This is a genomic window from Roseateles sp. (assembly GCF_039595295.1).
GTDB lineage: Bacteria > Pseudomonadota > Gammaproteobacteria > Burkholderiales > Burkholderiaceae_C > Roseateles.
Genome location: NZ_JBCNLU010000025.1, coordinates 1 through 56,690, shown reverse-complemented (window position 1 = coordinate 56,690; position 56,690 = coordinate 1). Strand labels below are relative to the sequence as shown.

Sequence of the window (56,690 nt, the reverse complement as noted above, 5' to 3'; positions counted from 1 at the left end):
CTCGCGCTGGCTCTCCTCCTGCGCCCGCCGGATCAGCTCCACCGCGCGCGGCAGGTCGAAGGGCTTGGGCAGGTATTCGAAGGCGCCCCCCTGGAAGGCGCTCACCGCGCTGTCCAGGTCCGAGTACGCCGTCATGATGATCACCGGCAGATCCGGCAACTGCTTCTTGACCGTGCTCAGCAGCTCCAGGCCCGTGCCGCCCGGCATGCGGATGTCCGACACCAGCACCTGCGGCGTGTCGTCCTCCAGGGCCGCGAGCACCTCGCGCGTCTGGCTGAAGCTGCGCACCGGCAGCCCTTCGCGCGTCAGCGCCTTCTCCAGAACAAAACGGATCGAATGGTCGTCGTCAACAATCCAGATCGACTTCATCTAAGGCTCCCCTTTTCCCCGTTGTCGACTTGTGGTCGCGGCTCAGGGCAAAGGCAGGGTGATTCGGAAATCGGTCCGACCCGGCTGGCTGTCGCAATCGATCATGCCCTGGTGCTGTTGGGCGATCGTCTGCGCCAGCGTCAGCCCGAGACCAGAGCCCCCATCCGTTCCCGATACCAATGGAAAGAAGATGCGGTCCTTGATCTCCTCGGGCACGCCCGGGCCGTTGTCTTCGATATGCAATTCCAATGCCAAGCGCCAGCGCTGCTTGCCGATCGTCACCTGCCGAGCCACCCGCGTCCTCAGCACGATGAGCCCGTCGCCCTGCGCGATGCGCTCGCGCAGCGCATGTGCCGCGTTCTGAACGATGTTCAGCACCGCCTGGATCAGCTGCTCGCGATCGCCGCGGAAGTCCGGGAGCGAGATGTCGTAATCGCGCTGGATCGTCAGCCCGCGCGGGAACTGCACCAGCACCAGCGAGCGCACCCGCTCGCAGATCTCGTGGATGTTGACGTCGCCCACCACCTGCGCGCGCCGATACGGCGCCAGCAGGCGGTCCACCAGCGACTGCAGCCGGTCGGCCTCGTGGATGATGACCTCGGTGTACTCCTCGAGCTCGGACCACAGCGCCGTGGGCTGCAGCTCCAGCGCCAGCAGCTGCGCCGCGCCGCGGATGCCGCCCAGCGGGTTCTTGATCTCGTGGGCGAGGTTGCGGGTCAGCTCTTTCGTCGCATGAACCTGGTCGAGGTTGCGCTCCTCGCGGTCCTGGCGCGTCTGCTGCGCGTTCTCGATCAGCTCGATGACCAGGCGCTCCGGGTCCTCGGTCTGGCTGACGATGACATGCACCGGCAGCAGATCGTCATGCGTGCGCGGCCCGCGCCGGATCACCGCGTCGAAGCGCGAGCTCGAGAACGCATTGCGGCTCACGCCCTCCAGCGCCTCGATCAGGCGGCCGGTGTCGATGAACCATTCCAGCAGATTGCTGCCCTGCACCGCGCGGCGCGGCAGGTTGAACAGCGTCTCGACGGCGGTGTTGGCGAATTCGCAGATGCCGTCGGGCCGCACCACCGCCACCAGCGTGGCGAGCAGGTCGAAGCAGCCGTAGGGCGTGTCGTTCGGTAGGGACTTCGGATTCATTCGGTGTCGCCTTCGTCGCGAGCGCCGGCAGCGCGCGCCTGACACCGAGGTCCGCCATCGCGGACGTGGGGGTCAGGGCGGCAGCTTGGCGAGCTCGCGCTTGATGGCCTGAACGTCGCTTTCCTGGCGCGCGACACCGGCCTTGAGCTCGGTGACGCGGTCCAGGTACTTCTGGTAGTTGCGCTCGTCGCCGCGGCGCTCGGGCTGGCCGTTGTTGAACTCCTGCTGGAGCTTGGCCAGCCGGGCCTCGGCGTCGCGCAATTCGTTCTCGAGCACGAGGCGGCGATCGCTGTCGCGCGCCCGCTGGTCCTTGGGGTCGATGCGCAGGTCAGCACTGGAAGGTCCCGTGCCGGAGCCCGACACCGCCGGCGGGCGCGGCTTGGTCGGGGCGATCACCGAGATCGGCGTGCCCTCGATGCTGCGGCAGCCCTTGTCGGCGGCCTCTTTCGGAGACAGCGCGTCGGTGTAGAGCACGGGTGGCCCCGGGCAGCGATACACCACGGCCTGCGCCGACGCCGAGCCGGCCACGCACGCGGCCGTCAACGCCAGCAGCCGCCAGGCTTTCGCGCCTCTCGCATCTCCCACCCGTTTCATCCGCAGCGTCATCGGCTATCCCTGTTTCCAACTGACCAGAGTCGGCGCTGATTGTGACGCAAGGCGACCCGGGTGGGACCGCTGCCAGGGACAGGGCTTGTCGCCAGACGTTCCCCCCGTGCGCTACGGGCGCGACGAGCGCTGCGGGCGCTGCGAGCACCCCGAGGTCACGCGATGCCGGACCGCCAACGAAAAGGGACGGCCGAAGCCGTCCCTGCGCGTGCGAGGCGATTCGCGGAGCGGGCCGTGCCGGTGCGGACATGGCGCTCTCCGCGCTCGCGATCACAGCGAGTAGTACATGTCGAATTCGACCGGATGCGTGGCCATGCGGAAGCGGGTCACTTCCTGCATCTTCAGCTCGATGTAGGCGTCGATGTAGCTGTCGGTGAACACGCCGCCCTTGGTCAGGAAGGCACGGTCCTTGTCCAGATACTCCAGCGCCTGATCCAGCGAGTGGCAGACGGTCGGGATCTTCGCGTCTTCTTCCGGCGGCAGGTGGTACAGGTCCTTCGTGGCGGCTTCGCCCGGATGGATCTTGTTCTCGACGCCGTCCAGGCCGGCCATCAGCAGCGCGGCGAAGCACAGGTAGGGGTTGGCGCTGGGGTCCGGGAAACGCGCTTCGACGCGGCGGCCCTTGGGGTTGGCCACGTACGGGATGCGGATCGAGGCCGAGCGGTTCTTGGCCGAGTAGGCCAGCTTCACCGGGGCTTCGAAGCCGGGCACCAGACGCTTGTAGGAGTTGGTGCCGGGGTTGGTGATCGCATTCAGCGCGCGGGCGTGCTTGATGATGCCGCCGATGTAGTACAGCGCGAATTCGCTCAGACCGGCATAGCCGTCGCCGGCGAAGAGGTTCTTGCCGTCCTTCCACACGGACTGGTGCACGTGCATGCCGGAGCCGTTGTCGCCGACCAGCGGCTTGGGCATGAAGGTCGCGGTCTTGCCGTAGGCATGGGCGACGTTCTGGATGATGTACTTCTGCAGCTGCGTCCAGTCGGCGCGCTCGACCAGCGAGCTGAACTTCGTGCCGATTTCCATCTGACCGGCGTTCGCCACTTCGTGGTGATGCACTTCGACCGGGATGCCCATCTGTTCCAGGATCAGGCACATCTCCGAGCGCATGTCCTGGCCGCTGTCGACCGGGGGCACCGGGAAGTAGCCACCCTTGACGGTGGGACGGTAGCCGCTGTTGCCGTGCTCGTATTCCTTGGACGAATTCCAGGCGCCTTCTTCCGATTCGATCTTGAAGAACGAGCCGGACATTTCATTGCCCCAGCGCACGCTGTCAAAGATGAAGAACTCGGGCTCCGGGCCGAAGTAGGCGGTGTCGCCCAGGCCGGAGGCCTTCAGGTAGGCCTCGGCGCGCTTGGCCAGGGAGCGCGGATCGCGCTCGTAGGCCTTGCCGTCGGCCGGATCCACCACGTCGCAGGACAGGATCAGGGTCGGCTCTTCGAAGAAGGGGTCGATGTTGGCCGTGTTCGGGTCCGGCATCAGCAGCATGTCGGAGGCTTCGATGCCCTTCCAGCCGGCGATCGAGGAGCCGTCGAAGGCATGGCCCGACTGGAACTTGTCCTCGTCGAAGGCGGAGACGGGCACGGTCACGTGCTGTTCTTTGCCGCGCGTATCGGTGAAGCGGAAGTCAACGAACTTGACTTCATGCTCCTTCACCAGGTTCATCACGTCGGCGACGGTCTTGGTGGCCATCAATCACTCCTAGGGGGCTGGATGAGAAAGAAAGAGTCGTCGGGCTCAGGCCCAGGCACGCCGTGAATTAGCAGTTTGCATGCCAACAAATGAAAGTGCGGTGAAAGAGCAGGCGCCAGACCGGTGCATCGGGCGCAAGCCCTTGATGCCCAACGCGCCACGCGGGGGCGCTGCTGCCGTCGTGTCCACCTCGAATCGGCCCTGGAAGCGAGCGCCAGACGCCCGCATCCCGAAGCGGTGCATCATCGCACCATTTCGGTGCTGATGTTGGCACCAAATTGGACGACGCCCTCGCGCAGGGTCGTATAGGCCGCGTCCAGCGAGGCCGCCTCGCCCTTGACGCCCAGCTCGATGTGACGACCCCATTGCGGATGGTCGACGCTGGGCAGCGAGAACACCTTGATGCCGGGGAAGTCCTGCTCGATGCGCTCCATCAGCGGGGTGAGCGAGGCCTCCATCGCGCCCTGCACGATCAGCGAGCGCTCGCGCGTGACGACCGCCTGATGCAGATCGGCGTGCAGGTGGTCCAGCGCCCACTCGATCATCGGATGCGCCATCACCGGGAAGCCCGGGACGAAGTGCGCGCGGCCGTCGATGGAGAAGCCGGGGATCTTGTTGTACGGATTGGGAATGATGGCCGCGCCCTGCGGGAACACGCCCATCTCCAGACGCCGCAGCGTGTCGGGATGATCGCGTTCGGGGGTGCTGCCCTGCTCCGCCGCCATCTGCTGCACGCGTTGCCAGATCAGCTCGGCGGCCTCGGGGTGGAGCTCCAACGGCCGGCCCAGCGCGGCGGCCGCGGCCTGGCGGGTGTGATCGTCGGGCGTCGCGCCGATGCCGCCGCAGCTGAAGAACAGATCGCCGCCGGCGAACGCGGCGGCGTACTCGCGGATCAGCTGCTCGCGGTCATCGCCCAGGTACTTGGCCCAGGACAGCGACAGGCCGCGCGCGCCGAGCAACTCGATCACCTTGGCCAGGTGCTTGTCCTGGCGCTTACCGGACAGGATCTCGTCGCCGATGATGAAGAGGCCGATATTCATGCGGGGTGCTCGATCAGACGGAAGGAGGAGGAAGGACGGGCGGCTGCGTCGCGTAGTTGGCGGGCAGCGCGTCCATCACCGGGTCGGGCTCGCTCGCCACGACCGTGTCGGCGCGGCGCATCTCCTGCAGCGCGGCCAGCGCGTAATGCGCGAACCACAGCGAGCTGAAGGCGAAGACCAGCGTGTACAGCCACACCGACACCAGGATCAGCACAGGAGCGAACGCGATCGTCAGCGCGCCCAGCGCCCAGATCGCGGCCGGAGCCGCGCCCAGGTAGCCGGTCGCCAGGCCCAGCAGCATCAGGGGCAGGCGGTGCTCATTGATGAGCCGGCGACGTTCGGGCCCGGAAGCGTGCTCGGCCAGCACGTCGAAGGTGAACACGCGATAGCCGAGCCAGCCCCAGATCAACGGCGGCAGGATCAGCGCCAGCGGCGGGATCAGCCAGAACGGCAGCGACGCGATCAGTGCGACCACCGCGACCAGCGTGTGCCCGAGCGACCAGCTCAGGCTGGCGACGAAGCCGCCGCCGTGCTTGCGCTCGAGCCCGGGAAAGCGCCGCTGCCCCACCAGATCGACCATCGACGGCGTCATCAGCAGCGCCACCAGCAGCAGGCTCAGCACGACCAGCGCGGGTACGGCCATCGCCAGCACGATCATGGGCGCAAGCACGGTGCGGAAAGACGCCGCGCCCAGCGAATCCAGCCACTTGAGCAGGCCGTCGACCAGGCTCCAGGATTCCATGGTCGCGCGCACGCCGGCCACGGCCGCTTCCCAGAAGAAATAGCCCAGGCCGAAAGCCAGCGCCGCCGACACGATCAGCGGCAACAGCGACAGGCCGATCACCCGCGGATGCAGGCAGTAGGCGGCCGCCCGCCAGAACGAGTCGGCGATGCGGCTCATCGGCTTGATCATCAGTCGTTTCCTCCCGCCGGCGCCCGGCCCGTGATATCGATGGACGCGCCACCAGCGGGCGTATCGCCACCGCCGTGCGCGGGCGCGATCTTGTCACGTCCGAACAGCCGTTTCAGCCCCAGCCATTGCTGAGACCAGTAGCCGCTGCCGTAATCACGTCCGCCCTCCTCCGGCAGCTGATCGCGCACGCCGGTGGGATCCCAGCGGTCCTCGAAATTCGAGGTCCGGAAGATGACGTCCCACACCGGGAACAGCACCGCGAAGTTGTGACCGCCCAGCGTGCCGCGGCCGAAGCCCTCATGGCCGATGCCGATCGAGTGGTGCAGGCGATGGAAGCGCGGGCTCACCAGCAGGCGCTCGCCGATCAGGCCGAAACTGACGCGCAGGTTGGCGTGCTGCAGGTTCTCCAGCAACTGCGAGATCGCCGTCAGCGCGACGAACTGCCCCGGTCCGACGCCGATCAACCGCGCCACCAGCACCACCGCGCCGTCGATGAGGATGTCGTCGAGCAAGTGATTGCGGCTGTCGCTCCACATCGTCATCTGGCGCTGGCTGTGATGCAGCGAGTGCAGCGACCACCACCAGTTCCACGAGTGCTGCGCGCGATGCAGCCAGTACTGCAGCAGATCGAAAGCCAGCAGATAGACGATGAAGCTGAGCCAAGCCTGGTCGGTCACCCCGGGCCAGATCGCGTCGAGCTGGAACGTCGGGATGCCCTGCATCCGCATCTCGCTCACCAGACTGTCGGCCAGCGGTTCGAGCGAGAAGAACATCGCCAGCCGGAACAGGCCCAGGCGCTGGATCAGCGTGTAGAGGATGTCGACGCGGATCGCGCGGCGATCGGTCACGGCCTCAGCCGGACGCCAGCGTTGCAGCGCGCCGATCACCGCCAGCATGACGACGATCTGCAGCAGCCCGACCAGCAGCCAGCCGGTCGCGTCGAACGCGTCCTCCAGCAGGTTGCCGTAGCCCAGGTTGAAGACGATCGGCTGGACGACGCTCTCGAAGAGCGCCTGCTGCGCTTGACCGAACAGATCGGTGAACCAGTCCATCACGGCTCCTGTCCTCCTGCCTCAATACTGCTACTGCTTCGACGCCGGCCTCAACGCGGCTTGGGCGCGTCCTTGCCGGCCTTCAGCGCCAGCGCCTCGGCGGGCTTGCGCATCCACGCGGCGTACTCCGGATGATCGCGCAAGGGCGCGAAGCACATGCCCCGCGATTTCAATCCCTGCAGCAGCGGCTCCAGCACCGCCGGCGCCCAGGGATCCTGGCGCGACCAGATGCCCAGATGCGCCATCAGGATGTCGCCCGGCTTGATGCGCCGCAGCGCCTGCTCCAGCAGCGCCTGGTTCGGGAACTTGTCGCTGGGCAGCTCGTCGCCGAGGAAGCCGGACGGGCTCCAGCCGACGTGCTTGAAGCCGCAGGCTTGCGCCGCCGCCAGCAGCGCCGGCGACGTGCGGCCCGCCGGCGCGCGGAAGATCATCGACATCGGCTTGCCGGTCATTTCCAGAAAGCGCTGCGCGGGACGCTTGAGCTCCTCGCAGTACTCGGCGGCGCTCAGCACCACGGTCTGCGGCAGCTGCTCGCCGGCGGCGCGTCGGAAACGGAAGCGGCCATCCGGCAGATCCGCCGACCATGCATCGTGATACCAGGTATGCGAGCCGAAATCATGGCCCTGCTCCGCCAGCGCCTTCCACCACGGGGCCCACTTGTCGTCCAGCGTCTGGCCGCCGTCCAGCGTCGGCTCCTGCGCGAGGAAGAACGTGGCCTTCGCGTCGTAGCGCTTGAGCGTGTCGACGATCAACGGCGCCACGCCCATGTGGCCGGTGTCGAAGCTCAGATAGACCGGCTTGTCGCAGGCGGGCTTGGGCGCCTCGGGCTGAGCGAAACCGGGCAGCGTGACGGCCGGGCCGAGCATCAGCCCGAGCACCAGCGTCAGCCCACGCCGCGGGAGAGACGGGATCTTCACGAGACTGCTTTCAGTTCGGATCGACAGGTCGAATCAGGCGACGCGGACGGACACGCGGCTCACTGGCGCGGCATCTGGTCCAGCGTCCAGACGCCGTGCGGCGACTTGCCGACCTTGACCTGCGTGAGGATCTGCTTGGTCTGCAGGTCCATCACCGTGAGCTTGCGCGCCCAGCGCGAGGTGAACATCAGCGTGCGGCCGTCGGGCAGGATCTCCATGTCGTCCGGTCCGCCGGGCGCCTTCAGCGTGTCCACCACGCTGAAGTCCGCCAGCGAGATCTTGCTGATGGTGTTGGCCGCGCGGTTGCTCACCAGCACATGCTTCTTGTCGCCCAGCGCGCGGAACGAGTGCGCGCCGTCGCCGGTCTCCAGCTTCTTGACCAGTTTGGGTTGCGGGCCGGTGACGTCGTAGACCTCGACGCTGCGCTCACCGGTCAGTGCGACCAGCAGGTGCTTGTCGTCCGGAGTGAGGTACAGATCCGCGGGCAGCTTGCCCACCGGAATCTTCCAGCGCGGCGCCATCGTGTTCAGGTCGATGGCCAGCAGCTCGCTGCTGTCCTGCAGGCTGGCGTAGACGACGCTGCTCTTGCTGTCGATGGACAGATGGCTGGGCGTCTTGGGCGCGGAGAAGCGCTTGAACAGCGCCATCGGCTGCGCCGCGTTCTGCGGCTGCCACTTGTAGATGTCGACGTGATCCAGCCGGTTGCCGGCCAGCACCAGCCACTTCATGTCGGGCGAGAAGCGCAGGTGGTACGGGTCCGGAATGCCGCGCACCGTCCGCTGGACCTCGGCCGTCACCGGGTCCAGGAAAGTCAGCGAATCGCCCAGCGCGTTGGCCACGATCATGGTCTTGCGATCGGGCGTCAGATACAGGTGATGCGGCTCCTTGCCGGTCGGGATGCGCTTGATCTCGCGGAAGTCCTTGGGGCTGATGACGCTGATGTCGGCGTCCAGCGAGTTCAACACGAAGATCGGGCTGGTCGCGCCGTTGCCGGTGTTGGCGGTGGCGAGCGACGGTGTCAGCGACTCGGCAAGGGGAAGCGACAGGGCCAGGGCAGCGGCGATCGGCCGCGCAAGACGGAACAGCATGAAGTCCTCGGGTCCTCGGAGACAGGGGCGCGCGTGAGACGCGGATCGCGCGTCGGGTCGGGCGAGCCTCGCGCAGCCCTGGAGTGTAGGCGGGTTGTCCCTGAGTCCCGGCTGAAACAGCGGCGGGAAGCTCGCCCTGATGCGGGACTGCGTCGCTGCGGGCACAAGTCTTGAGCTTTTCGGAACGGGCCACCCAGACTTGCCGCCAGCGTTGCCGCAAGGACGCGCATCACGAACGCGACGACGCGGGCTCGAGGCCCGCGTCGCACGCTTTTCAGAAGCGCCGGATCACTCGTCGTTGTCGCCGCCGAGGATGCCGCCCAACAGGCCCGCAGCCCCGAAGCCGCCCAGGAGCGAACCCTCTTCGCGCGAGCCGCCGCGCTGCGGCGCCGCCGCGAACACACGCGACGCCAGACGCGAGAACGGCAGGCTCTGCAGCCAGACCTCGCCCGGTCCGGTCATCTTGGCCAGGAACAGACCCTCGCCGCCGAACAGGGCGGTCTTGATCTTGCCCACGTACTGGATCTCAAAACTCACCGATGGGGTGTAGGCCACCACGCAGCCGGTATCCACCAGCAGGGTCTGCCCGGGCTGGAGCGTACGACGAACCACGGTACCCCCCGCATGCACGAAGGCCAGCCCATCACCATCGAGCTTCTGCATGATGAACCCTTCGCCACCGAAGAAGCCGGTCGACAGGCGCTGCTGGAGCGCGATGCCCAGCGACACGCCGCGGGCCGCGCACAGGAACGCATCCTTCTGGCAGATCAAGGTGCCCCCCAGCTTGCCCAGATCCATGGGCAGGATCTTCCCCGGATACGGCGCCGCGAAAGCGACCCGCAATTTCGTATGACTCTGGTTGGTATAGATCGTGGTGAACAGCGATTCCCCGGTCACCAGCCGCTTGCCTGCCCCGAGCAGTTTCCCGAAGAACCCGCCTTGATTGGCGGACCCGTCGCCGAACACCGTGTCCATGCCGATGCCGGCATCCATGAACATCATGCTGCCGGCTTCACCGATCGCAGCTTCGCCGGGGTCGAGTTCGACCTCCACGAACTGCATCTCGGCACCCTTGATTTCAAAGTCGACAACGTCCATGGCCATGGTGATCACCCTCTGTCACATCTCAACGAATGGGGCGCGATATTACCGTTTCGCGCCCTTTCTATACTGCGGTCATGACGCCCATGTCTCCTGACGAAAGCGCAACAACTTTGAAGCCCGGCGACAGCTACGTGCAGTCCTTTGCCCGGGGTCTTTCGGTGATCCGGGCCTTCGGCGCGGACGCCCCCCGGCAGACCTTGACCGAGGTCGCGCGCCGCTGCGGCCTCACCCGCGCCGGCGCCCGGCGCATCCTGCTCACGCTCCAGACGCTGGGCTACGTGCGCGCCGAGGGCCGGCTCTTCGAGCTCACCCCCAAGATCCTGGATCTGGGCTTCGCCTACATCTCCTCGCAACCGCTGTGGCAATTCGCCGAACCGCTGGTACTGCAACTCTCGAACGACCTGAAGGAGTCGAGTTCGATCTCGGTGATGGACGGCGGCGACATCGTCTTCGTCGTGCGGGTCCCCGTGCGCAAGGTGATGAACGCGACGCTGGGCATCGGCAGCCGGCTGCCCGCGTGGAGCACGGCGATGGGGCGCGTGCTGCTCGCGTCGATGCCGGTCGAGGAGCGCGACAAGCTGATCGAGCAGGCCGAGCTGATCCCCTACACCCATCGCACCGTGCGCAGTCGCGACGATCTGCGCGCGCAAGTGGAGCAGGCGCGTCGCCAGCACTGGGCGCTGGTGGACCAGGAACTGGAGGACGGCGTGGTGTCGGTCGCGGCGCCGATCACCGGACGCGATGGGAAGGTGGTCGCGGCGATCAACCTGAGCACGCATGCGAACCGGACCTCGCCGCACCTGCTCGTCGAGCAGGGGCTGCCCAGGCTGCAGGAGACGGCGCAGAGTCTGTCGCGCCTGCTGCAGATCAAGGGGTGAAGATCGAGGGGTGAAGCGCACCCCGGCACGGACAAGGGCTGCCACGGGCAGCCCTTTTCTTTGCGAGCCAGGCGCGACGACGCCCTCACCCCATGTGCAGCCCGCCGTTGCAGCTGAAGTCCGCGCCGGTGGTGAACCCGGAGTCCGGCCCCGCCAGCCAGGCGATCACGGACGCGATCTCACCCGGCTCACCCAGGCGCTTCACCGGGATCTGCGCCACGATCTTCTCGAGCACGTCAGGCCGCACCGCCTTGACCATGTCCGTCCCGATATAGCCCGGGCTCACCGTGTTCACCGTGATGCCCTTGGACGCCAGCTCCTGCGCCAACGCCATCGTGAAGCCGTGCATGCCGGCCTTGGCCGCGGAGTAGTTGGTCTGCCCCGCCTGCCCTTTCTCGCCGTTGACCGACGAGATGTTGATGATCCGGCCCCAGCCCTTGTCGACCATCCCCGGCACGACCTGCTTGGTCACGTTGAACATGCTGTTCAGGTTGGTGTCGATGACGGTGTCCCACTCGTCGCGGGTCATTTTCAGGAACATGCGGTCCTTGGTCACGCCGGCGTTGTTGACCAGGACGTCGATCTTGCCGTGCTCCGCGATCGCCTTGTCGAAGGCGGCGACGGTGGAGTCCCAGTCCGCCACGTTGCCGACCGAGGCATGGAACGAATAGCCCAGAGCGGACTGCTCGGCCAGCCATTTCGCATGGTCGCGGCTGGGGCCGCAACCGGCGATGACCTTGAAGCCTTCCTTGTGGAGGCGCTGGCAGATGGCGGTGCCGATGCCCCCCATGCCGCCGGTGACGTATGCAACTTTCTGACTCATCTTGCTTGCCTCCTGAACGACACCCCGGGCCGCCGCGTCCGCGGGAGGGGTGCCTCATGTAAGAACGGAACCGACGCGTTGGAAATCGATGCGGCGCGAGCCGATCAACGCTCGACGCAGAGCGCCACGCCCATGCCGCCGCCGATGCACAAGCTGGCGATGCCCTTCTTGGCGTCGCGCTTGATCATCTCGTGCAGCAGCGTGACCAGGATACGGGCGCCGGAGGCGCCGATCGGATGGCCCAGCGCGATCGCGCCGCCGTTGACGTTGACCTTGCTCAGGTCCCAGCCCATCTCCTGATGCACCGCGCAGGCCTGCGCGGCGAAGGCCTCGTTGATCTCGAGCAGATCCAGATCCTTGGCGTGCCAGCCGGCGCGCGCCAGCGCCTTCCTGGACGCGGGCACCGGGCCCATGCCCATGGTCTTGGGATCGACGCCGGCGCTCGCGTAGGACGCGATGCGCGCCAGCGGCGTCAAGCCCAGCGCCTTGGCCTTGGCGTCGCTCATCAGCACCAGGCCGGCCGCACCGTCGTTCAGGCCCGAGGCATTGCCCGCGGTCACCGATCCGGCCTTGTCGAAGGCCGGCTTCAGACCCGCCAGCGCCTCGGCCGTGCTCTTGCGATTGATGAACTCGTCCGTGGAGAAGACGATCGGATCACCCTTCTTCTGCGGGAGGGTGACGGGCACGATCTCCGCGGTGAAGCGGCCCGCGTCCTGCGCGGCGGCGGCCTTCTGCTGGCTGGCCAGCGCGAGCTCGTCCTGCTGGGCGCGGCTGACGTGGTACTCCTTGGCCACGTTCTCGGCGGTGATGCCCATGTGGTACTGGTTGTAGACGTCCCACAGGCCGTCCACGATCATCGTGTCCACCAGCTTCCAGTCGCCCATGCGCTGACCGTCGCGCGAGCCCGGGAGCACGTGCGGTGCCAGGCTCATGCTCTCCTGGCCGCCGGCGATGATGATGTCGGAATCGCCGTCGCGGATCGCCTGCGCCGCCAGCATCACGGCCTTCAGGCCGGAGCCGCAGACCTTGTTGATGGTCATCGCCGGCACGGTCACGGGCAGGCCCGCCTTGATGACGGCCTGACGCGCCGGGTTCTGGCCCACGCCCGCGGTCAGCACCTGGCCGAGGATGACCTCGTTGATCTGGTCGCCCTGCAGGCCGCTGCGGCGCAGCAGCTCCTGGATCACGGTGGCGCCGAGCTCGCTCGCGGGCGTCTTGGCCAAGCTGCCGCCGAACTTGCCGATCGGCGTGCGCGCCGCGGCAACGATGACGATGTCCTGAGATGAAGTCATGTCTCGCTCCTGGTTCCGGTTCTGCTGAATACAGCGGGGACGAATGCTTCTGGAATGAAGTCTTCGGGATGGAAGTCGTCGGGGATGAATGCGGAGATCGATTCGCCGGTGCGCCTTGGTTCGCGCTTCAGGCGCGTTGCTTGACGTAGCGCCCCGGCGCCGGCTCGATCGCCTGGTACGTGCGGTTGCCCGGCGTGCGCGGTGCCGCCTTCTGCGGTCCCGCGTGGCCGGCCAACCACTTGTCCCAATCGGTCCACCAGCTGCCGGGGTGCTCGGTCGCCTCGGCCAGCCATTGGCGCTCGTCGGCCGGCAGCGCGCTGCCCTTGCCGATCCAGTGACTGCGCTTCTTCTTCTCGGGCGGATTGATCACGCCGGCGATGTGGCCGGACGCGCCCAGCACGAAGCGCTTCTTGCCCTTGAAGATCTGTGTGCTGCGATAGGCCGCGTCCCAGGGGACGATGTGGTCCTCGCGCGAGCCGTACAGATAGACCGGGGCCTGGATGGCGCCCAGGTCGATCGCCTCGCCGCAGACGGTGAGGCGGCCGGGGATGCGCAGCTCGTTCTGAAGATAGGTGTGGCGCAGATACCAGCAATACATCGGGCCCGGTAGGTTGGTCGCGTCGCCGTTCCAGTACAGCAGGTCGAAGGCGGGCGGCGCCTCGCCCTTCAGATAGTTGCCGACGACGTAGTTCCACACCAGGTCGTTGGGCCGCAGGAAGCTGAAGGTCGTGGCCAGTTCCTGGCCGTGCAGCAGGCCGGGGCCGTTGACGGCCTGCTCGCCCAGCGTCATCTCGCGCATTCGCACCGAGGACTCGTCGACGAAGAGATCCAGCACCCCGTTGTTGCTGAAGTCGATCAGCGTGGTCAGCAGCGTGATGCTCTCGGCGGGCTGCTCGCCGCGCGCGGCCAGCACCGCCAGCGCGGTCGCCAAGATGGTCCCGCCGACGCAGAAGCCGAGCGTGTTGATGGTCTCGGTGCCGGCGATCTCGCGCACGACCTCGATGGCCTTGATCGCGGCGCGGCCGATGTAGTCGTCCCAAGTCCAGTGCACGCATTCGGCGTCAGGATTGCGCCAACTCACCACGAAGGTGCGGTGGCCCTGCGCGACGGCGTGGCGGATCAGCGAGTTCTCCGGCTGCAGATCGAGGATGTAGTACTTGTTGATGCAGGGCGGCACCATCAGCAGCGGCCGCGCATGCACCTTCGCGGTGAGCGGCTTGTACTCGAGCAGCTGGAAGAGCTCGTTCTCGAAGACCACGTGCCCCTCGGTGGTCGCGACGTTGCGACCGACCTCGAAGGCCGACTCGTCGGTCTGCGACACGTGGCCGCGCCGCACGTCCGCCATCAAGAGCTGCACGCCGCGGGCGATGCTCTCGCCCTGCGTGTCCAGCGCCAGACGCTGCGCCTCCGGATTGAGCGCGAGGAAATTGCTGGGGGACGCCGCATCGACGAATTGCTGCACCGCGAAGCGGACCCGCGCGCGGGTCTTGTCGTCGCCCTGCACCTGCTCGGCCATGCGCTGCAGGGTCCGTGCGTTGAGCAGGTAGAGCTGCGCGGTGAAGTGAGACAGGCGGTTCTCGTTCCAGGACGGCGAAGAGAAGCGGCGATCCTTCAGCGGCGCGGCCGGGGCATGCTCGCCCGACTGATCGCCGAGCGCGCCGTTCCACAGCTCGCCGGCCTGACGCAGGTAGTCCGACTGCAGCTGCGTCCAGGCCTCCGGCTGGATCTGCAGCGCCTGCAGTTGCTTGAAGGCATCACCGAATCCTTGCGCGAGGCTGCTGGCCGCTCGCGCCGCCTGTTCGGCGAACTGGTTGTCTACGCTCATGGGTCTCCTCTGACGGATCCGAGCAAGAAGCTTGCCACAGACGATGCGCGGATCGCCGCATCGGCATCGCACATGCTCAGGCGCTTTTGTAGCCCGATCAGCTTACCTCCGCGTGACGATACCGTCGCGGTGTCCCGGCGATTCGTGGGCTCACTCTCTTTTTGACCGGACATGCTGCTCGTCGCGATCGCCTGGATGTATGTGGTGCTGATGATGGCGCTCGCCGAGGCCTTCAGCACGCAGGGCTCGGTGCTGGGCGCGCTGATGACCTTCGTCCTGTACGGCGTGGTGCCGCTGGCCATCGTGATGTACCTGATGGGCACGCCGATGCGTCGCAAGGCGCGACGCCGCGCCGAGGCGCTTGAAGCCGAGACGGCCGCCGAAGCGGCAAGCACTTCGGCGCCGGCTTCCGCGCCGATCTCAGCGCAGCCGGATGACGGCGGCCATGCGGCCGCTGCGCAGTCCGTCGACGCGCTCGTGACGGAACGAAAAGAAGCGTGAGGGCGCGCCGAGCGTGCACCAGCCGCCGCCGCTCACGTCGGCGATCCCCGTGGCCGCGAGCCGCTGCCGCGCCAGGCCGTAGAGATCGGCCCGCCAGCGCGGCTCGCCCTGCTCGTTGGGTTGGAAGCGGAACAGCGGCTGATCGCGATGCAGCGGCTCCGCGCCGAAGGCGGCGAGCACATCCGCGCCGACCTCGAATTGCTCCGGCCCGATGCAGGCGCCCATCCAGGCACGGATGCGGGACGGCGCGCAATCGACGGCCTCGGACATCGCCGCGACGGTGCTTTCAAGCACGCCCCCCGAAAGTCCCCGCCAGCCCGCATGCGCCGCGCCGACCACGCCGGGCCCCGCGAACAGCACCGGCAGGCAGTCCGCCACCATCACGGCGCAGGCCAGCGCCGGATCCGTGCTGATGCTGGCGTCGGCGGGCTCGGGGTCGGCATCGGGATGCGCATGCCCGGGCCGCAGCCGAAGCACCGTCGTCCCGTGCACCTGCTTGAGAAACACCGGCGCGCCGCCGATCGCCGCGGCGACGCGCAGCCGGTTCTCGATCACATGGGCGGGATCGTCGCCAACGGATCGCCCCAGATTCAGACTGGTCAGTCCGGCCCGCTCCGGGAGATCCGCACCGCTGACGCCGCCGGCGCGTGTCGTCATGAAGGCCTCGACGTCCCCCTCACGCCAATCGGGCCGCAGCCAGTCCGGATGCGGCGCGAGCCGCGTCGGCTCACTCGGCATCGGGACAAGCGCTCGCTTGCGTCTTGCTGAAGGCGTCCAGGGTCATGCAGTGCTCGTGGATACGCATGATCGTGGGCACGTGGTCCAGCCGGCAGTTGAAGCGCTGCGCATTGAAGACCTGCGGGACGAGCAGGCAGTCCGCCATGGTCGGCGTGTCGCCGAAGCAGAAACGGCCGGCGCGACCCTCGGCCTGGAGGCGGTGCTCGACCACCGACAGACCGCTCTCGACCCAGTGCTGGTACCAGCGGGTCTTGTCGTCCTCGGACACGCCCAGGTCCTTGACCAGGTAGCGCAGCACGCGCAGGTTGTTGATGGGGTGGATCTCGCAGGCGATGTCCTGGGACAGCGCGCGGATGTAGGCGCGGCACAGCGCGTCGCCGGGCAGCAGGCTGGGCTCGGGATGGAGCTCGTCCAGGTATTCGATGATGGCCATCGACTGCGTGATGATCGCGTCGCCGTCCTTGAGCAGCGGCACCAGACGCGCGGCGGACACCGCGGCGTAGGACTCGTTGAACTGTTCGTTCTTGGCGAGGTGGACCGACTTGTAGTCGTAGTCCAGGCCCTTGATCGCCAGCGCGATGCGCACGCGGTACGAGGCGGACGAGCGGAAGTAGTTGTAGAGCTCCATGGCCGGCGATGATGCCATGCGAGGGCCGCTACACTGCGCCCCATGTTTCAAGCGCGGCGATTCCAGCACTGCCCCACTTGCGGCGGCCCGACCGAGTACCGCGTCCCGGCCGACGACAACCGCGAGCGCGCGACCTGCACGGTCTGCGGCGCCATCCATTACGAGAATCCGCTGAACGTCGTCGGCACGCTGCCGGTGTACGGGGAGCAGGTGCTGCTGTGCAAGCGGGCGATCGAGCCGCGGCTGGGCAAGTGGACCTTGCCGGCGGGCTTCATGGAGCTGGGCGAGACCCTCGCCGAGGGCGCTGCGCGCGAGACGCAAGAGGAAGCCGGCGCCGAGATCGAGCTGCAGAACCTCTACTGCGTCATGAACGTGGTACGCGTGGGCCAGGTCCACCTGTTCTACCGCGCCAAGCTGCTGAGCCCGCATGTCGATCCCGGCCCCGAGACGCTGGAGGCCCGGCTCTTCCACGAGCACGAGATCCCCTGGGACGAGATCGCCTTCCACACGGTCCGCGACACGCTGCTGCGCTTCTTCGAGGACCGCCGCCGGGGCGAGGGATATCCGCTGCATACGGCGGATATCGGCTGAGGGTCAGGCCTCCATTTCCTCCAATGGCGGACGCATCTGCGCGGTATGCCAGAAACCGATGATGCTGACGACCAGCACCTCGACGACGTAGCGCAGCACGTAGCGTTTTTCCCTGCCGATGCCCCACTCCCGCACGCGGGGGCTCACGGGCCTGCCGAACTCCGGATTCCGAGCAATCAGCGACTCGGCATGAGTCACGTCATCAATCAACGGTTCCGCAGCGCGTGCGCTGCGTTCAGCGATGTAGCGGTGTTGATGCTCGAACGGGGCCCAGGCTTCGCGGGTCCAGTCGATCTTCACTCGTCGAGCCCCTGCTGCCGACGGGCCTCCGCCCGCATACGATCAAACGCTTCGTCCACCTCTGAGCGAGGCACGACATCCCCACGCAGCGCGGCCTTCACCGCGTTGTCCTCGTGGCGCTCCATTTCCGCCTCGTGACGAGTCACGTTGGGCTCGTCCGGATCGGTGCGCACGACCCAGCGCTGGACCAAGTGCTCGATCAACTCGTTCACATCCACCTGCAGACGCCGGGCGAGCGCCTCCATGCGCACCTTGATGCGCTCATCGATCTGGACGTGGAGGTCGGTTCGGGCCATGAAGTGATCGGTTTCGAATAGGGCGACCATTTGTGCACCTGCTCATTCTTCGAAAAGAGAAGGTGCGGATTCTGAGAAGCCGGGGTCGCAATGCAAGCGCGACTGTTGCGTGGCGATCGCGTCGCCCGCTCAAACAAGTCATCCCGTCAGGGCTTGATCCCCTGCGCCGACGCCCACGGTCCGGTGATCCCGTCGAGCTCGCAATCCCACAGCGCCTGCGCGTCCAATGCATCGGTCACGCCCTCGGCATAGACCTTCAGCGCAAGACTCCGCAGCATCACCACCAGACTGCGCACGAAAGCTGCGCGGCTCACGTCGGCCGACACGCCCGACACCACCGCGCTGTCCAACTTCACGTAGTCCAGCCCGGCTTGGAAAAGACGATCAATTTGAGCCAGTCCCGCGCCCGCGTGCTCCAGCCCCAGTTGCACGCCCAACGGCCTCAGTTGACGACCCAATTCCTGCAGCGCCTCGAAGTGCTGCGCCGCCGCCGGCTCCGCCAGCTCCAGCCCGATCAGACGGCGCACGGGCGTCGGCGCCGCCTGCACCAGCTCGCGCGCACGAGCGATGAAGCTGCCGTCGTTCAGCGAGGCCGGCGCCACGTTGACGCAGCGCGCGCGCTGATCCTGCTGCGTCGCCTGCAGCGCCAGCGCGATCGCCTGCAAATCGGCCTCGGCGCTCAAACGGTGACGCAGCGCCAGCGGCAACCAGCGCGCCGCCGGCTCGAACTCTCCGACCGGGTTCAGCTTGAGCTGCAGCGGGCATTCCAGATGCAGCACCTGACGATCGCGGCCGATCAGCGGAAACTCCAGCAGCCGGCTGCGTTGTTGCTGAAGCGCATCCGAGATCAAGGCCCGCCAGGCCCGCTCGCCCTGGGCGACTTCCTCGGACGGCGGCGCCTCGCGCAGCTCCAGCACCACGCCCTCGCCCTGCTCCGCTTTCGCGAGCGCCGCATCGGCCGCGGCGAACCAAGCGCTCATCGGCTGGTCGCGCATCAGCTCGACGGCGCCCATCGCGACGCCCACGCCCGGGCCCAGGTTCTGCAGACCGGCGCGCAGCGCTTCGGCCAGCGCCTGCGCCGTGTCGCCGACCACATTCGGCGCCGGCAGCCACAGCGCGAAGTCCGAGCCGTTCAGCCGGCCGGCCAGACAACCGCGCACCTGCTCCGGATAGACGCGCAGCGCCTGCGCGATCGCCACCAGCGCCTGGTCGGTCGCCCCATGTCCCAGCCGCTGATTCAAGCCCTGCAGATCCTTGAGCCGCACCAGCACCAGCCCCGCCCGCAGCGGACCGTCATCGCGTTCCAGCGCTGAGCTCAGCTCCGCCACGAACTGGCGTCGGTGCGACAGCCCGGTCAGCTCGTCGCACAGCAGTTGCTGATGCAGCGTGCGCAGCTGCTCGGCCTGGGCCTCGAACATCTGCCGCGTCCGCAGCACCATCGTGTTCATCGCCCCGGTCAGCTTGCGCATCTCGGGGACGCGCGGCTCCAGCACGGTCTCGAAGCGGCCTTGCGCCACGCCCTCGGCCTGCTTGACCGCGGTGTCCAAGGGCCGACGCAGCCGCGACAGCACCACCGCCGCGGCGATGCAGGTGATCACGCCCACCGCCAGCAGCCAGGTCGCGGTGCTCAGCGTCGAGCGCCACAGCGCCTCGTGCACATAGCCGGTCTGGCCGCGCAGCTCGATCTCGCCGATCGCCTTCCAGCCATCGGACAGCTTGGCCGCGCCCGCCGGCACGTTCAGCGGCAGCAGCGCCACGAACCAGCCCGGCGCATGCGAGATCTGCGGCGTCTCCAGATGGCGCTCGAAGACCAGCTTGCCGCCCGCGTCGCGCCAGCGCACGCTCTCGTAGGCGCCGCTGTCGAATTGCGCCGAGATCAGCAGCGACATCAGCTCCGCGTCGCCCTTCTGCTGGGACAAGGCCAGCGCCAGCGCGCTCGCGTTGTCGGCGTTCTTGAGCTGGGCCTGCGTCTGCAGCAGATCCCGCAGCGACCAGGTGCTCACCGCCACGCCGCCCAGCACCGAAGCCAGCACGGCGCCCAGCACCAGGCACCAGATTTGTCGAATCAGGGACATGTTCCGAATTCTCCGTCGCCCATCAGAAACCTTCCGCCTTCGCCTTGGCCAGCAGATCGCGCCATATCGACAGCCGCACCAGCGGATTGCCCGCCGACGTGGCGCCCACGCCCGTCCACAGGCCCTCGCCGTTGAAGCTGAACACCGGCGTCAGATCCGACCGCTGCGACGCGGGCCGGACCTCGGGGTTGATATTGTCCAGAATCAGCGGCTCCGATTCCGGCTGCGCATAGTAGGCCAGCACCATGTGCGCCTGAGGCCGGCCCTGGAACTGCGCCCGCACATAGACCATGCGCAGCTTGGCCGACGGCACGCCCGCGGCCTGCAGGCTCATGTACTTGCCGATGGCGTAGTCCTCGCAGTCGCCGGCGCCCTTGTCCAGCATCTCCAGCGGCGTGGCCCAGTAGTCGATCTGACTCCAGACCTCCATGTCGTCCTTGAACGCGACCCGCTTGTTGAAGAAGTCGTTGACCATCGCGAGCCGCTCGCGCTCGTCGGGCAGGGTCGCGGCGCGCTCGGCCATCTGGATCATGGCCTTCACCGCCGCCTGCGTCTTGGGCGGGTAGCGAGAGGCGGTCTCGCTCAGCTTGTCCTTGTCCCAGCCCCAGGCCGCGGCGGTCCACAGACCCGCCACGCAGGCCAGCACGGCCAGGACCGGCCGGGCCCAGTTCAGCGTGCGGGTGACGAAGCGTGACATGCGCAGCAATGTATCTGCCTCCGAACACACTCGCGGGCGAGCCGCATCGCGGGCCGCGACAAGCGGCAATTTGCCGCACCGCCGTCACGCGCGGTTTCGAAGGGCCACCGGATAATCCGGCCCGCACATGAAGACCGAAGCCGTCCACCAGGAACTGGACCGCGCCCGGGCCAACGGCCCGTTGCGGCAGATCCAGATCCCTCCCTGCCCCGAACTGCTGCAGCGCCTGCGCGCGGCCATGTCCGGCGCCCAGCCCGACCTGAACGAAGTCGCGCGCATCGCGGCCGCCGACGTCGCCATGTCGGCCACCTTGCTGCGCGTGGCCAACAGCCCGCTGCATCTGGTGGCAGGCAACGTGCCCTGCACCACCGTCGGCCAGGCCATGTACCGCCTGGGCCTGGACGAGAGCGCCGCGCTGATGCACGCCTTCCTGGTCCGCCACGCGATGCCGGTCAACAGCCCGCACCTGCTGCGCTTCTGGCAGCGCTCGACCAAGCGCGCCGTGGCGATGGGCTTCATCGCCGGCCAGCTGCCGGGCATGCGCGTGGACCTGGCGCAGAGCTACGGCCTGTTCTGCCACGTCGGCATGCCGGTGCTGCTGCAAAGCGTGCGCGGCTACGGTGCGACCATGGTCGAGGCCGCCGCCCGCATCGACCGCCCCTACATCAAGACCGAGAACGTCAACCACCGCACCGACCATGCGGTCGTCGGCGCGCTGGTGGTCAAGGTCTGGCACCTGGGCTCGGAGCTGATGACGGCGATCCGCCTGCATCACGACTTCGACGCGCTGCGCGACGAGAGCGTCGAACCCGAGGTCCGCACGCTGATCGCCGCCGGCCTGGTCGCCGAGCACCTCATGCGTCAGCACGAGGGTCTGGACGAGGACGCCGACTGGGCGTCCAACCGCGAGGCCGCGCTGGCCTGGTTGCATCTGTCCATGGACGAGATCGAGCACTGGGACGAGGCGCTGCGGCCTCTGCTCGACGAGGCCTGATCAGCCCCGCACCGCGACGCGCGCCGCGGCCAGGTCCCAGCGGGCATTGCCCACGCTCTTGAACACGCGCGTGCGCGCGTCGTCGAAGGGACGGTCGCCCAGCACCAGATCCTCGAGCGAGTCCTGCGGCTCGAAGCGACCCGCGGCCAGCAGGTCGCCGGCCTCGGCCTGGGCGCCCACGGGATCGTCGACCCAGACCTGCGCATCGCGCAGCAGCTCCGGCGGCAGCTCGACCATGTCGTCGCGGAAGGCGCCGACGCCGATCACCACCGCGCCCTCGCCCACGCCCGGCCGCAGCACGGGGACGCGGCTGGTCGTCGCGCAGATGACCAGGTCCCAGGCATGGCGCGTCTGGGACTCGGGCGGCAGCGGCTCAACGCCGAGTTCCTCGACGAAGGCGGGCACCGACTGGTGTCCCTGCACGTGGATCGTCGCCTGCGGATGCAGGGCCTGCAGCGCCTCGACATGGGCACGCGCCTGCACGCCGCCGCCGACCACCAGCACGCGGCGCGGCGCCTGGCGAGCCAGATGTTGCAGCGCGAGCATGCTGACTGCGGCGGTGCGGCGCGCCGTCAGCGCGGGGCCGTCCAGCACCGCCAAGCGCCGACCGGTCTTGCTGTCCAGCACGACGACCTCGCCTGAGATCGTCGGCAGGCCCAGCGCCGCGTTCAGCGGATGGACGCTGACCAGCTTGGTGATGGCCAAGCGCTCGCTCAGGCAGGGCATCACCAGCAGGACACCGTCCTGCTGCAGCGCCAGGCTGTGCCGCGGCGGGCAGGTGAGCCGGCCGTCGCGGTTCTCGCGGCAGACCAGCGCCACCTCCTCCATCAGCAGCGCCCAGGGCAGCGCGCGCGCCGTCGCGGCGGCGTCCAGCACCCGCATCGGCTTACTTGCGCGCCGGCGGCACGTCGGTGCAGGAACCGTGCGCCACTTCCGCGGCCAAGCCGATGGACTCGCCCAGGGTCGGATGCGGGTGGATGGTCTTGCCGATGTCCACGGCGTCCGCGCCCATCTCGATGGCCAGCGCGATCTCGCCGATCATGTCGCCCGCATGCGTGCCGACGATGCCGCCGCCGATGATGCGGTGGGTCTCCTCGTCGAACAGCAGCTTGGTGAAGCCCTCGTCGCGACCGTTGGCGATCGCGCGGCCCGAGGCGGACCACGGGAGCAGGCCCTTCTTGACCTTGATGCCGCGGGCCTTGGCCTCGTCCTCCGTCACGCCGACCCAGGCCACTTCCGGATCGGTGTAGGCGACGCTGGGGATCACGCGCGCATCGAAGCGCGACTTGGCCAGCGCGTCGTCGCCGAGCAGCTCGCCCGCGATGACTTCCGCCGCCACGTGGCCCTCGTGCACCGCCTTGTGCGCCAGCATTGGCTGGCCGACGATGTCGCCGATGGCGAAGACGTTGGGCACGTTGGTGCGCATCTGCACGTCGACCGGGATGAAGCCGCGGTCGGTGACCACGACGCCGGCCTTGTCCGCGCCGATCTTCTTGCCGTTGGGCGTGCGGCCCACCGCCTGCAGCACCAGGTCGTAGACCTGCGGCTCCTTCGGGGCGCCCTCGCCTTCGAAGGTCACCTTGATGCCTTCGGGCGTGGCTTCGGCCGCGACCGTCTTCGTGTTCAACATGATGTTGTCGAAGCGCGGGGCGTTCATCTTCTGCCAGACCTTCACCAGGTCGCGGTCCGCACCCGTCATCAGCGTGGGCAGCATCTCCACGACGTCCAGGCGCGCGCCCAGCGTCGAGTACACCGTGCCCATTTCCAGGCCGATGATGCCGCCGCCGACGATCAGCATGCGCTTGGGCTTGCTGGTCAGCTCCAGCGCGCCGGTCGAGTCGATCACGCGCGGGTCGTTGGGCATGAAGGGCAGACGCACCGCCTGCGAGCCCGCCGCCAGGATGATCTTGCGGAACTTCAGCGTCTGCGTCTTGCCGGTGCGTTCCTGACCCTCGCCGCCGGTCTCCTCGACCGACAGGTGGTTGGCGTCCAGCAGCTGGCCGTAGCCACGGATGACCGTGACCTTGCGCATCTTGGCCATCATGGCCAGACCGCCGGTCAGCTTGCCGATGACCTTCTTCTTGTGGGTCAGCAGCTTGGGCAGCTCGACCTTGGGCTCGCCGAACTCGACGCCCAGATCGGCGAAGTGCTTGACCTCGTCCATCACCGCGGCGACGTGCAGCAGCGCCTTGGACGGGATGCAGCCCACGTTCAGGCAGACGCCGCCCAGCGTCGCGTAACGCTCGACGATCGCGACCTTCAGGCCCAGGTCGGCCGCGCGGAACGCCGCCGAGTAGCCGCCGGGACCGCCGCCGAGCACGATCACGTCGTACTCGCCTTCGGCGGGACCGGTGTAGGTCGCGGCCTGCGGCGCCGCCACGGGCGCGGGGGCCGGAGCGGTCGCAGCCGGAGCCGCCGCGGGGGCCGGTGCCGACGCAGCGGGAGCCGCCGCAGGCGCGGGCGCCGCAGCGGCATCGGCTTCCAGCACGACCAGCAGGTCGCCCTGATTGAGCTTGTCGCCCAGCTTGACCTTGAGCTCCTTGACCACGCCGGCGGCCGAGGACGGGATCTCCATCGAGGCCTTGTCGGACTCGACGGTCACCAGGCTCTGCTCCGCCTTCACCGTGTCGCCGACCTTGACCAGCAGCTCGATGATCGCGACGTCCTTGAAGTCCCCGATGTCGGGAACCTTGACTTCAACCAATGCCATGTCCGGTCCTTCCGATCAGAGGGCGATGCGGCGGAAGTCCGCCAGCAGGGACGCGAAGTACACGTTGAAGCGTGCGGCCGCGGCGCCGTCGATGACCCGGTGATCCCAGCTCAGCGACAGCGGCAGGATCAGGCGCGGCACGAACTGCTTGCCGTCCCACACGGGCTGCGTCGAGGACTTGCACACGCCCATGATCGCCACTTCCGGCGCGTTGATGATGGGGGTGAAGTAGGTGCCGCCGATGCCGCCCAGCGACGAGATCGAGAAGCAGCCGCCGGTCATGTCGGCCGGGCCGAGCTTGCCGTCGCGGGCCTTCTTGGCCAGCTCCGACATCTCCTGGCTGATCTGGAAGATGCCCTTCTTGTCGCAGTCGCGGATGACCGGAACGACCAGGCCGTTCGGCGTGTCGGCCGCGAAGCCGATGTGGAAGTAGTTCTTCAGCACCAGCGTGCCGTCGCCGTCCAGCGAGGCATTGAACTCGGGGAACTTCTTCAGCGCCGCGACGGTCGCCTTGATCATGAAGGCCAGCATCGTGACCTTGATGCCGGACTTCTCGTTCTCCTTGTTCAGCTGGACGCGGAAGGCTTCCAGCTCGGTGATGTCCGCGTCGTCGTGGTTGGTGACGTGCGGGATCGTGACCCAGTTGCGATGCAGGTTGGCGCCGCTGATCTTCTTGATCCGCGACATCTCCTTGCGCTCGACCGGGCCGAACTTCTCGAAGTCGACCTTGGGCCAGGGCAGCAGGCCGGGGAAGGCACCGCCGCCGGCGCCCGCCGGCGCGGCCGCCTTCTGCGCGACCGTCTGCGCCGTGCCGGCCATCACGGCCTTCACGAAGGACTGGACGTCGGATTCGGTGATGCGGCCCTTGGCGCCGGAACCCTTGACTTCATCCAGCGGCACGCCCAGCTCGCGAGCGATCTTGCGGATGCTCGGCGAGGCATGCGGCAGCTTGCCGCTGGGCTTGGTCGGCTCGTGCGGGGGCAGCGCGGCGGTCGGGACCTGGCGCTCGGCCGGGGCCGGAGCGCTCGCGGTCGCCGGAGCCGGCGCGGCGGCGGCCTGCGCGGGCGCCGGCGCGGCCGGTGCCGGAGCGGCAGCGCCGCCCGTGGCGTCGATCACGGCGATCTTGGAGCCCTTGGCGACCTTGTCGCCCAGCTTGACCAGCAGCTCCTTGATCACGCCGGCGTGCGAGGACGGGATCTCCATCGAGGCCTTGTCGGACTCGACGGTGATCAGGCTCTGCTCCACCTTCACCGTGTCGCCGACCTTGGCCAACACCTCGATCACCGCGACCTCGTCGAAGTCGCCGATGTCGGGCACGACGATGTCGACCGGACCGGCCGACGCGGCCGGAGCCGCGGCAGGTGCCGGAGCCGGAGCCGGGGCAGCCTGCGGTGCCGGAGCAGCTGCCGCAGGAGCCGGCGCGGCGGCGGCTGGCGCGGGGGCGGCGGCGGCGCCGCTCTCGACCACGACGATCAGGTCGCCCTGATTGATCGTGTCGCCGATCTTGACCTTGACCTCCTTGACCACGCCCGCCACCGAGGACGGGATCTCCATCGAGGCCTTGTCGGACTCGACGGTCAGCAGGCTCTGCTCCACTTTCACCGCGTCGCCGGGCTTGACCAGCAGTTCGATGATCGCGACGTCCTTGAAGTCCCCGATGTCGGGAACCTTGACTTCAACCAATGCCATTTCTGATGTCTCCGTGCCGCTCGCTTACGCGTACAGGGGGTTGATTTTGTCGACGTTGATGCCGTACTTCTTGATCGCTTCCGCGACCTTGGCCTGCGGAATCTTGCCCTCGTCGGCCAGGCCCTTGAGCGCGGCCACGACGATGTAATGGCGGTTGATCTCGAAGTGCTCGCGCAGCTTGCTGCGGAAGTCGCTGCGACCGAAGCCGTCGGTGCCCAGCACCTTGTACGAGCGGCCGGCCGGGATGAAGGCGCGGATCTGCTCCGCATAGTTCTTCATGTAGTCGGTCGACGCGATCACCGGACCCTGCACCTTGCTCAGCTGCTGCGTCACGTACGGCACGCAGGCCAGCTCGGTCGGGTGCAGCAGGTTCCAGCGCTCGGCGTTCTGGCCGTCGCGGGCCAGCTCGTTGAAGCTGGGGCAGGACCAGACGTTGGCGCCCACGCCCCAGTCGGCTTCCAGCAGCTTCTTGGCTTCCTGGCTTTCGCGCAGGATGGTGCCCGAGCCCAGCAGGTTGACCGTCAGCGGCTGGGCCGCCGCTTCTTCCAGCAGGTACATGCCCTTGAGGATCTGCTCCTCGGTACCGGCCTTCAGGCCGGGCATCGGGTAGTTCTCGTTGAGCAGCGTCAGGTAGAAGTAGACGTTCTCCTGGTTCTCGACCATGCGCTTCAGGCCCGAGTGCAGGATCACGGCGACCTCATGCGCGAAGGTCGGGTCGTAGCTGATGCAGTTGGGGATGGTGCCGGCCAGGATGTGGCTGTGGCCGTCCTCGTGCTGCAGGCCTTCGCCGTTCAGCGTCGTGCGTCCCGAGGTGCCGCCCAGCAGGAAGCCGCGCGCCTGCATGTCGCCCGCCGCCCAGGCCAGGTCGCCGATGCGCTGGAAGCCGAACATCGAGTAGTAGACGTAGAACGGAATCATCACGCGGTTGTTCGTCGAGTACGACGTCGCCGCGGCGATCCAGCTGGCCATGCCGCCCGCTTCGTTGATGCCCTCTTGCAGGATCTGGCCGGCCTTGTCCTCGCGGTAGTACATGACCTGGTCCTTGTCGACCGGGGTGTACAGCTGACCCTTGGGGTTGTAAATGCCGATCTGGCGGAACAGGCCTTCCATGCCGAAGGTGCGCGCCTCGTCGACCAGGATGGGCACGGTGCGCGGGCCCAGTTCCTTGTCACGCAGCAGCGTGGTCAGGAAGCGGACGTAGGCCTGGGTGGTGGAGATCTCGCGGCCTTCGGCGGTCGGATCCAGCACGGCCTGGAACGTCGCCAGGTCGGGCACCTTCAGCGATTCCTCGGCCTGCGGGCGGCGCTTGGGCAGGTAGCCGCCCAGCGCCTTGCGACGCTCCTGCAGGTACTGCATCTCGGGCGTGTCGTCGGCCGGCTTGTAGAACGGGATCTTGGCCAGCTCGCTGTCCGGGATGGGGATGTTGAAGCGGTCGCGGAAGGCCTTGATGTCCTCGTCCTGCAGCTTCTTGGTCTGGTGAGCGGTGTTCTTGCCCTCACCGATCTTGCCCATGCCGTAGCCCTTGACCGTCTTGATCAGCATGACGGTCGGCTGGCCGACGGTGTTCACCGCCTGGTGGTACGCCGCGTAGACCTTCTGCGGATCGTGGCCGCCGCGGTTCAGGCGCCAGATGTCCTCGTCGGACATGTTCTCGACCATCTTCAGCAGCTCGGGGTGCTTGCCGAAGAAGTGCTTGCGCACGAAGGCGCCGTCATTGGCCTTGTAGGCCTGGTAGTCGCCGTCCAGCGTCTCCATCATGACCTTGCGCAGCAGCTCCTGCTTGTCGCGCGCCAGCAGCGGGTCCCAGTACGAGCCCCAGATCAGCTTGATCACGTTCCAGCCGGCGCCGCGGAATTCGCTCTCCAGCTCCTGGATAATCTTGCCGTTGCCGCGCACCGGGCCGTCCAGACGCTGCAGGTTGCAGTTGACGACGAAGATCAGGTTGTCCAGCTTCTCGCGCGCGGCCAGGCCGATCGCGCCCAGGCTTTCCGGTTCGTCCATCTCGCCGTCGCCCAGGAAGACCCAGACCTTGCGCTTGGAGGTGTCGGCGATGCCGCGGGCATGCAGGTACTTCAGGAAGCGCGCCTGATAGATGGCCATCAGCGGGCCCAGGCCCATGGACACCGTCGGGAACTGCCAGAACTCGGGCATCAGCTTCGGATGCGGGTAGCTGGACAGGCCCTTGCCGTCGACTTCCTGGCGGAAGTTGAGCAGTTGCTCTTCGGTGATGCGGCCTTCCAGGAAGGCGCGGGCATAGATGCCGGGCGCGCTGTGGCCCTGGATGTAGAGCAGGTCGCCGCCGTGGATGCCGTCGTCGCCGTGCCAGAAGTGGTTGAAGCCGCAGCCCAGCATGGTCGCCAGCGAGGCGAAGCTGGAGATGTGGCCGCCCAGGTCGCCGCCGTCCTCGGGGTTGTGCTTGTTGGCCCGCACCACCATCGCCATCGCGTTCCAGCGCATGTAGGCGCGCAGACGCTCTTCGATGTCGATGTTGCCGGGGAAGCGCTCTTCCTTGTCGGCGGGAATGGTGTTGACGTAGGCCGTGTTGGCCGAGAACGGCACGTCGATGCCGGCCTGGCGCGCGTGATCGATCAGGGTCTCGAGCAGGAAGTGGGCGCGGTCGCCCCCTTCCTCACCGATCACGGCGGACAGGGCGTCCAGCCATTCCTTGGTTTCGAGAGCGTCGGTGTCATTGGCGGCTGCGCCGAGGAACGACTGGGGCTGCGCGGACATGGTGTGTCTCCTGGTTCTCTGAATCACCGACCTTCCGGCCCGCCGACGCATCGGTCCATCGATGGCGTCGCGGTGGTCTCGGGGGCAAACGGCGCTCGCGTGGAGCCTGGAGCTTACGCATTCGGGCGCACGCCGCCACCTGCCGGAAGGGCTATGGCGGCGGAGTGTCGCATAAGGCCGCGATTTTCCAAATAGCGCGATGCGTTTTCATATTGTGGGATTTATAAGGTGTTTTCCCAGGGGGCGGCGGGCCGATCGCTTTCACGATGCGATCAGGGAATGCCCGGGTCCGGCGGGCCCGGGCGGGGCGATGCCGCCTTGGATAATCGCGGGCTATGTTGTCCCGCCTCGATGTCCAAGGCTTTCTGCGCCGCGCCCTGAATCCCGTCAAACGCCTGGTGTCGGCGTGGTGGCGTCGGCAATCGCCGTCGCGGCAGGACCGCTTCGCGACGCTGGGACCGCTGCTGTCGGTGGTGCTCTTCCTGGCGGCCATCGTGTCGGCCTTCTGGTACCTGCGCAATGAAGAGCTCGAGCGCGAGGCCGAGGCCGTCAAGCGCGACACCGAGATGGCGCAGCAACAGCTCCGCACCCGCCTGATCGAGAACGAGGACCAGCTCGCGGCGCTGCAGCGCGACCTGTCCAACCGCGCCATCGACAACCTCGAGTTCACGCAGCGCGCGATGAACCTGGCCCGCAACCGGCCCGAGATCACCCACATCACCTGGCTGAACCAGCGACGCGAGCGCAAGGTCAGCGTCGCCGCCATCGGCGAGCAGGCCGAGTCGCTGATGACGCTGGACGGCACCGACCCGTCCATGCCCAACGGCCACGCCGGCAGCGAACCCGAGAAGGCCTTCCAGACCGCGCGCGACCGGCGCATGCGCACCTATTCGCTGCCCTTCGCGGACGCCAACAACACCACCGTCTTCCAGCTGCAGCTGCCCCTGAGCGACCGCACTGGCTTCACCGGCGTGCTCATCGCCGAGTACTCGATCGAGGGGCTGCTGCGCTATGCGATGCCCAACGACGCGTCGAGCAAGCATGCGCTCGCGGTGCTGGACTCGCGCGATCAGGTGCTGGCCAGCACGGTCACGGCCATGCCGGGCAAGCACATCGCCCGCGCGCCCATCAACGAGCTGGCCCCGATGACGCCCGTGCCCGGCCTGGTGCTGCGCGGCCAGGGCTACCGGACCTCCATCGGCCTGATCTCCAACACGCTGTTCTGGATGGTGATGGCGCTGTCGGTGCTGACCGTCTGGATGCTGCTGGGCACCTGGAAGCACATGCGCCGGCGCGCGCAGGTTCAGAACGCGCTGGCCGCGGAAACGAATTTCCGTCGCGCGATGGAGAACTCCATGCTGACCGGCATGCGCGCCATGGACCTGGAGACGCGCATCAGCTACGTCAACCCGGCCTTCTGCGCGATGACCGGTTTCGCCGAGTCCGAGCTGATCGGCCGCAAGCCGCCCTTCCCCTACTGGCCGCCCGACCGCTACGAAGAGAACCTGCGCCTGCTGCAGCAGGAGATGCAGGGCCGCAGCCCGGCCGGCGGCTCGGAAGTCAAGGTGATGCGCAAGGACGGCAGCATCTTCGACGCGCGCATGTATGTCTCGCCGCTGATCGACCCCAAGGGCAAGCAGAACGGCTGGATGACCTCGATGACCAACATCACCGAGGCCAAGCGGGTGCGCGACCAGCTGTCGGCCTCGCATGAGCGCTTCACCACGGTGCTCGAGGGTCTGGACGCGGCGGTGTCGGTGCTGTCGGTGCAGCAGGGCGAGCTGCTCTTCGCCAACCGCAGCTACCGGCTGTGGTTCGGCGCCGATCCCAAGGGCCACGCGATGCTGGCCGGATCGCAGCTCACCGGCACGACAAGCAAGGAGCCCGCGTTCGACAGCGACGAGGAGGTCGACGACTACGGCGGTCTGCCCGCCCAGCATCTGACCGAGGTCGGCGGGGACTCGCGCGAGGTCTTCATCGCGCAGCTGGACATGTGGTTCGACGTGCGCGCCCGCTACCTGCAATGGACCGACGGCCGATTGGCGCAGATGCTGATCGCCACCGACATCACCGCGCGCCGCCACGCCGAGGCCCAGCAGCAGCAGCAGGCCGAGAAGGCGCAGGTCACCAGCCGCCTGATCACCATGGGCGAGATGGCCTCCAGCGTCGCGCACGAGCTGAACCAGCCGCTGACGGCGATCAGCAATTACTGCAACGGGATGGTCTCGCGCGTGCGCGGCGACAACATCCAGAAGGACGATCTGCTGGCCGCGCTGGAGAAGACCGCCAAGCAGGCGCAGCGCGCGGGCCAGATCATTCATCGCATCCGCGCCTTCGTGAAGAAGAGCGAGCCGCAGCGTCAGCCGGCCTTCGCCGCCTCGATCGTCGAGGACTCTGTGGAGCTGGCGGGCATCGAGCTGCGCCGCCGCAACGTGCAGATCCACACCTACGTCGCGCAGCGGCTGCCGGTGATGCGCGTCGACCCGATCCTGATCGAGCAGGTGCTGCTGAACCTGCTCAAGAACGCCGCCGAGGCGATCGACAACGCGGCGCTGCCGCCCTCGCGCCGCCACATCGAGCTGCGCGTCGTGCCCAAGCACACCGCGGACCTGGGCGCCAACATCGAGTTCTCGGTGACCGACATGGGGCCGGGTCTCCCGGTCGAGGTCATCGAGCGCATGTACGAGGCCTTCTTCTCGACGAAGGCCGATGGACTGGGCATCGGCCTAGGGTTATGCCGGTCCATCATCGAGTCCCACCAGGGCAGGATACGCGCCGAGAACCTCTACAATGGCCCGTCCATCGTCGGGTGCCGGTTCGCGTTCACGATCCCTGTGGACATCCCCCGGCCCGAGCCCACGGGCGCGGGCACTGCACACAACACCGCAGCAACACCATGAGCTTGATTCCGAAGAAGGGTAATGTCTACGTTGTCGACGACGACGAGGCAGTCAGAGATTCCTTGCAGTGGTTGCTGGAAGGCAAGGACTACCGGGTCAAGTGCTACGACTCCGCCGAGAGTTTCCTGAGCCGCTACGACCCGCGCGAGGTGGCCTGCCTGATCGCCGACATCCGCATGGAAGGCATGAGCGGCCTGGACCTGCAGGACAAGCTGATCGAGCGCAAGAGCCCGCTCCCGATCGTCTTCATCACCGGCCACGGCGACGTGCCGATGGCGGTGCAGACGATGAAGAAGGGCGCGGTCGATTTCATCGAGAAGCCGTTCAAGGAAGAAGAGCTGCTGTCGCTGGTCGAGCGCATGCTGGACCAGGCCCGCGGCGCCTTCGCCACGCAGCAGGAAGCCGCCAGCCGCGACGCCCTGCTGTCGCGCCTGACCACGCGTGAGGCGCAAGTCCTTGAACGAATTGTCGCCGGCCGCCTGAACAAGCAGATCGCCGACGACCTGGGCATCAGCATCAAGACGGTGGAGGCGCATCGCGCCAACATCATGGAGAAGCTCAACGCCAACACCGTGGCCGATCTGCTGAAGATCGCGCTGGGCGCCAACACGGCGGCCGCCAAGGCGGGTTGAGTTCCCCCCACATCCCCCGAGGCCGCCCTGTGCGGCCTCTTTCATTTCTGAGTTCCGGAGTACCGACATGACCGCACAACTGATCGACGGCAACGCCCTGTCCAAGCAACTGCGCGCCGAAGTGGCCGCGCGCGCCGCCGCGCTGACCGCGAAAGGCGTGAAGCCGGGACTGGCCGTGGTGCTGGTGGGCGACAACCCGGCCAGCCAGGTCTATGTGCGCAACAAGGTCAAGGCCTGCGAGGACGCGGGCCTGCACTCGGTGCTGGAGAAGTACGAGGGCACGATGACCGAGGCCGAGCTGCTCGCGCGCGTCGACGCGCTGAACAACGATCCGAGCATCCACGGCATCCTGGTGCAGTTGCCGCTGCCCAAGCACATCGACGCGCACAAGGTGATCGAGGCGATCGCGCCGGAGAAGGACGTGGACGGCTTCCACGTCGCCAGCGCCGGCGCGCTGATGGTCGGCCAGGACGGCTTCAAGCCCTGCACGCCCTACGGCTGCATGAAGATGCTGGAGTTCATCGGCTACGAGACCCAAGGCAAGCATGCGGTCGTGATCGGCCGCAGCAACATCGTGGGCAAGCCCATGGCGATGCTGCTGCTGCAGGCCAACGCGACGGTCACGGTCTGCCACAGCGCGACGCCGGATCTTGCGCACTTCACCCGCCAGGCCGACATCGTGGTGGCCGCGGTGGGCAAGCGCAACGTGCTGACCGCCGACATGGTCAAGCCCGGCGCGGTGGTGCTGGACGTGGGCATGAACCGCACCGACGAGGGCAAGCTCTGCGGCGACGTGGACTTCGACGGCGTGAAGGAAGTGGCCGGCTGGATCACGCCGGTCCCCGGCGGCGTCGGCCCGATGACCATCACCATGCTGCTCGTCAACACGATGGAATCCGCCGAGCGCTTCGCCGCCGCGCGCTGACCCCGCGCCGCCCCGGATGCCCCCTCGCGGCGTCCCGCGGCGGACGCGACCGACGCGGCGGCCCCGGGAGGGGCGGCGTCGGTCCGCCCTCGCTATCGCCACCCAATAGCCTCTCTTGAAGGCCGCGATAGAGATCCCAAGCTCTTTCCGGCCCGAAACGCTGAGACACTGTCCCGGCATCCCCGCCAGACTCACGAGGCCTGCATGACCGACTCTTCCGCCCCGACGCCCCAAGCCCCTGCCGCCGACGCGACCAACCCGCTGCTGTCGACGGCCTCGTTGCCGGACTTCGCCGCCATCGACCCCTCGCACATCCAGCCCGCCATCACTGCGTTGCTGGCCGAGGCCCAGCAAGCGCTGGAGCGCGTCACGGCCGCCGACGCGCCGACCGACTATGACTTCCTGTCCCGCACGCTCAACGTCGCCACCGAGCGCCTGGGCACCGCCTGGGGCGCGGTCGGCCACCTGAACGCCGTCGCCAACACGCCCGCGCTGCGCGAGGCCTACAACGCGATGCTTCCCGCGGTGACGGAGTTCTACACCGCGCTGGGCGCCAACGAATCGCTCTACGCCACCTACAAGGCCATCGCCGCGCAGCCCGGCCTGACGCCCGAGCGCGCGCAGCTGCTCAAGCATGCGATGCGCGACTTCGTGCTCTCCGGCGCCGAGCTGCAGGGCGAGGCCAAGGAGCGCTTCGCGGAGATCCAGGAGCGCGGCGCCGAGCTGGGCCAGGCCTTCTCCGAGCACGTGATGGACGCGACCGACGGCTGGTCCTATTTCGCGACCGCCGAGGAGCTCAAGGGCGTGCCGGCGGACGTGATCGCCAATGCGCGCGCCGCGGCCGACAAGGACCGCGCCGACGGCAAGCCGGTTGAAGAAGGCACGCACAAGCTGAGCCTGCACTTCCCGGTCTACATGCCGGTGATGCAGTACGCCGAGGACCGCGCGCTGCGCGAGCGCCTGTATCGCGCCTACGTGACGCGCGCCAGCGAACTGGGCGACAAGCCCGAATGGGACAACAGCGCGGCGATGCAGGAGCTGCTGATGCTGCGCCAGGAAGAGGCGCGGCTGCTGGGCTTCCAGAACTTCGCCGAGGCCTCGCTGGTGCCCAAGATGGCGACCTCCCCGGCCCAGGTGATGGATTTCCTGCGCGACCTCGCCACCCGCGCCCGCCCCTATGCACAGCGCGATCTGGACGAGGCGCGCGACTTCGCCAAGGCGGCGCTGCAGCTGGACGAGCTCCAGGCCTGGGATCTGGCCTACGTCTCGGAGAAGCTGAAGGAGGCGCGCTACGCGTTCTCGGATCAGGAGGTCCGGCAATACCTGACCCTTCCGCGCGTGCTGGACGGGCTGTTCCGCATCGTCGACCGGCTCTTCGGCGTGCAGCTGGTGCCGGCCCAAGCCTCGGTCTGGCACGAGTCGGTGCAGTTCTGCGAGCTGCGCCGCGACGGTCGGCTGATCGGTCAGGTCTATCTGGACCTGTTCGCGCGCAGCGGCAAGCGGCCCGGCGCCTGGATGGACGAGGTCCGCAGCCGCTGGGCGCGGCCGGATCTGGCCGGCACCGGATCGGAGCAGATCCCCGTCGCCCACCTGGTCTGCAACTTCCCGCAAGGCGCCGACGGCAAGCCCGCGCTGCTGACCCATGACGACGTGACCACCCTCTTCCACGAGTGCGGCCACGGTCTGCACCACCTGCTGACGCGGGTGGCGGAGCTGGGCGTGTCGGGCATCTCCGGCGTCGAGTGGGATGCGGTGGAGCTGCCCAGCCAGTTCATGGAGAACTTCTGCTGGGAGTGGGAAGTGATCCAGCAGCTGTCCAGCCATGTCGACACCGGCGAGCCGCTGCCGCGCGCGCTGTTCGACAAGATGCTCGCGGCCAAGAATTTCCAGGCCGGCCTGCAGACGCTGCGTCAGATCGAGTTCGCGCTCTTCGACATGCGGCTGCATGCGGAGCCGGGCTCCGAGGCCCGTGTGCAAGACCTCCTGGACGAGGTGCGGGCGGAGGTGGCGGTCAATCCCCCGCCGGCCTTCAACCGCTTCCAGCACAGCTTCTCGCACATCTTCGCGGGCGGCTATGCGGCGGGCTATTACAGCTACAAGTGGGCGGAAGTGCTGTCGGCCGACTGCTGGAGCGCCTTCGAGGAGGAAGGCGTGTTCAATCCGGCGACCGGCCGGCGCTACCTGGACGAGATCCTGTCCATGGGCAGCGTGCGCGACGCGATGGACAACTTCAAGGCCTTCCGCGGTCGGGAGCCCCGCATCGACGCGCTGCTGCGGCACCAGGGCATGGCCTGATCCCCGTTCCGCACCCCGGGTCGGCCACGCACCGCCGACCCGGGGCCGTCCTTTGCAGATCCATTCATATGCTTATCTGGCCATAAGCAATCTACGAATTTGTAGTTCCCATATATATAAAGCGTTCATAGAGTCCAGTCTCCCGGCCAGCCCAGGGTGCCAGCCGCGGTGTCAGATGACGCGGCGGGCCCCACACGAAACCCGGCCGGATCAGCTGACGCCATGTACGCCTATACCGATTTCGACCGCCAGTTCGTTCACGCCCGCGCGGCGCAGTTCCGAGACCAGCTCGAGCGCCATCTGGCGGGACAGCTGCCCGACGACGACTTCCGCGCCCTGCGCCTGCAGAACGGCTGGTACATCCAGCGCCACGCGCCCATGCTGCGCATCGCCGTCCCGTACGGGGTGCTGTCCTCCAAGCAGCTGCGCCAGCTGGGCCGCATCGCCCGCGAATACGACCGCGGCTACGGCCACTTCACCACGCGCCAGAACCTGCAGTTCAACTGGATCCCGCTGCCGCAATCGGCGGACGTGATGGACCTGCTGGCCGACGTGGACATGCACGGCATCCAGACCAGCGGCAACTGCATCCGCAACATCACCAGCGACGTCACCGCCGGCGTGGCCGCCGACGAGCTCATCGACCCGCGTCCCTACGCCGAGGTCCTGCGCCAGTGGTCGACGCTGCACCCCGAATTCGCCTTCCTGCCGCGCAAGTTCAAGATCGCCATCTCCGGCGCCGCCGAGGATCGCGCCGCCATCGGCTGGCACGACATCGGCCTGCAGCTGCGCAAGAACGACGCGGGCGAGGTCGGCTTCCAGGTTCTGGTGGGCGGCGGCATGGGCCGCACCCCCATCGTCGGCCAGGAGATCAACCCCTTCGTGCCCTGGCAGCACATCCTGCTGTACCTCGAAGCGATCGTGCGGACCTACAACCGGTTCGGCCGCCGCGACAACATGTACAAGGCGCGCATCAAGATCCTGGTCAAGGCCGAAGGCCAGGCCTACTTCGACGCCGTCAACGCCGAGTACCAGTCCATCCTCAACGACGACGCCGGCAGCCACGAGCAGATCATTCCGGAAGCGGAACTGGCGCGCGTCGCCGCCAGCTTCGTCGAGCCGCAAGGCCTGACCCCGGCCGCCTCCGTCGACATCTTCGAGGGCGCCACCCCGGCCTATCGCCGCTGGCTGGAACGCAACGTCCATGCGCACCGCGTCAGCGGCTACCGCTCGGTGACGCTGTCGCTCAAGCGCGTGGGTCTGCCGCCCGGCGACATCACCGACGGCCAGATGGACGCCGCCGCCGACCTGTCCGACCGCTACAGCCACGGCGAGCTGCGCGTCTCCCACGACCAGAACCTGCTGCTGCCCTGGGTGCGCGAGGCCGACCTGCCCGCGCTCTTCGAGGCCGCCAAGCAGCACGGCTTCGCCACGCCCAACATCGGCCTGCTGACCGACATGATCGTCTGCCCCGGCGGCGACTTCTGCGCGCTGGCCAACGCCCGCTCCATCCCGGTCGCGGCCGAGATCACCGAGCGCTTCCAGGACCTGGACGAACTCTGGGACATCGGCGACATCGACCTGCACATCAGCGGCTGCATCAACAGCTGCGGCCACCACCACAGCGGCCACATCGGCGTGCTGGGCGTCGACAAGGACGGCAGCGAGTGGTACCAGATCACGCTGGGCGGCTCGGACGGCTCGACGCTGTCGGGCGCCGCGGTGCCGGGCAAGGTCATCGGCCCGTCCTTCGCCGCCGATGAAGCGGCCGACGCCGTCGAGGCCGTGATCGCGACCTACCGTCGGGAGCGCACCGCCAGCGAGCGCTTCATCGAGACGGTTCGCCGCATCGGCCTGGACGCCTTCAAGCAGTCGACCAACGCCATCCGCCGCACCACAGCGGCCAAACCCTGAGCGCCGCCGCCATCATGAAGTTCGTCTCCAAGGCTCAAGACCCCTGGCACACCTGCGCCGGCGAGGACGGCCCCCAGCCGCATCCCGCCGCCGCCGACCACAAGCTGCTGACGCTGGAACAGTGGCATGCCGTGCGCGACACCTGGCCCGAGGGCCTGGCCACCGGCGTGATCCTGCCCAACGATGTGGACGTGCTGGACCTGAAGTCCGACCTGCCGCGCCTGGCGCTGGTGGTGCTGCAGTTTCCCAAGTGGGTGGACGGCCGCGCCTACAGCCAGGCCCATGTGCTGCGCTCGCGTCTGCGTTTCCCGGGCGAGGTGCGCGCCATCGGCGAGGTGCTGGTGGACATGCTGCCGCTGCTGCAGCGTTGCGGCGTCGACGCGGTCCAGCTGCGCGGCGACCAGAGCATCGAAGCGGCGCAGCGCGCGCTGGGTTTCTTCGCCGGCCACTACCAGGCGGACGTCAACGAGACCCGCCCCCTGTTCGCCCGCGCGGGCGGCAAGGCCGAGGCCTGACCATGGGTGCGATCGACCTTTACGCCCGCAAGACCGCCGGCTTCGACGAGCGCTTGGCGCGCACCGTCGAGGTCCTGCGCCAGGCCGCCGCGGACTTCGGTCCCGGCGCGCTGCAGTCGACCTCGCTGGGCGTCGAGGACATGGTCATCACCGACCTGATCGCGCGCCACCAGCTCCCGATCGCGCTGGCCACGCTCGACACCGGCAAGCTGCACGCGGAGACGCTGGCGCTGATCCCCCGCATCCAGCAGCGCTACGGCCTCGAGGTCGAGGTCTTCGCCCCGGTCAATGAGCAGGTCGTGCACTTCGTCCGCGCCAACGGCGAGGAGCCGATGTATCGCAGCGTCGAGCTGCGCAAGGCCTGCTGCGGCGTGCGCAAGCTCGAGCCGCTGGCGCGCATGCTGACCGGGCGTACCGCCTGGATCACCGGCCTGCGCCGCGAGCAGAGCGCCAACCGCGCCGAGGTCCCGTTCCGCGAGGAGGATGGCCAGGGCCGCGTCAAGGTCAACCCGCTGGCCGAGTGGACCTGGGCCGACGTCTGGCATTACGTGCAAGCCCACGACGTGCCCTACAACCCGCTGCACGACCAGTTCATGCCCAGCATCGGCTGCGCGCCCTGCACCCGTGCGATCGCGGTGGGCGAGGACTTCCGCTCCGGCCGCTGGTGGTGGGAGGACTCGTCCAAGGAATGCGGCCTGCACGCGACCCACGCCGGACCCGGCGCGACCTCGTCCCTGGACGCCCCGTCGTCTGCCCCCGAATCTGATTCCCAAGCGTCTCCCCTGACGTTCAACGCGACTTCCGGAGCCTCGGCATGAACGCCCCCGTGAACCTCGAACAACTGCTGCCGCTGGCGGACCACCGCCATCTGGATCACCTCGAAGAAGAAGCGATCTTCATCCTGCGCGAGGTCGCCGCGGCGTTTGAACGCCCCGCCCTGCTGTTCTCCGGCGGCAAGGATTCCTGTGTCGTGCTGCGCCTGGCCGAGAAGGCCTTCAAGCGCCGCATCGCCGGCAACGAGTTCGCCGGCAAGCTGCCCTTCCCGCTGGTGCACGTGGATACCGGCCACAACTTCCCCGAGGTCATCGAGTTCCGCGACCGCCGCGTCGCCGAGATGGGCGAGCGCCTGGTCGTCGGCCATCTGGAGGACTCGATCAAGAAGGGCACGATCCGGCTGTCGCATCCGCTGGAGTCGCGCAACGGGCACCAGACGGTGACGCTCCTGGAGACCATCGAGGAGCACCGCTTCGACGTGCTCATCGGCGGCGCTCGCCGCGACGAGGAGAAGGCGCGCGCCAAGGAGCGCATCTTCAGCCACCGCGACAGCTTCGGCCAATGGCAGCCCAAGGAGCAGCGCCCCGAGCTGTGGAACCTGTTCAACACCCGCATCCGTCCGGGGGAGCATTTCCGCGCCTTCCCGATCAGCAACTGGACCGAGCTGGACGTGTGGCTCTACATCGCCCGCGAGAACATCCCGCTGCCCTCGCTGTATTTCGCGCATGACCGCCAGGTCATCCGCCGCAAGGGCCTGCTGGTGCCGCTGACCGACGTGACCCCGCCGGAAGCGGGCGAGACCGTCGAGACCGCGCAGGTGCGCTTCCGCACCGTCGGCGACATGACCTGCACCTGCCCGGTGGAGAGCCCGGCCGCCAACGCCGCCGACATCGTCGCCGAGACCCTGACCGTGACCGTCTCCGAGCGCGGCGCCACCCGCATGGACGACCGCACCTCCGACGCCTCGATGGAGCGTCGCAAAAAGGAGGGCTATTTCTGATGAACGCCGTGAACAAGATCCACCAGTCCGACGTCGACACCACGCACCGCGCGCTGCGCTTCCTGACCGCCGGCAGCGTCGACGACGGCAAGAGCACGCTGATCGGGCGCCTGCTCTACGACAGCCGCGCCATCCTGGCCGACCAGCTGGACACCCTGGCCAAGCGCGCCGCCGGCCAGCCCATCGATCTGAGCCTGCTCACCGACGGCCTGGAAGCCGAGCGCGAGCAAGGCATCACCATCGACGTCGCCTACCGCTACTTCGCGACCAAGCAGCGCAAGTTCATCATCGCGGACGCCCCCGGCCACGAGCAGTACACCCGCAACATGGTCACCGCCGCCGCCGGCAGCGATGCCGCGGTGGTGCTGGTCGACGTGACCAAGCTGGACCTGTCGGCGGACGACGTCCCGCTGCTGCCGCAGACGCGCCGCCACAGCCTGCTGGCCCATCTGCTGCGCGTGCCCAGCATCGTCTTCGCGATCAACAAGATCGACGCCGCCGCGAGTCCCGGCGACGCCTTCCGCAAGGTCTCGGCCGCGCTGGAGAAGTTCGCCTCGGCGGCCGGCATCCGCGTGACCGCGGTGGTGCCCGTCTCCGCGCTGCGCGGCGACAACGTCACCCAGCCGCTCGAGTCGGACTGGTACGACGGCCCCTCGCTGCTGCAGGTGCTGGAATCGCTCCCCACCGTGCAGGAAACCGTGGAGGCGCCGCTGGCGCTCCCCATCCAGTACGTGGCCAAGGACGGCGACGGCACCGGCAACAACCCGCGCGTGCTGTGGGGCCGGATCGCGCAGGGCCAGGTGCGGGTCGGCGACGAGATCCAGATCCTGCCCAGCGGCCAGACCGCGATCGTGGCCGAGCTGCGCCGCGCCGGTGAAGCCGTCGCGACCAGCGTGGCCGGCGAGTCGGCCGGCCTGCTGCTGGACCGCCAGATCGACGTCTCGCGCGGCGACTGGATCGTGGCGCCCGGCGCCGCCCGACCGCGTCGCAGCTTTGAAGCCACGCTGGCCTGGCTGGACACCGAGCCCGCCGTCATCGGTCGCAAGTACTGGGTCCGTCACGGCAACCGCTGGGTCCAGGCCCGCATCACAGCGGTCGATCACCGCCTGGACATCCAGACCCTGGCCGAGACCGAGGCCCATGAGCTCTCCGTCAACGAGATCGGCCACGTCACCGTCGAGCTGCAGGCCGAGCTGCCGCTGCAGCCCTACGCGGACAACCGCGTCGGCGGCGCGCTGATCGTCGTGGACCCCACCAGCAACCGCACCAGCGGCGCGCTGCTGGTCCGCTGAGCGCGTCGCTCAAGCTCGTCGCCCTCAGGCCATCAACAGGAACACGACATGGGACGCGTCCTCTTCGTCAGCGCCGGCCCCGGCGCCGCCGACCTGATCACGCTGCGCGGCGCGCGCGCGCTCGGGCAGGCGGACGTGGTGCTCTTCGACGCCCTGACCGATCCGGCGCTGCGCGAGCTCGCGCCCGAGGCGCGCTGGGTCGACGTGGGCAAGCGCGGCTTCTGCCACTCGACCCAGCAAACCGCGATCAACGCGGCGCTGGTGCGCGAGGCGCTGGCGCATGAGGTCGTCGTTCGCCTGAAGGGCGGCGATGCCAGCGTCTTCGGCCGCCTGGAGGAAGAGCTGATCGCGCTGGCCGAGGCCGGCATTCCGTATGAGATCGTGCCCGGCGTCACCGCCGCGATCGCCGCCGCGGCGCAGACCGGCCGTCCGCTGACGCGGCGCGGCGCGGGCCGCAGCGTCGCGCTGACCACCGCCATGACCCGCGAGGGCGAGCTCCAGGCCGGCAAGTCCGCCGACACCGAGGTTTTCTACATGGCCGGGCAGCAGCTGGCCGCTCTCTCCCGTCGGCTGATCGCCGCGGGCTGGGCGCCGGACACGCCGGTGAGCGTGGTGTCCCGCGCGGGCTGCGCCGACGCGCTGTCCAGCGAGCACGACATCGCCGCGCTGGGCGCCGCCTCCATGCTGCACAAAGGCCGGCCGACCGTCGTGATCGTGGGCGCCGGCGCCGCGCCGTTGACCGGGGCCGCTGAACCCGCGCCCCTGTCGGCCGCCGCGTCCTTGTCCGCGTCCTTGTCCGCGTCAACGGCCGTGTCGTCGCCCGTGTCGAGCGCCCCGACCCCGTCAATCGCCGGGCCTGTCGAGGCCGATTTGGGCGAATACGCGACCAAAGCCCGGAGCCAGACCCTTGGCGTCGGGGGGCCGGATTGGTCGGCACAAACCCTGAACGATTAAAATCCGCCGTTTTCCGTCAGCGCCCACCAAGCTTCAGCCAGGGCAACGCTGATTTCCGAGGGCCCGCCCGCCGGCCCCGCCACTAGAAGAGCCGCTATGACCCACGTCGTCACCGAAGCCTGCATTCGCTGCAAGTACACCGATTGCGTCGATGTCTGTCCCGTCGATTGCTTCCGCGAAGGCCCCAACTTCCTGACCATCGACCCCGATGAATGCATCGACTGCGCGGTGTGCATCCCCGAGTGCCCGGTGAACGCGATCATGCCGGAGGAAGACGTCCCCGGCGATCAGCAGATCATGATCAAGCTGAACGCGGACCTGGCGAAGAAATGGCCCAGCATCACCAAGCGCAAGGCCGCGCTCCCCGACGCCGACGAGTGGAAGGACAAGACCGGCAAGCTCGATCAGCTGCAGCGCTGACCGCCGTCGGTCTCTCATCTCAAGAATGGAAACGCAAGTGACTGAAGCGACCTCCGCCCCGCACGCGGGCGTGATCGAAACCGATGCCGTCATCGTCGGCGCCGGCCCGGTGGGCCTGTTCCAGGTGTTCGAGCTGGGCCTGCTGGAAATCAAGGCCCACATCATCGACTCGCTCGCCTACCCCGGCGGCCAGTGCATCGAGCTCTATCCCGACAAGCCCATCTACGACATCCCGGCGCTGCCGGTGGTCACGGGCAAGGAGCTGACCGACAACCTGATGAAGCAGATCGAGCCCTTCGGCGCGACCTTCCATCTGGGCCAGGAGGTCACCACCGTGGAGAAGCAGGAAGACGGCCGCTTCTTCGTCGCGACCAGCAAGGGCACGCAGTTCCTGACCAAGACCATCTTCATCGCCGGCGGCGTGGGCTCGTTCCAGCCGCGCACGCTGAAGGTCGAGGGCATCGACAAGTACGAGGGCTCGCAAGTCCATTACCGCGTGCGCAACCCGGCGCAGTTCGCCGGCAAGAATCTGGTGATCATCGGTGGCGGCGACTCGGCCCTGGACTGGGCGCTGAACTTCTGCGGCGGCAACGCCGACGGCAACCCGCACAAGGCCGAGAGCGTCATCCTGGTCCACCGCCGCGACGGCTTCCGCGCCGCGCCGGCCTCGGTGGCCAAGATGAAGGAGCTCTGCGACCAGTACGAGATGCAGTTCATCGTCGGCCAGGTCGCGGATCTGGACGAGGGCGAGGATTCGCTCAAGGGCCTGAAGATCACCGGCGGCGACGGCGTCACGCGCGTGGTCCCGGCCGATCAGGTGCTGGTGTTCTTCGGTCTGTCGCCCAAGCTCGGCCCGATCGCCGAATGGGGTCTGGCGCTGGAGAAGAAGCAGATCCAGGTCGACACCGAGAAGTTCCAGACCAGCGTGCCCGGCATCTTCGCGGTGGGTGACATCAACACCTATCCGGGCAAGAAGAAGCTGATCCTGTCGGGCTTCCACGAAGCCGCGCTGGCCGCCTTCGGCGCGATGCCCATCATCAACCCCGAGAAGCGCGTCCACCTGCAGTACACGACCACCAGCCCCAAGCTGCACAAGGTGCTGGGCGTGGAGTCACCGAACTTCGATTGATCCCCGTGCTCGACCGACCTCGCGCCCATGCGGCGTGAGGACGGTCAGGACAAGATCGACAAGGCCCGCCCGGCATCCGCCGGCGGGCCTTGTTCATTGGGGCCGTCATCGGGCCCCGCTCGATCACGGCAGGAACCAGCGCCAGCGCTGGGACGGCGCGGTGTGGACCCGGCGCGCGGGCTGGCGCAGATGCTCCCAGACCGAGGCGCCCAGGCCGGAGGCGATCGCCGTGCGCCGCAGCGCGCCTATCGTGCCCTCGCGGCCTTGCGCGCGCATCAGCGCGGCATAGGCCTCGATCATCCTGACCACCGGCCGCATCCAGTCCTGCGGCGCCCACTCGTGACGCCGCGCGAGCCGGTGATCCAGCGCCTGCGCCTGCGAGCGCGAGGCCAGCAGCACCAGCTCCCACAGCCGGATGTCCTCGTTGTAGGGATCGCGCGGCAACGCATGCTCGACGACCTCGGCCAGCTCGGCCCAGTGCTTGCGGCGGACCAGCGCCACGCACAGGTTGGACAGCGCGTAGAGCGGCACCTGCTGCCGCTCGCGCCAGTCGCTCATCCACTTGAGCGCGTCGGTGTAGAGCCCGAGCGCCACCAGCGCGTAGCCGACCTCGCCCCAGCAGGTCATGTCCTGGCGCAGTCGATCGCCATGGCGGCTCAGCAGCCAGCGCAGCCACAGGTCGTGCTTGTTGTCGACCAGCCAGCGCAGCAGCGCACGATGCAGCAACGGCCCGCGCGCCCGCTTGAGCAGGCGGGTCGCCTTCCAAGCCGCCAGCAAATCACCACCGCCCGCCTCGGACCTCAGCCAGTGGATGGCCAAGCCCGGCGCGCCCTCCCCGCGTTCGATGCGATCACGCTGCCAACTCGCCAGCTCGCTGTGCCAGTTCGCGCCGACCATCTCCTCGCAGGCCAGCTGCGATTGGTTGACGTCGTCGACGCCGAGGTCGACCAGCCGATCCAGCCATTCGAAGGCGAGCGCCTGATTGCCGGAACGGCAGGCTGCGGCGACCGCGCGCCGGGCCAGGCCGGTGCTGGGCTCGCTGGCCCATTGCGAGGCCACCGCCCATTGGATGCTCGCGACGTCGCCGATGCGCTCGGCCGCCTCGCACAGGATGGTCGCGGCAAAGGGATAGTGGCCCTCCAGCTCCACCGCCCGGTGCAGGTCCACGACCGCCTCGGCATGGCGGCCCAGCTTGAACAGCGCGTGGCCCACGTAGGCATGCGGCGCGCCGCGATGCGGCACCAACGCCCGCAGCTGCTGCGCGGCCGCCAGATAGGCGCCGTTCTGATCGCGCGCGTCCTCCCAGTCGGCCAAGTCGCGCCACAGCGATTCGTCGTCCGGCACTTCCTTGAGCAGCGCCCGCATCCGGGACACCGCCTCGGTCCGGTCGCCGCGGCGCCAGGCGCAACGCGCGCCCCAGGCCCTCAGCGCGACCGGCGCCTCGCCCGGCCAGGGCAGCGACTGGAGCAGGGTCTCGATCTCGTCGTGGCGAGACAGGCGAGCCAGGCGCTCGAAGCGCGCCACCCAGGCCGCTTCCATGCGCGGATCCAGCGCGACCGCGCGCTCGGCGGCTGCCAGGGCCTCGGCGTCGTCGCGGCCCTGGCTCGCGCGCACGGTCCACGCGGCCGCGTCGCCGGGGCGGCTGCGCTCGACCTCGTCGACCAACGCATCGAAGTCATGCAAGCGCTCGCCCGTATCGCAGATGCGCCGCACCAGCCCCCAGACCCAAGGCGGACGCGGGTTCAGCAGCAGCGAGCGGCGCGCCTCGCGCAAGGCCTCCTCGGGCCTCTTCTGGCGTTCGTGCAACCAGGCGAGCAAGGCGATCAGATCGTCGTCCTCATGGGCGTGATGCAGCGCGCGCGCGACCACGCGCTCGGCGGCGGCGTAGTCCGGCTGCCCTTCGATCAGCAGGTCCACCTGCTGTCGCACGGCGGAGTTCCATCCCGGCGACATCGCCAGCGCCGCCTCGCACGCCTGCCGCGCGCCGTCCCGGTCGCCCTGCATGCGCAGCGCCTGCGAGAGCTCGAACTGCACCCGCGGCAACGCGGTGAAGCGCCGGCCCGCCTCGCGCAGCAGCCGGCTCGCACGCGAGGCGCGGCCGGTCTCCAGCCACTGCCGAGCCAGCGCCACCCAGACATGCCAGGTCTCCGGCTGGCGGCGCAAGGCCCGCATCAGCTGCCGCGCCACGCGTCCCGGCGGCCAGCCGCGGCCGGCGACCTGCTGGAAGCACAGCCAGCCGTCGCCCAGCACCACCTGCCGGTTGAGTTCCGCCGCCGCATGGTCGACCGCCTCGCGCGCGCGCACCGGATCCGGCGCGCCTTCGACCAGCTGCCGCATCGAGAAGTCGTAATCCGCGTCCAGGGACACCGCGCGCCGCATCTCCGACACGGCGGCGTCATAGCCGTCGCGGCGATGCCGCACATAGCCCAGCACCCCGTGCGCGTCGGCGCGTTCAGGGGTGAGCACGCAGGCGGTCTCGGCCGCGGCCGCCGCCTCGTCGTGCCGGCCCTGCCGGCTGGCCTGGACCGCCCGCTCGCGATGCAGCCAGGCGTCCTGCGGATGGTGCTCGCTCAAACGGTCGAGGACCCGGTTGATGTCCTCGGCGCGATCGGGAATCCATTCATAGAGCAGACGTTGCAAGCCGTAATGCGCCGGATGCTGGGCGACGACCTCGTTCATGGCGGCGACCGCAGCCGCGCGCCCGTCGCGGCGTGACAGCAGCCGCAGCCACAGGCGGCGGTGATGCAGCCCGAAGGGTTGCAGCGCGCAGGCCTCGCCCACCCAGCGCAGCGCGGCGTCGAGCTCGCCGCGCGCCTCGTCCAGCAGCGCGCGCAGCCGCAGCACGTCGGCCGGATGCGCGGGCTGCACGGCGGCGTCCAGCAGCGCCTGCGCCTCCTCCAGACGCTGGCGCTGCAAGCGATGCTCGGCGGCGAAGAGCTTGAGCGCCGCATCGTCCGGCCGTCGCGCCAGCCCGGCCTGCAGCAGGGCCTCGGCCTCTTCGGCGCGTTCGGCGAAATCGAGCTGCCGATGCAGCGTGATCAGCGGCGCGCTGGAGCGGTCGCCCCATTCGCGCTCCCGCTCGCGCAGGAAGGCCAGGCCTTGCGCCTCGCGACCGAGCACGCGGCTGGCCGTCATGTAGGCGCTGGCCGCCGCCTCGTCGGTGGCGAGCAGGCAAGCCGCCCAGCGGAAACACGCGGCCGCGTCGTCGCGCGAGCCATGCGCCCATTCCAGATCGGCCCATTGCCACCAGACCTGCCCGAGCGTCGGCGCCACGCGCAGCGCGCGACGCAGCACGGACCGCGCCTGGTCCGCCTGCCGGCTGTCCTGACCGAGCCGTTCGGCCCAACGCACCAGCAGGTGCGGATCGGCGCCGGGCACGGAGGCGCGTTCCTCGATCACCCGAGAGCTGGCGGCGTGACCGGCAATCGTCATCAGCGAGCCCACCTGGCTGAGCCGCAGATGCGGATCGTCCGGAAACATCGCCAGCAGGGCCTCGGTGCCGGCGAGGATGGCCGGCTCGTTGCCGTCATAGACGGCCATCAATCGGATCGCGCGCCACGCCAGCAGGCTGCCGGGCGAGCGCTGCGCCAGCAGGTCCCGCGCAGCCAGCGCCGCCTCCCGGTCATGGCGCTCCAGCGCGGTCTGCAGGCGATAGAGCTCGTCGTGATCGTCGGCGTCGGGCAGGACAATGCCGTCCAAGCGATGGCGCTGCGACGCGGGCAGCATCACCATCGCGCGCGGTCCGTGCGCCGCCTGCGAGCTGAACAGCGGCTCGGCCTCCATCTCGGCGTGCGCGATCAGGAACGGGTCGCGGATCAGCAGCGTGCCGCGCAAACGGTCATAGCCGGCGACGGCCTGCAGGTGCCCGCTGGCCGAGCCCTTGGTCACCAGCGCGAAGGGCACGCCCGCGTCGATCAGCGCGCAGGCGCTGGTCCAGTCCAGGCGGAAGTCGCGCACGACGAAGCCTTGCTGCTCGGCCCAGACGCGCTGGTTGGCGTCGCTGGTGCCGTCGTAGCAGATGGCCTGGGCGACCTCGAGATGCTCCGCGGGGCAATCCCAGAAATGGCTGAGCGCCGTCAGCGTCGCCGGCGCGCAGGTGGCCCAGTGCTGGCGGATGAAGGGGACGCGCAACAGCACGCGGGTTTCGCCTTGGAGCGCTTTTCCCTGCGGCGTGTCGCCCTGGGACACCTCGGTCTGCGCCACTTCGGCCTTTGCCACTTCGGCCTTTGCCACTTCGGCCTTTGCCACTTCGGCCTGAGCGACCTCGGCCAGACGCTCCGCCAGCCGCGAATAGAAGCCGGTGCCCGGCACCCGCAACGCGGCCTCGCGCGCCTCGGCGTACCGGCCCAGGCGCATCAACGCATCCGCCCGCAGCGCGCTGAGCCGGGCGAGCTCGACCGCATTCGCGCGCGGCATCATGCGTTCGGCCTCGGCCAGCATGGCCAGAACGCCGGGCCAGTCCTCGCGATCAATCAGCAGCTCCGCCAGCTGCATCGGAATCGCCGAGCACTCGGTGTTGGTCACCGCCTCGCGCAGCATCGCGACCGCCTCGTCGCCGCGGCCCAGCATGGACAGCGCCCGCGCCACCACCTGGGTGCCGGCACGATAGCCGGGCAGGATCTCTAGCGCTTCCCTCGCCCGGGCGAGCGCGTCCTCGACCCGGTCCTGGGCCATCAGCGTGTAGCTGTGCTCGATGCGCAGCCAGGGATCGTCGGGCGCGAGCGCGACGGCGCGCTCATGCTCGGCGCACGCGGGGCCGAAGTCCCGCAAGGTGCCGAGCCAGAGCCCCTTGAGCGAATGGTCGTCGGCCTGATCGCCGTCGCTCATGCCGGGCGGCGAGGGCCAGCGGCGCAGCGCCTGCCAGAAGGCGGCCGGGCCGCGCCGCGACATCACTGAGCGCAACAGGTTCAGCCGTGCTTGGGGAAGCTCGGGATGCCGCCGCCCCAAACGCAGCGAAATCGCATCGCCGCGTCGCTCGTCGCCGAGGAAGCGCAAGGCGCGGATCGCGCGGATGAGCCCGTCCGGCGAGCCCTCCGCGATCCATCCGTCGACATGGTCGGCGACCGCCAGGTATTGCCCGAGATCCAGCGATCGATCGATCGCCGACCAATCTTTTTGTGGAGGCACGGGCGCGCCTCCCTCCCTTGTCGTCATGCGGCCGATCCTAGCGAAGCCGCATGTCGATGGGGTCAGGGTTGGCCCGGCGCCCCCTGCAGGCTGGCGGTGGCGCCGACCGGAAGAGCCGGCACCGGCACGCCATTGGCCTGACCCAGCATGCCGGCCAGCGACTGCGCCACGCCGGTGATGCCCTCATTGGACAGGCCCGCGTCCTTCATCACCGCGTCGACGATGGGCTTGGCGATCTGGTACTGCAGCGCCGAGTTCATCACCTGCTCCGGAAAGGTCGCGCCGCCGCCGTGACCGCCACCGCCCGCGCCGCCGTGCCCATGGACCGCGCCGCCGGCGCCGTCGTTGCTCGCGCCCGGCATGCCGTTGACCTGGAAGATGCGGATCGAGTCGATCTTCTCCATCGGGCGGACCGCCTGCTCCAGGATGTTGGGCAGCTGCTGCAGCAGCATGGTGCGGACCTGCAAGTCGATCTGCGCCGCCGACAGCGTGTTCAACGCCTCGTTGATCGCGCGGCGGCCCTCGGCCTCCGCCAGCGCGGCCGCCTGCTTGGCCTGGGCCTCGATGGTCAGCGCCTCGGCGCGGTCCAGCGCGGCCTCCTTCTCGGCCGAAGCGGACACCCGCACCGCGATGGCCAGTTGTTCGGCTTCCTTGGACGCCTCGATCAGCTGGATGCTCTTCTCACGCTCGGCCACCGCGACCTGACGCGCGGTGTTCACCAGCTCCTCGGCCTTCACCATCTCGGCGCGGGCAAGGTTGGCGGCGGCATCGGCGTCGGACTGCTCGCGCGACTTGGTCGCGATCGCGATCTGCGTGTCCTGGCGCGCCATCTCGACCTGCTTGCGCTGCTCGGCGCGCTGCATGTCGGTCTTGCGCTCCATCTCGATCTCGCGCGTCTGCACCGCGAGGTTCTTTTCGATCTCGGCCGACTTGATCTCGCGATCCGCCTCGATGCGCTTCTGGCTGACCTGACGCTCGGCCTCGATCTTGGCGGCCTCGGCCTGCCGTCCGCGCTCGGCCTGCTGCGAGGCGATCAGGGCGATCTGCTCGGCGCGGGTGATCTCGATCTCGCGCTGCTGCGCCAGGGTCGCGAACTCCTGATCTTTCTCGATCGTGAGCTTCTGGCGGGTCGCGTCCAGGTTCTTGGTCCGGACCTGCACCTCGGTGTCCTGCTCGACGTCGTTGCGCTGCTTGCGGCGCGCCTCGGTCTGCTCGGTCAGACGGGTCAGACCTTCCGCGTCGAAGGCGTTGTTCGGGTTGAAGAACTGCTTGTCGGTCTGATCCAGGCTGGTCAGCGACACGGACTCCAGCTCCAGGCCGTTCTTCTCCAGGTCCTCCGCCACGGCGTTCTGCACCGCCTGCACGAAATCGCGGCGCTTGTCCTGCAGCTCCTGGATGGACATGGTCGCCGCCGTCGCGCGCAGCGAGTCGACGAACTTGTCCTCCACCAGCGCCTTGAGCTCATTGGGGCTCATCGTGCGCGCGCCCAGGGTCTGCGCGGCGATGCTCACCGATTCGGCGGTCTGCTTGACCCGCACGAAGAAGGCCGCGGTCACGTCCACGCGCATGCGGTCGCGGGTGATCAGGCTCTCGCGCTCGCGGCGCTGGACCTCGAGCTTGAGCGTGTTCATGTTGACGAGCACGCGCTCGTGGAAGACGGGCAGCACGATGGCGCCGCCATCCATGATGACCTTCTGACCGCCCAGACCGGTGCGGACGAAGGCGGTCTCCTTGGTCGAGCGCTTGTACAGACGCGCGAAGACGATGCCGATGGTCAGCAGCGCGACGAACGCGATGCCGGAGATGATCAACAGCTCGATCAGGTTGTCCATGGACTGAATACTCCCTCTATGAAACTCGAAGACGTGGGCCGGTGAACCCGGCTTTCTGATGCGGTGGAACGCGCCGGGCGCTCGTTCCCCGATGGGTCATGTGGATGGGCTCTGACTGAGCTCTGAAACCGCTGGTGGTCGGCGCGCTACATCAGCGCCGGATGCGGGTTGGCGATGCAGCGATAGAAGGCGCCGGCCTTGCTGACGATCAACACTTGCACGCCCTCGTCGAAGACCTCGTCGTCCAGATCGGGCTCCACCATCAGGTAATGCGAGCGGCCATGCAGGTCCTTGACGCGGGCCTGCGCCGCGAGGCCGCGACGCGCGACGCCGGTCACGACGACGCCGACGCGTCCGACCAGGCTCTGCTCGCTGACCGCGCTGGTCTCATCCTGCGGAATGATGTGCGCGATCAAAGCGCCCAGACCCCGCACGGTGGCCAGCCCGGCCGGCACGGCGGCCAGCCCGGCGATCGCAGCCGGCAGGTAGCCGCCGAACAGCCCGTTCATGACGACCTGCAGGCTGTAGCCGAAGACGGTGTAGCCGGTCAGGAAGAGCAGCAGCAGCACCAGCGCGGGCACCTTGCCCAGGTGCAGCCAGCCCAGCACGCGGTCCAGGCCGGTGTCGCCGCCGAACTCGGGCAGGTGGTTGTCGATCAGGTTGCTGGGGCTGAACGAGATCAGCATGCCCGCGCCCTCCACGAGCGCGATGCCCACGATCAGCGCGAAGCCGATGCCGAACGGCAGGTTCTGCGGCGCGGTGAAGAGGCTCATGGCTTGGCGGCCTTCAGCTGGGCCATGCGCTCGGCGATCTTGTTGTCACGGACCAGGTCGTCCAGCTCCTTGAGCTGCGCCGCCTGCTGAAGGCTGTTCTGGCGCGCCGTGCCGGACAGGCCGGTCTGGCGCTCGTAGACGCGGTCGAACGCGTCCGTGACCTTGCCGATGCGGTGCGCGGCCGTGCCGGTGCCGGCGGGGCTGGTCGCGGTCGCGGCGGCCGTTGCCCGGCTCCTGCGGAACTCGGCCAGCGCGTCCTGCATCTCGCGCTTCTTCGCGAGCAGCGCAGCGACGAAGCCCGTCAGCTCGTTCTCCTGCCTGGCGTGCTCGGCCAGCGTCGTCTCCAGCACGGGCAACTGGGCCTCGATGTCGAGCTGCCGGGCGACGGCGGCGCGCGCCAGGTCCTCGCGGCCGGCGGTCATGGCCTCGTCGATCTGCGCGGCCAGGGTCGCATGCAGCTGGTTGAGGTTGGCGTGCTGGCGCTGCGACAGATGGCGGTTCGCGGAGACCGTGCCCAGTTCATGGCGCACCTCGTCGATGACGGTGTCGGCCTCGCGGATGGACTGCTCCATCGTGGCCTCGGGAGCCTGGTCCTCGATGCGGTCAAGGAGCGCATGGACGCTGCCGGCGATCACGCGGCCGACGCGGGTCTTCAGGGAGTCGGACATCTCAAGATCCTTTCGAGGACGTGGCGGATGGAATCGATTGAGCGAGCTCGAGCGCCGTGCCCAGGTGCTTGCGCACCACCTGCGGGTCGTAGGCCGCGGCGGAGCTCGGGGTGCCCTGGCGCAGCAGGGTCTCGCACAGCGATGTGGCGCGACGGACCAGCCCCTCCTCGAGCTTGCGGGCGTCGTCGGCGTTCTGCGGTGCCTGGCTGATCGCCAGGGCGATCGCGGAGACGAAGTGGTCGAGCAGCAGGCTGACGACTTCGGAGTGATGGCCAGTCTCGCTCTCGATGCGGACCAGCGAGTCGCGCAGCCGCGCGGTCAGGTCGCGGGTCCAGGCGTGGGCGGCGACGTAGTCGAAGGCGCCGTCGTGCTGTCGCTTGAGCTGACCGAGCAGCACGCGCAGCTTGTCGCTGTTGGTCGCGGCGCCCTCGACCTGCAGCTGGGCGAGCCAGAGATAGAGGTCGCTGGGGATGCGGGCCGACAAGGGCTCCATCGAAGGGGGTGAGCTGCTCGCGTTCATGTCGTGTGGGCCTGAAGCGGTGGAATTCGGTCCAGTGTATGCAGATGAATTCATCCGTCAACGGATGGTGTCATTCGCATTTCCTGCGATTGCCACAGGATTCTTCGATGGACCGCTCGCTGTCAGAGGGGAGCAGTGGACCGGGCCGCGGCGGGCGGGTCAATCACCCTCCCCCATCGGTGGGAGAGGGTCGGGTCATGCCCTGTGGAGGTGCGGATGGGTGAATCCGGAGGAGGTTTGCGCAGGATCAAGGCGAAGGCCGCCGGATGCTCGGACAGTGGTGGGTCTGCCGAAAGGCGCTTGCAGCAGTGCAACCATTGCACCAGAATTCATGCCTACCATCGCTCGCCTGCCCAAGTCTCAGATTCGCATCTTCGGGAAGGAGCACCCGCCGCCTCACTTTCACATCCGGGCCAATGACGGAAGCAAGGCTGCCGTGACGATCATGACGCTCCGTGTGCTCGCGGGTGAGATCCCTCAGCCCGCCCTCTCTGAAGCCTTGCAGTGGGCCGAGGCGAATCGCTTGCTGTTGATGCGGCTATGGAAGGAGAACAACCCTTGAACGCCCCTCATTTCACGCTCACCGCCGTTGAACCGACGTCTCGGGCATCGTTGCTTCTCACGTTCGCGGACGGCGCGGCGTATGAAGTGAATCTCGTGGAAGTGATTCAGAAGCACCCCCTGCTCGCCCCCCTGAAGGTCCAGGAGACCTTTGAGACCGCTCGCCTGGGCGAGTTCTGCGACACAGTCTGTTGGGCGGACGATGACAACCTCGAGTTGGCCTCGGACAACCTTCGTGCCATGGGCGTAGAGCAGGCCGGTGGCGTCTCCCACGAGTTCATCTGGCGCTGGATGTACGAGCACGACCTGAGCCTCGACGCCGCCGCCGCGGCGTTGGGGATGTCTCGTCGGATGCTCGCCTACTACCGAAGCGGCGCAAAGCCGGTCCCGCGCACGGTGGCGCTCGCTTGCCTGGGCTGGGCGGCCCTGAAGAAGCGCCGCTCATCCAAACCCTTGCCGATTCCGCTCGCGGCGTAGGCGGCGGAGTCGCCCAAACGACTCCGCCCCGCGATCGCGAAGCGATCAGCGGGGCGGTTGGATGGGAACAGCCCGCGATGGGCCGTGGAGCGCGGGCTCAGCCCACCTTGTTCTTCAGCTTGCCTTTGGGCATGACGGCCGTCGTCGGTGCGACGGGCCGATCGGAGACGGAGGACGATTCCTTGGAATTGCCGCTGTCCTTCTTGGGCTTCATCTTGGCCTTGTCGTTGCGCTGCTCGCCTTTTGGCATCTTGAACTCCTCTTCAAAAGCGTCCGATGTGATTCGATCATCGCCGCGATCCGCAGCGATTGGCGCGCACTCTACTACTGCCAGCGCGGAGGCTGAATCAACCGACGCTTAAGGTCGATGCGCCAGGCCATTCGCCCGACCGCTAGAATCTCCCCCGCTCGCCGGCCCGTTCGGCGAGTTTCGCTAGGGGTGCCGGTCTTCCTGATCGGCTGAGAAAGTCCCTTTGAACCTGTTGGCGCGTGCCGCAAGGCGCGCGTCAAAGTCTCCTTCAAGAGACTTGAGGTAATCCTCGCGCAGGGAAGCACGCCATCAGACACCTCCGTGTCGCCCACGCCGCCTTCTCATCGGCGTGTCCGGTCTGCCCACCTGCCATCGCATTCATGGCTCCGGCACATCGATGGCACTCTCGTCCAAGCTCCACCCGCTCTCCCTCAACCGCCTGGCGCTCGCGCTGATCGCCGGCGGCGTCTGCCTGCACGCGGCCGCGCAGTCCGCCGCGCCCGCTGACTCGCCCTCCGCCGGCGGCAGCACCGCCCTGCCCGGCGTCGTCGTCAAGGGCGCCTCCGAAGTGCCGCTCACCGTGGGCGGCTTCGGCGACACGCCCATCGCCAAGCTCCCGATGCAGGCCAGCATCGTCAGCTCGGAACGCATGACCGACCGCGGCCTCATCAGCCTGGCCGGCCTGACCTCGCTGGACGCCAGCGTCGGCGACGCCTACAACTCGGCGGGCTACGTCTCTTATTTGAAGATTCGCGGTTTCGACCTCGACAACCGCTTCAACTACCGCCGCGACGGCCTGCCCATCAACGCCGAGACCGCGATCTCTCTCTATAACAAGAGCAGCCTGGAAGTCCTCAAGGGCACCAGCGGCATCCAATCCGGCACCAGCGCGCCCGGCGGCCTGGTCAACTTCGTCGTGAAGCGGCCCACCGTGGAGCTCACCAGCGTCACGCTGGCCGCGAGCGATCGCGGCACCCTGGACACGTCCATGGACTGGAGCCGCCGCTTCTCCGACGGCCATGGCAACGACAAGGCCTTCGGCCTGCGCGTGAATGTGGAGGCGGCCAAGCTGCGTCCGCAACTGCATGACGCCGAAGGCGACCGCTGGCTGCTGGCGGCCGCCGGCGACTGGCGCGTCAGCCGCGAGACGCTGGTCGAGGCCGAGGTCGAGCTCAGCCGCCAGAGCCAGCCCAGCCAGCCCGGCTTCAGCCTGCTCGGCAGCACGCTGCCCGACGCCAAGTCCATCGACCCCCGCACCAATCTCAACAACCAGTCCTGGAGCCAGCCCGTCGTTTTCGAGGGCCGGACCGCGTCGCTGCGCGTCACGCATCAGCTCAACGCCGACTGGAAGCTGCAGGCCCATGGCGCGATCCAGCGCCTGGTGACCGATGACCGCCTCGCCTATCCCTTCGGCTGCACGGCGAGCGACGGGACCTATTACGGGAGCAGCTACTGCCCCGACGGCACCTTCGATCAATACGACTTCCGCAGCGACAACGAGCACCGCAACTCCGAGGCGCTGGACTTGTCGGCGCAGGGCAAGCTGGACATCGCCGGCATGCGGCACGACCTGACGACGGGGGTGCTGTTCTCGCGCTTCCGCAGCCGGCTACAGGGCCAGGCCTACAACTACGCAGGCACCGGCAACATCTGGGGCACGCTGCCGACGGTGGCCGATCCCTCGCTGACCGGCACCAACACCGACCGCACCGAGCGCAGCACCGAGCTCTATCTGCGCGACGCCGTTCAGCTGAGCGAGCGCTGGCAGGGGTGGCTAGGCCTGCGCCACACGCGCCTGAAGCGCGACAGCTGGCTGGTGAATGCCGCGCCCGGCGGCGAGAACCCCACCAGCTACAGCCAATCGCTGACCACGCCGTGGCTGGGCGCGAGCTACGCGATCGATCCGCAGCTGATGGCTTATGCAAGCTGGGGTGAAGGCGTCGAGTCCGACGTCGCGCCGAATCGGCAGGAGTACGCCAACAAGGGCCGCGCCCTTCCCGCCATTCGCAGCAAGCAATGGGAGTTCGGCTTGAAGTCGGGCAGCCGCGCGGTGGACTGGTCGGTCAACTACTTCGACATCCGCAAGGCGGCGACGCGCGACGTCGACACAGGCGGCGGTTTGGTCTCGCGCATGCTGGACGGGACGCAGCATCACCGCGGCATCGAGGCGCAGGCCGATCTGAAGTGGACCGGTGGCGGCCTGCTGGCCAGCGCGATGAAGCTGCGCGCTCGCATCGAGGGCAGCAGCGATGCCAGCCTCAACGGTCTGAAGCCGGCCAACGTGCCGGAGACCTCGGTGAAGCTGCAGGCGCATCAGAACGCGGGCCTCGCGGGGCTGGAGCTGCAAGCGGGTCTGGTCTACGAGGGCAAGCGCATGGTGCTGCCGGACAACTCGATCGGCATCCCGAGCTGGACGCGTCTGGACCTGGGCGCGAAGTACGAGCAGAACGTGGGGCGGCAGCTGCTGATCTGGCGAGTGGGCGTGGACAACGTGACGGACCGTCAGGCGTGGCGGGAGTCGCCGTTCCAGTACGGACATGCCTACCTGTATCCGCTCGCCAATCGCACATGGAGAGCATCGGTGGAGTGGGTCTTGTAAGGGTCTAGATTTTCTGTGTATACTCTTAGGCTCTGATCCCCGATAGCTCAGTCGGTAGAGCGCCGGACTGTTAATCCGTAGGTCCCTGGTTCGAGCCCAGGTCGGGGAGCCAAGATCAGAAGAGAAGTTCTCCGGGACTTCTCGAAAACAAGCCAGAGTCCCACCGAAGGTTCTGGCCAAAGAATTCAGATCGATAGGATCTGAAAACCAACAATTCCTCGATAGCTCAGTCGGTAGAGCGCCGGACTGTTAATCCGTAGGTCCCTGGTTCGAGCCCAGGTCGAGGAGCCAAATCAAAGCCCCATTCGCGAAAGCGGATGGGGCTTTTTCTTGGTTCTTCGCCGATGTGCGGGGAAGAACGAGACGCGGCCAGGTGCCGCACCTGCTAAGTTGAAGTTGTCGAGACTCACTTTCGCAGGGGGCAGCCATGGCCGCGTCCCAGTGTATTTCT

48 protein-coding genes and 2 tRNA genes (1 of these 50 running past the window's edge) are annotated in these 56,690 nt (G+C 68.2%); 21 read left to right on the top strand and 29 right to left on the bottom strand.

All coding sequences use genetic code 11. The features are described from left to right. The 10 genes from ntrC to ABDW59_RS17385 all read right to left on the bottom strand — a co-directional run. A protein-coding gene (gene ntrC / locus ABDW59_RS17430) for a nitrogen regulation protein NR(I) (RefSeq protein WP_343631349.1) crosses the window boundary here: on the bottom strand, window positions 1–369 show its 5' portion. The gene continues 1,122 nt to the left of window position 1, outside the view; only the first 369 of its 1,491 coding nucleotides appear in the window; the start codon lies at window positions 367–369; the stop codon falls past the left edge of the window. A gap of 42 nt (window positions 370–411) precedes the next feature. After that, window positions 412–1,506: a nitrogen regulation protein NR(II) gene (gene glnL, locus ABDW59_RS17425; protein ID WP_343631347.1), complete on the bottom strand. Its 1,095-nt coding sequence runs from the start codon at window positions 1,504–1,506 to the stop codon at window positions 412–414. A 72-nt stretch (window positions 1,507–1,578) separates the two neighbouring features. Further along, on the bottom strand, window positions 1,579–2,112 hold the full coding sequence (locus ABDW59_RS17420; protein WP_343631345.1) for a hypothetical protein: 534 nt from the start codon (window positions 2,110–2,112) through the stop codon (window positions 1,579–1,581). Window positions 2,113–2,382: 270 nt separating this feature from the next. Further along, window positions 2,383–3,801, bottom strand: a complete 1,419-nt coding sequence (glnA, locus tag ABDW59_RS17415) for a type I glutamate--ammonia ligase (protein ID WP_343631344.1) — start codon at window positions 3,799–3,801, stop codon at window positions 2,383–2,385. Window positions 3,802–4,043: 242 nt separating this feature from the next. Then, window positions 4,044–4,841: a molybdopterin-binding protein gene (locus ABDW59_RS17410; RefSeq protein WP_343631342.1), complete on the bottom strand. Its 798-nt coding sequence runs from the start codon at window positions 4,839–4,841 to the stop codon at window positions 4,044–4,046. A 13-nt stretch (window positions 4,842–4,854) separates the two neighbouring features. Next, complete coding sequence (locus ABDW59_RS17405; protein WP_343631340.1) at window positions 4,855–5,754, bottom strand: EI24 domain-containing protein; 900 nt, start codon at window positions 5,752–5,754, stop codon at window positions 4,855–4,857. Then, entirely contained in the window at window positions 5,754–6,806 is a 1,053-nt protein-coding gene (locus tag ABDW59_RS17400) for a sterol desaturase family protein (protein ID WP_343631338.1), read from the bottom strand. The genes ABDW59_RS17405 and ABDW59_RS17400 overlap by 1 nt, the downstream gene beginning before the upstream one ends. Before the next feature lie 50 nt (window positions 6,807–6,856). Then, the gene (locus tag ABDW59_RS17395; RefSeq protein WP_343631380.1) at window positions 6,857–7,672 is read right to left on the bottom strand and encodes a polysaccharide deacetylase family protein; all 816 of its coding nucleotides are present in this window, start codon (window positions 7,670–7,672) and stop codon (window positions 6,857–6,859) included. A 110-nt stretch (window positions 7,673–7,782) separates the two neighbouring features. Beyond that, window positions 7,783–8,811 (bottom strand): YncE family protein, encoded by a 1,029-nt coding sequence (locus ABDW59_RS17390; protein WP_343631336.1) that lies wholly within the window; start codon window positions 8,809–8,811, stop codon window positions 7,783–7,785. Between the two features lie 288 nt (window positions 8,812–9,099). Beyond that, the gene (locus ABDW59_RS17385; protein ID WP_343631334.1) at window positions 9,100–9,915 is read right to left on the bottom strand and encodes a TIGR00266 family protein; all 816 of its coding nucleotides are present in this window, start codon (window positions 9,913–9,915) and stop codon (window positions 9,100–9,102) included. A gap of 74 nt (window positions 9,916–9,989) precedes the next feature. On the opposite strand from ABDW59_RS17385, the gene ABDW59_RS17380 reads away from it, so the two are divergent. Next, entirely contained in the window at window positions 9,990–10,793 is an 804-nt protein-coding gene (locus ABDW59_RS17380; protein WP_343631332.1) for an IclR family transcriptional regulator C-terminal domain-containing protein, read from the top strand. An 85-nt stretch (window positions 10,794–10,878) separates the two neighbouring features. Here ABDW59_RS17380 and phbB read toward each other — a convergent pair whose 3' ends face one another. From phbB to phaC, 3 genes are all read right to left on the bottom strand, one after another. Then, the gene (gene phbB / locus ABDW59_RS17375) at window positions 10,879–11,616 is read right to left on the bottom strand and encodes an acetoacetyl-CoA reductase (protein WP_343631330.1); all 738 of its coding nucleotides are present in this window, start codon (window positions 11,614–11,616) and stop codon (window positions 10,879–10,881) included. 104 nt (window positions 11,617–11,720) lie between these two features. Beyond that, a complete protein-coding gene (locus tag ABDW59_RS17370) occupies window positions 11,721–12,908 on the bottom strand; it encodes an acetyl-CoA C-acetyltransferase (RefSeq protein WP_343631328.1) in 1,188 nt (395 codons plus the stop codon). Window positions 12,909–13,035: 127 nt separating this feature from the next. After that, the gene (gene phaC / locus ABDW59_RS17365; protein ID WP_343631326.1) at window positions 13,036–14,733 is read right to left on the bottom strand and encodes a class I poly(R)-hydroxyalkanoic acid synthase; all 1,698 of its coding nucleotides are present in this window, start codon (window positions 14,731–14,733) and stop codon (window positions 13,036–13,038) included. A 171-nt stretch (window positions 14,734–14,904) separates the two neighbouring features. On the opposite strand from phaC, the gene ABDW59_RS17360 reads away from it, so the two are divergent. After that, window positions 14,905–15,234 carry a hypothetical protein gene (locus ABDW59_RS17360; protein WP_343631324.1) on the top strand — a complete coding sequence of 110 codons (330 nt, stop codon included), beginning with the start codon at window positions 14,905–14,907 and terminating at the stop codon, window positions 15,232–15,234. Here ABDW59_RS17360 and pgeF read toward each other — a convergent pair. Both pgeF and maiA read right to left on the bottom strand, forming a co-directional pair. After that, window positions 15,154–15,972, bottom strand: a complete 819-nt coding sequence (gene pgeF / locus ABDW59_RS17355) for a peptidoglycan editing factor PgeF (RefSeq protein WP_343631322.1) — start codon at window positions 15,970–15,972, stop codon at window positions 15,154–15,156. The genes ABDW59_RS17360 and pgeF overlap by 81 nt on opposite strands. Beyond that, the gene (maiA, locus tag ABDW59_RS17350; protein WP_343631378.1) at window positions 15,962–16,600 is read right to left on the bottom strand and encodes a maleylacetoacetate isomerase; all 639 of its coding nucleotides are present in this window, start codon (window positions 16,598–16,600) and stop codon (window positions 15,962–15,964) included. Before maiA ends, pgeF begins: the two co-directional genes overlap by 11 nt. A 42-nt stretch (window positions 16,601–16,642) precedes the next feature. Here maiA and ABDW59_RS17345 point away from each other — a divergent pair, with 42 nt between their 5' ends. Continuing rightward, window positions 16,643–17,191, top strand: coding sequence for an NUDIX hydrolase (locus ABDW59_RS17345; protein ID WP_343631319.1), 549 nt, complete (start codon window positions 16,643–16,645; stop codon window positions 17,189–17,191). A gap of 3 nt (window positions 17,192–17,194) precedes the next feature. On the opposite strand, the gene ABDW59_RS17340 is transcribed toward ABDW59_RS17345, so the two are convergent. The 4 genes from ABDW59_RS17340 to ABDW59_RS17325 form a co-directional block, all read right to left on the bottom strand. Next, the gene (locus tag ABDW59_RS17340; RefSeq protein ID WP_343631317.1) at window positions 17,195–17,491 is read right to left on the bottom strand and encodes a type II toxin-antitoxin system RelE/ParE family toxin; all 297 of its coding nucleotides are present in this window, start codon (window positions 17,489–17,491) and stop codon (window positions 17,195–17,197) included. Next, the gene (locus ABDW59_RS17335; RefSeq protein WP_343631315.1) at window positions 17,488–17,787 is read right to left on the bottom strand and encodes a hypothetical protein; all 300 of its coding nucleotides are present in this window, start codon (window positions 17,785–17,787) and stop codon (window positions 17,488–17,490) included. Before ABDW59_RS17335 ends, ABDW59_RS17340 begins: the two co-directional genes overlap by 4 nt. Window positions 17,788–17,933: 146 nt before the next feature. Further along, window positions 17,934–19,862, bottom strand: a complete 1,929-nt coding sequence (locus ABDW59_RS17330) for a LapD/MoxY N-terminal periplasmic domain-containing protein (protein ID WP_343631313.1) — start codon at window positions 19,860–19,862, stop codon at window positions 17,934–17,936. A 22-nt stretch (window positions 19,863–19,884) separates the two neighbouring features. Next, entirely contained in the window at window positions 19,885–20,559 is a 675-nt protein-coding gene (locus ABDW59_RS17325; protein ID WP_343631311.1) for a transglutaminase-like cysteine peptidase, read from the bottom strand. A gap of 127 nt (window positions 20,560–20,686) precedes the next feature. On the opposite strand from ABDW59_RS17325, the gene ABDW59_RS17320 reads away from it, so the two are divergent. After that, a complete protein-coding gene (locus tag ABDW59_RS17320) occupies window positions 20,687–21,553 on the top strand; it encodes an HDOD domain-containing protein (protein ID WP_343631309.1) in 867 nt (288 codons plus the stop codon). Here ABDW59_RS17320 and ABDW59_RS17315 read toward each other — a convergent pair whose 3' ends face one another. From ABDW59_RS17315 to aceE, 4 genes are read right to left on the bottom strand one after another with little or no spacing between them, the layout of a single operon-like run. Further along, a complete protein-coding gene (locus ABDW59_RS17315) occupies window positions 21,554–22,435 on the bottom strand; it encodes a delta(1)-pyrroline-2-carboxylate reductase family protein (RefSeq protein WP_343631307.1) in 882 nt (293 codons plus the stop codon). 4 nt (window positions 22,436–22,439) lie between these two features. Further along, on the bottom strand, window positions 22,440–24,263 hold the full coding sequence (gene lpdA, locus ABDW59_RS17310; RefSeq protein ID WP_343631305.1) for a dihydrolipoyl dehydrogenase: 1,824 nt from the start codon (window positions 24,261–24,263) through the stop codon (window positions 22,440–22,442). A 15-nt stretch (window positions 24,264–24,278) separates the two neighbouring features. Continuing rightward, window positions 24,279–25,952 (bottom strand): dihydrolipoyllysine-residue acetyltransferase, encoded by a 1,674-nt coding sequence (gene aceF, locus ABDW59_RS17305; RefSeq protein ID WP_343631303.1) that lies wholly within the window; start codon window positions 25,950–25,952, stop codon window positions 24,279–24,281. A gap of 24 nt (window positions 25,953–25,976) precedes the next feature. Beyond that, a complete protein-coding gene (gene aceE / locus ABDW59_RS17300) occupies window positions 25,977–28,682 on the bottom strand; it encodes a pyruvate dehydrogenase (acetyl-transferring), homodimeric type (protein ID WP_343631301.1) in 2,706 nt (901 codons plus the stop codon). 335 nt (window positions 28,683–29,017) lie between these two features. Between aceE and ABDW59_RS17295 the strand changes: the two genes are divergently transcribed. The 12 genes from ABDW59_RS17295 to ABDW59_RS17240 all read left to right on the top strand — a co-directional run bounded on the left by ABDW59_RS17295 (window position 29,018) and on the right by ABDW59_RS17240 (window position 43,432). Further along, complete coding sequence (locus ABDW59_RS17295; RefSeq protein WP_343631299.1) at window positions 29,018–31,582, top strand: PAS domain S-box protein; 2,565 nt, start codon at window positions 29,018–29,020, stop codon at window positions 31,580–31,582. After that, a complete protein-coding gene (locus tag ABDW59_RS17290; RefSeq protein ID WP_343631297.1) occupies window positions 31,579–32,214 on the top strand; it encodes a response regulator transcription factor in 636 nt (211 codons plus the stop codon). Before ABDW59_RS17295 ends, ABDW59_RS17290 begins: the two co-directional genes overlap by 4 nt. Window positions 32,215–32,281: 67 nt before the next feature. Next, entirely contained in the window at window positions 32,282–33,139 is an 858-nt protein-coding gene (gene folD / locus ABDW59_RS17285; RefSeq protein WP_343631295.1) for a bifunctional methylenetetrahydrofolate dehydrogenase/methenyltetrahydrofolate cyclohydrolase FolD, read from the top strand. A gap of 204 nt (window positions 33,140–33,343) precedes the next feature. After that, complete coding sequence (locus ABDW59_RS17280; protein ID WP_343631293.1) at window positions 33,344–35,434, top strand: M3 family metallopeptidase; 2,091 nt, start codon at window positions 33,344–33,346, stop codon at window positions 35,432–35,434. Between the two features lie 222 nt (window positions 35,435–35,656). Next, a complete protein-coding gene (locus ABDW59_RS17275) occupies window positions 35,657–37,348 on the top strand; it encodes a nitrite/sulfite reductase (RefSeq protein WP_343631291.1) in 1,692 nt (563 codons plus the stop codon). 14 nt (window positions 37,349–37,362) lie between these two features. After that, complete coding sequence (locus tag ABDW59_RS17270) at window positions 37,363–37,863, top strand: DUF934 domain-containing protein (RefSeq protein WP_343631289.1); 501 nt, start codon at window positions 37,363–37,365, stop codon at window positions 37,861–37,863. A 2-nt stretch (window positions 37,864–37,865) separates the two neighbouring features. Further along, window positions 37,866–38,681: a phosphoadenylyl-sulfate reductase gene (locus ABDW59_RS17265; protein WP_343631287.1), complete on the top strand. Its 816-nt coding sequence runs from the start codon at window positions 37,866–37,868 to the stop codon at window positions 38,679–38,681. Continuing rightward, complete coding sequence (gene cysD, locus ABDW59_RS17260; RefSeq protein WP_343631285.1) at window positions 38,678–39,637, top strand: sulfate adenylyltransferase subunit CysD; 960 nt, start codon at window positions 38,678–38,680, stop codon at window positions 39,635–39,637. The genes ABDW59_RS17265 and cysD overlap by 4 nt, the downstream gene beginning before the upstream one ends. Continuing rightward, complete coding sequence (locus ABDW59_RS17255; protein WP_343631283.1) at window positions 39,637–40,929, top strand: GTP-binding protein; 1,293 nt, start codon at window positions 39,637–39,639, stop codon at window positions 40,927–40,929. Before cysD ends, ABDW59_RS17255 begins: the two co-directional genes overlap by 1 nt. A gap of 48 nt (window positions 40,930–40,977) precedes the next feature. Further along, a complete protein-coding gene (gene cobA, locus ABDW59_RS17250) occupies window positions 40,978–41,883 on the top strand; it encodes a uroporphyrinogen-III C-methyltransferase (RefSeq protein WP_343631281.1) in 906 nt (301 codons plus the stop codon). Between the two features lie 96 nt (window positions 41,884–41,979). Then, window positions 41,980–42,303: a ferredoxin FdxA gene (gene fdxA / locus ABDW59_RS17245; RefSeq protein WP_343631279.1), complete on the top strand. Its 324-nt coding sequence runs from the start codon at window positions 41,980–41,982 to the stop codon at window positions 42,301–42,303. Window positions 42,304–42,328: 25 nt separating this feature from the next. Further along, the gene (locus ABDW59_RS17240) at window positions 42,329–43,432 is read left to right on the top strand and encodes an NAD(P)/FAD-dependent oxidoreductase (protein ID WP_343631277.1); all 1,104 of its coding nucleotides are present in this window, start codon (window positions 42,329–42,331) and stop codon (window positions 43,430–43,432) included. Between the two features lie 123 nt (window positions 43,433–43,555). Here ABDW59_RS17240 and ABDW59_RS17235 read toward each other — a convergent pair whose 3' ends face one another. The 5 genes from ABDW59_RS17235 to ABDW59_RS17215 form a co-directional block, all read right to left on the bottom strand. Further along, entirely contained in the window at window positions 43,556–48,559 is a 5,004-nt protein-coding gene (locus ABDW59_RS17235) for a C39 family peptidase (protein WP_343631275.1), read from the bottom strand. 62 nt (window positions 48,560–48,621) lie between these two features. Beyond that, entirely contained in the window at window positions 48,622–50,391 is a 1,770-nt protein-coding gene (locus ABDW59_RS17230; protein WP_343631273.1) for a flotillin domain-containing protein, read from the bottom strand. A gap of 146 nt (window positions 50,392–50,537) precedes the next feature. Continuing rightward, window positions 50,538–51,164 carry a YqiJ family protein gene (locus ABDW59_RS17225; RefSeq protein WP_343631271.1) on the bottom strand — a complete coding sequence of 209 codons (627 nt, stop codon included), beginning with the start codon at window positions 51,162–51,164 and terminating at the stop codon, window positions 50,538–50,540. Then, window positions 51,161–51,832 (bottom strand): PspA/IM30 family protein, encoded by a 672-nt coding sequence (locus ABDW59_RS17220; RefSeq protein WP_343631269.1) that lies wholly within the window; start codon window positions 51,830–51,832, stop codon window positions 51,161–51,163. The genes ABDW59_RS17225 and ABDW59_RS17220 overlap by 4 nt, the downstream gene beginning before the upstream one ends. Window position 51,833: 1 nt before the next feature. Next, window positions 51,834–52,352, bottom strand: a complete 519-nt coding sequence (locus ABDW59_RS17215; protein WP_343631267.1) for a hypothetical protein — start codon at window positions 52,350–52,352, stop codon at window positions 51,834–51,836. A gap of 331 nt (window positions 52,353–52,683) precedes the next feature. Between ABDW59_RS17215 and ABDW59_RS17210 the strand changes: the two genes are divergently transcribed. Then, window positions 52,684–52,914, top strand: coding sequence for a DUF4160 domain-containing protein (locus ABDW59_RS17210; RefSeq protein ID WP_343631265.1), 231 nt, complete (start codon window positions 52,684–52,686; stop codon window positions 52,912–52,914). After that, the gene (locus ABDW59_RS17205) at window positions 52,911–53,390 is read left to right on the top strand and encodes a DUF2442 domain-containing protein (RefSeq protein ID WP_343631263.1); all 480 of its coding nucleotides are present in this window, start codon (window positions 52,911–52,913) and stop codon (window positions 53,388–53,390) included. The genes ABDW59_RS17210 and ABDW59_RS17205 overlap by 4 nt, the downstream gene beginning before the upstream one ends. A gap of 97 nt (window positions 53,391–53,487) precedes the next feature. Here the strand turns inward: ABDW59_RS17205 and ABDW59_RS17200 are convergent, their stop codons facing one another. Further along, window positions 53,488–53,640 (bottom strand): hypothetical protein, encoded by a 153-nt coding sequence (locus tag ABDW59_RS17200; protein ID WP_343631261.1) that lies wholly within the window; start codon window positions 53,638–53,640, stop codon window positions 53,488–53,490. 397 nt (window positions 53,641–54,037) lie between these two features. On the opposite strand from ABDW59_RS17200, the gene ABDW59_RS17195 reads away from it, so the two are divergent. The 3 genes from ABDW59_RS17195 to ABDW59_RS17185 all read left to right on the top strand — a co-directional run bounded on the left by ABDW59_RS17195 (window position 54,038) and on the right by ABDW59_RS17185 (window position 56,530). Then, complete coding sequence (locus ABDW59_RS17195; RefSeq protein WP_343631259.1) at window positions 54,038–56,239, top strand: TonB-dependent receptor; 2,202 nt, start codon at window positions 54,038–54,040, stop codon at window positions 56,237–56,239. 36 nt (window positions 56,240–56,275) lie between these two features. Continuing rightward, window positions 56,276–56,351, top strand: a tRNA-Asn gene (locus ABDW59_RS17190). 103 nt (window positions 56,352–56,454) lie between these two features. Next, window positions 56,455–56,530: transfer RNA gene (locus ABDW59_RS17185), tRNA-Asn, on the top strand. Window positions 56,531–56,690: the final 160 nt, after the last annotated feature.

Bases quoted from the DNA above. Each gene is read 5' to 3' on its own strand.
- glnL (WP_343631347.1), bottom strand. From the start codon at position 1,506: ATGAATCCGAAGTCCCTACCGAACGACACGCCCTACGGCTGCTTCGAC.
- ABDW59_RS17420 (WP_343631345.1), bottom strand. From the start codon at position 2,112: ATGACGCTGCGGATGAAACGGGTGGGAGATGCGAGAGGCGCGAAAGCC.
- glnA (WP_343631344.1), bottom strand. From the start codon at position 3,801: ATGGCCACCAAGACCGTCGCCGACGTGATGAACCTGGTGAAGGAGCAT.
- ABDW59_RS17410 (WP_343631342.1), bottom strand. From the start codon at position 4,841: ATGAATATCGGCCTCTTCATCATCGGCGACGAGATCCTGTCCGGTAAG.
- ABDW59_RS17405 (WP_343631340.1), bottom strand. From the start codon at position 5,754: ATGATCAAGCCGATGAGCCGCATCGCCGACTCGTTCTGGCGGGCGGCC.
- ABDW59_RS17400 (WP_343631338.1), bottom strand. From the start codon at position 6,806: ATGGACTGGTTCACCGATCTGTTCGGTCAAGCGCAGCAGGCGCTCTTC.
- ABDW59_RS17395 (WP_343631380.1), bottom strand. From the start codon at position 7,672: ATGCTCGGCCCGGCCGTCACGCTGCCCGGTTTCGCTCAGCCCGAGGCG.
- ABDW59_RS17390 (WP_343631336.1), bottom strand. From the start codon at position 8,811: ATGCTGTTCCGTCTTGCGCGGCCGATCGCCGCTGCCCTGGCCCTGTCG.
- ABDW59_RS17385 (WP_343631334.1), bottom strand. From the start codon at position 9,915: ATGGCCATGGACGTTGTCGACTTTGAAATCAAGGGTGCCGAGATGCAG.
- ABDW59_RS17380 (WP_343631332.1), top strand. From the start codon at position 9,990: ATGACGCCCATGTCTCCTGACGAAAGCGCAACAACTTTGAAGCCCGGC.
- phbB (WP_343631330.1), bottom strand. From the start codon at position 11,616: ATGAGTCAGAAAGTTGCATACGTCACCGGCGGCATGGGGGGCATCGGC.
- ABDW59_RS17370 (WP_343631328.1), bottom strand. From the start codon at position 12,908: ATGACTTCATCTCAGGACATCGTCATCGTTGCCGCGGCGCGCACGCCG.
- phaC (WP_343631326.1), bottom strand. From the start codon at position 14,733: ATGAGCGTAGACAACCAGTTCGCCGAACAGGCGGCGCGAGCGGCCAGC.
- ABDW59_RS17360 (WP_343631324.1), top strand. From the start codon at position 14,905: ATGCTGCTCGTCGCGATCGCCTGGATGTATGTGGTGCTGATGATGGCG.
- pgeF (WP_343631322.1), bottom strand. From the start codon at position 15,972: ATGCCGAGTGAGCCGACGCGGCTCGCGCCGCATCCGGACTGGCTGCGG.
- maiA (WP_343631378.1), bottom strand. From the start codon at position 16,600: ATGGAGCTCTACAACTACTTCCGCTCGTCCGCCTCGTACCGCGTGCGC.
- ABDW59_RS17345 (WP_343631319.1), top strand. From the start codon at position 16,643: ATGTTTCAAGCGCGGCGATTCCAGCACTGCCCCACTTGCGGCGGCCCG.
- ABDW59_RS17335 (WP_343631315.1), bottom strand. From the start codon at position 17,787: ATGGCCCGAACCGACCTCCACGTCCAGATCGATGAGCGCATCAAGGTG.
- ABDW59_RS17330 (WP_343631313.1), bottom strand. From the start codon at position 19,862: ATGTCCCTGATTCGACAAATCTGGTGCCTGGTGCTGGGCGCCGTGCTG.
- ABDW59_RS17325 (WP_343631311.1), bottom strand. From the start codon at position 20,559: ATGTCACGCTTCGTCACCCGCACGCTGAACTGGGCCCGGCCGGTCCTG.
- ABDW59_RS17320 (WP_343631309.1), top strand. From the start codon at position 20,687: ATGAAGACCGAAGCCGTCCACCAGGAACTGGACCGCGCCCGGGCCAAC.
- ABDW59_RS17315 (WP_343631307.1), bottom strand. From the start codon at position 22,435: ATGCGGGTGCTGGACGCCGCCGCGACGGCGCGCGCGCTGCCCTGGGCG.
- lpdA (WP_343631305.1), bottom strand. From the start codon at position 24,263: ATGGCATTGGTTGAAGTCAAGGTTCCCGACATCGGGGACTTCAAGGAC.
- aceF (WP_343631303.1), bottom strand. From the start codon at position 25,952: ATGGCATTGGTTGAAGTCAAGGTTCCCGACATCGGGGACTTCAAGGAC.
- aceE (WP_343631301.1), bottom strand. From the start codon at position 28,682: ATGTCCGCGCAGCCCCAGTCGTTCCTCGGCGCAGCCGCCAATGACACC.
- ABDW59_RS17295 (WP_343631299.1), top strand. From the start codon at position 29,018: ATGTTGTCCCGCCTCGATGTCCAAGGCTTTCTGCGCCGCGCCCTGAAT.
- ABDW59_RS17290 (WP_343631297.1), top strand. From the start codon at position 31,579: ATGAGCTTGATTCCGAAGAAGGGTAATGTCTACGTTGTCGACGACGAC.
- folD (WP_343631295.1), top strand. From the start codon at position 32,282: ATGACCGCACAACTGATCGACGGCAACGCCCTGTCCAAGCAACTGCGC.
- ABDW59_RS17280 (WP_343631293.1), top strand. From the start codon at position 33,344: ATGACCGACTCTTCCGCCCCGACGCCCCAAGCCCCTGCCGCCGACGCG.
- ABDW59_RS17275 (WP_343631291.1), top strand. From the start codon at position 35,657: ATGTACGCCTATACCGATTTCGACCGCCAGTTCGTTCACGCCCGCGCG.
- ABDW59_RS17270 (WP_343631289.1), top strand. From the start codon at position 37,363: ATGAAGTTCGTCTCCAAGGCTCAAGACCCCTGGCACACCTGCGCCGGC.
- ABDW59_RS17265 (WP_343631287.1), top strand. From the start codon at position 37,866: ATGGGTGCGATCGACCTTTACGCCCGCAAGACCGCCGGCTTCGACGAG.
- cysD (WP_343631285.1), top strand. From the start codon at position 38,678: ATGAACGCCCCCGTGAACCTCGAACAACTGCTGCCGCTGGCGGACCAC.
- ABDW59_RS17255 (WP_343631283.1), top strand. From the start codon at position 39,637: ATGAACGCCGTGAACAAGATCCACCAGTCCGACGTCGACACCACGCAC.
- cobA (WP_343631281.1), top strand. From the start codon at position 40,978: ATGGGACGCGTCCTCTTCGTCAGCGCCGGCCCCGGCGCCGCCGACCTG.
- fdxA (WP_343631279.1), top strand. From the start codon at position 41,980: ATGACCCACGTCGTCACCGAAGCCTGCATTCGCTGCAAGTACACCGAT.
- ABDW59_RS17240 (WP_343631277.1), top strand. From the start codon at position 42,329: ATGGAAACGCAAGTGACTGAAGCGACCTCCGCCCCGCACGCGGGCGTG.
- ABDW59_RS17230 (WP_343631273.1), bottom strand. From the start codon at position 50,391: ATGGACAACCTGATCGAGCTGTTGATCATCTCCGGCATCGCGTTCGTC.
- ABDW59_RS17225 (WP_343631271.1), bottom strand. From the start codon at position 51,164: ATGAGCCTCTTCACCGCGCCGCAGAACCTGCCGTTCGGCATCGGCTTC.
- ABDW59_RS17220 (WP_343631269.1), bottom strand. From the start codon at position 51,832: ATGTCCGACTCCCTGAAGACCCGCGTCGGCCGCGTGATCGCCGGCAGC.
- ABDW59_RS17215 (WP_343631267.1), bottom strand. From the start codon at position 52,352: ATGAACGCGAGCAGCTCACCCCCTTCGATGGAGCCCTTGTCGGCCCGC.
- ABDW59_RS17210 (WP_343631265.1), top strand. From the start codon at position 52,684: ATGCCTACCATCGCTCGCCTGCCCAAGTCTCAGATTCGCATCTTCGGG.
- ABDW59_RS17200 (WP_343631261.1), bottom strand. From the start codon at position 53,640: ATGCCAAAAGGCGAGCAGCGCAACGACAAGGCCAAGATGAAGCCCAAG.
- ABDW59_RS17195 (WP_343631259.1), top strand. From the start codon at position 54,038: ATGGCACTCTCGTCCAAGCTCCACCCGCTCTCCCTCAACCGCCTGGCG.